Annotated in this window: 54 protein-coding genes and 1 riboswitch (2 of these 55 running past the window's edge); of the genes, 37 read left to right on the forward strand and 17 right to left on the reverse strand. The window is 74.4% G+C overall.

What is annotated here, in order from left to right:
• From BFV98_RS02750 to BFV98_RS02760, 3 genes are all read right to left on the reverse strand, one after another.
• Positions 1-178: the beginning of a helix-hairpin-helix domain-containing protein gene (locus BFV98_RS02750; protein ID WP_071094775.1), read on the reverse strand. Its footprint begins 884 nt before the window's first position; the window shows 178 of its 1,062 coding nt (coding positions 1-178); it begins with the start codon at positions 176-178; its stop codon lies off the left edge, out of view.
• A gap of 252 nt (positions 179-430) precedes the next feature.
• Positions 431-778, reverse strand: coding sequence for a TcmI family type II polyketide cyclase (locus tag BFV98_RS02755; RefSeq protein ID WP_013286655.1), 348 nt, complete (start codon positions 776-778; stop codon positions 431-433).
• A 62-nt stretch (positions 779-840) separates the two neighbouring features.
• Positions 841-1,686 (reverse strand): BTAD domain-containing putative transcriptional regulator, encoded by an 846-nt coding sequence (locus tag BFV98_RS02760; protein ID WP_052166117.1) that lies wholly within the window; start codon positions 1,684-1,686, stop codon positions 841-843.
• A gap of 410 nt (positions 1,687-2,096) precedes the next feature.
• On the opposite strand from BFV98_RS02760, the gene BFV98_RS02765 reads away from it, so the two are divergent.
• The 8 genes from BFV98_RS02765 to BFV98_RS02800 are packed head-to-tail and all read left to right on the forward strand — an operon-like array spanning position 2,097 to position 9,802.
• Positions 2,097-2,450: a TcmI family type II polyketide cyclase gene (locus BFV98_RS02765; RefSeq protein WP_013286653.1), complete on the forward strand. Its 354-nt coding sequence runs from the start codon at positions 2,097-2,099 to the stop codon at positions 2,448-2,450.
• Entirely contained in the window at positions 2,447-4,168 is a 1,722-nt protein-coding gene (locus BFV98_RS02770; RefSeq protein ID WP_013286652.1) for an acetyl-CoA carboxylase carboxyl transferase subunit, read from the forward strand. Before BFV98_RS02765 ends, BFV98_RS02770 begins: the two co-directional genes overlap by 4 nt.
• The gene (gene accB, locus BFV98_RS02775) at positions 4,168-4,653 is read left to right on the forward strand and encodes an acetyl-CoA carboxylase biotin carboxyl carrier protein (protein ID WP_013286651.1); all 486 of its coding nucleotides are present in this window, start codon (positions 4,168-4,170) and stop codon (positions 4,651-4,653) included. The genes BFV98_RS02770 and accB overlap by 1 nt, the downstream gene beginning before the upstream one ends.
• Positions 4,653-6,182, forward strand: a complete 1,530-nt coding sequence (locus BFV98_RS02780; RefSeq protein WP_071094777.1) for an acetyl/propionyl/methylcrotonyl-CoA carboxylase subunit alpha — start codon at positions 4,653-4,655, stop codon at positions 6,180-6,182. Before accB ends, BFV98_RS02780 begins: the two co-directional genes overlap by 1 nt.
• Positions 6,179-6,886: an SRPBCC family protein gene (locus tag BFV98_RS02785; protein WP_030268674.1), complete on the forward strand. Its 708-nt coding sequence runs from the start codon at positions 6,179-6,181 to the stop codon at positions 6,884-6,886. The genes BFV98_RS02780 and BFV98_RS02785 overlap by 4 nt, the downstream gene beginning before the upstream one ends.
• Positions 6,883-7,293 (forward strand): cupin domain-containing protein, encoded by a 411-nt coding sequence (locus BFV98_RS02790; RefSeq protein WP_013286648.1) that lies wholly within the window; start codon positions 6,883-6,885, stop codon positions 7,291-7,293. Before BFV98_RS02785 ends, BFV98_RS02790 begins: the two co-directional genes overlap by 4 nt.
• The gene (locus BFV98_RS02795) at positions 7,290-8,558 is read left to right on the forward strand and encodes a beta-ketoacyl synthase (protein ID WP_013286647.1); all 1,269 of its coding nucleotides are present in this window, start codon (positions 7,290-7,292) and stop codon (positions 8,556-8,558) included. Before BFV98_RS02790 ends, BFV98_RS02795 begins: the two co-directional genes overlap by 4 nt.
• On the forward strand, positions 8,555-9,802 hold the full coding sequence (locus BFV98_RS02800) for a beta-ketoacyl synthase N-terminal-like domain-containing protein (protein ID WP_013476564.1): 1,248 nt from the start codon (positions 8,555-8,557) through the stop codon (positions 9,800-9,802). The genes BFV98_RS02795 and BFV98_RS02800 overlap by 4 nt, the downstream gene beginning before the upstream one ends.
• A gap of 3 nt (positions 9,803-9,805) precedes the next feature.
• Here the strand turns inward: BFV98_RS02800 and BFV98_RS02805 are convergent, their stop codons facing one another.
• Complete coding sequence (locus BFV98_RS02805; RefSeq protein ID WP_071094779.1) at positions 9,806-10,243, reverse strand: GNAT family N-acetyltransferase; 438 nt, start codon at positions 10,241-10,243, stop codon at positions 9,806-9,808.
• Positions 10,244-10,500: 257 nt separating this feature from the next.
• Here BFV98_RS02805 and BFV98_RS02810 point away from each other — a divergent pair, with 257 nt between their 5' ends.
• The 13 genes from BFV98_RS02810 to BFV98_RS02870 all read left to right on the forward strand — a co-directional run bounded on the left by BFV98_RS02810 (position 10,501) and on the right by BFV98_RS02870 (position 23,366).
• Positions 10,501-11,898, forward strand: coding sequence for a class I adenylate-forming enzyme family protein (locus BFV98_RS02810; protein ID WP_049800155.1), 1,398 nt, complete (start codon positions 10,501-10,503; stop codon positions 11,896-11,898).
• Positions 11,899-12,078: 180 nt separating this feature from the next.
• The gene (locus BFV98_RS02815; RefSeq protein WP_013286639.1) at positions 12,079-12,342 is read left to right on the forward strand and encodes an acyl carrier protein; all 264 of its coding nucleotides are present in this window, start codon (positions 12,079-12,081) and stop codon (positions 12,340-12,342) included.
• Positions 12,342-12,587: a hypothetical protein gene (locus BFV98_RS02820; protein WP_013286638.1), complete on the forward strand. Its 246-nt coding sequence runs from the start codon at positions 12,342-12,344 to the stop codon at positions 12,585-12,587. The genes BFV98_RS02815 and BFV98_RS02820 overlap by 1 nt, the downstream gene beginning before the upstream one ends.
• The gene (locus BFV98_RS02825; protein ID WP_013476567.1) at positions 12,580-13,710 is read left to right on the forward strand and encodes a beta-ketoacyl synthase; all 1,131 of its coding nucleotides are present in this window, start codon (positions 12,580-12,582) and stop codon (positions 13,708-13,710) included. Before BFV98_RS02820 ends, BFV98_RS02825 begins: the two co-directional genes overlap by 8 nt.
• A 113-nt stretch (positions 13,711-13,823) precedes the next feature.
• Positions 13,824-14,324 carry a beta-ketoacyl synthase chain length factor gene (locus BFV98_RS02830; protein WP_071094781.1) on the forward strand — a complete coding sequence of 167 codons (501 nt, stop codon included), beginning with the start codon at positions 13,824-13,826 and terminating at the stop codon, positions 14,322-14,324.
• A complete protein-coding gene (locus BFV98_RS02835; RefSeq protein WP_013476569.1) occupies positions 14,321-15,940 on the forward strand; it encodes a class I adenylate-forming enzyme family protein in 1,620 nt (539 codons plus the stop codon). Before BFV98_RS02830 ends, BFV98_RS02835 begins: the two co-directional genes overlap by 4 nt.
• Positions 15,937-17,199: a beta-ketoacyl synthase gene (locus tag BFV98_RS02840; RefSeq protein WP_013476570.1), complete on the forward strand. Its 1,263-nt coding sequence runs from the start codon at positions 15,937-15,939 to the stop codon at positions 17,197-17,199. Before BFV98_RS02835 ends, BFV98_RS02840 begins: the two co-directional genes overlap by 4 nt.
• A gap of 60 nt (positions 17,200-17,259) precedes the next feature.
• On the forward strand, positions 17,260-18,360 hold the full coding sequence (gene hppD, locus BFV98_RS02845; protein WP_013476571.1) for a 4-hydroxyphenylpyruvate dioxygenase: 1,101 nt from the start codon (positions 17,260-17,262) through the stop codon (positions 18,358-18,360).
• Positions 18,357-19,280 (forward strand): phytanoyl-CoA dioxygenase family protein, encoded by a 924-nt coding sequence (locus BFV98_RS02850; protein ID WP_013286632.1) that lies wholly within the window; start codon positions 18,357-18,359, stop codon positions 19,278-19,280. Before hppD ends, BFV98_RS02850 begins: the two co-directional genes overlap by 4 nt.
• A gap of 2 nt (positions 19,281-19,282) precedes the next feature.
• Positions 19,283-20,080: a DUF3050 domain-containing protein gene (locus BFV98_RS02855; RefSeq protein WP_013286631.1), complete on the forward strand. Its 798-nt coding sequence runs from the start codon at positions 19,283-19,285 to the stop codon at positions 20,078-20,080.
• Positions 20,077-21,048 (forward strand): thiamine pyrophosphate-dependent dehydrogenase E1 component subunit alpha, encoded by a 972-nt coding sequence (locus BFV98_RS02860; RefSeq protein ID WP_071094783.1) that lies wholly within the window; start codon positions 20,077-20,079, stop codon positions 21,046-21,048. The genes BFV98_RS02855 and BFV98_RS02860 overlap by 4 nt, the downstream gene beginning before the upstream one ends.
• Positions 21,048-22,013 carry an alpha-ketoacid dehydrogenase subunit beta gene (locus BFV98_RS02865; protein WP_030268688.1) on the forward strand — a complete coding sequence of 322 codons (966 nt, stop codon included), beginning with the start codon at positions 21,048-21,050 and terminating at the stop codon, positions 22,011-22,013. Before BFV98_RS02860 ends, BFV98_RS02865 begins: the two co-directional genes overlap by 1 nt.
• 3 nt (positions 22,014-22,016) lie before the next feature.
• Positions 22,017-23,366, forward strand: a complete 1,350-nt coding sequence (locus BFV98_RS02870) for a hypothetical protein (RefSeq protein WP_071094785.1) — start codon at positions 22,017-22,019, stop codon at positions 23,364-23,366.
• Positions 23,367-23,652: 286 nt separating this feature from the next.
• Here BFV98_RS02870 and BFV98_RS02875 read toward each other — a convergent pair whose 3' ends face one another.
• The 5 genes from BFV98_RS02875 to BFV98_RS02895 form a co-directional block, all read right to left on the reverse strand.
• Positions 23,653-24,333, reverse strand: a complete 681-nt coding sequence (locus tag BFV98_RS02875; RefSeq protein ID WP_013286627.1) for an SGNH/GDSL hydrolase family protein — start codon at positions 24,331-24,333, stop codon at positions 23,653-23,655.
• 41 nt (positions 24,334-24,374) lie between these two features.
• Entirely contained in the window at positions 24,375-25,007 is a 633-nt protein-coding gene (locus BFV98_RS02880; protein WP_071094787.1) for an HAD family hydrolase, read from the reverse strand.
• Positions 25,004-25,396, reverse strand: a complete 393-nt coding sequence (locus BFV98_RS02885) for an MmcQ/YjbR family DNA-binding protein (RefSeq protein ID WP_013286625.1) — start codon at positions 25,394-25,396, stop codon at positions 25,004-25,006. The genes BFV98_RS02880 and BFV98_RS02885 overlap by 4 nt, the downstream gene beginning before the upstream one ends.
• Positions 25,397-25,460: 64 nt before the next feature.
• On the reverse strand, positions 25,461-26,681 hold the full coding sequence (locus BFV98_RS02890; RefSeq protein ID WP_047892395.1) for an MFS transporter: 1,221 nt from the start codon (positions 26,679-26,681) through the stop codon (positions 25,461-25,463).
• Positions 26,678-28,240: a class I adenylate-forming enzyme family protein gene (locus BFV98_RS02895; RefSeq protein WP_071094789.1), complete on the reverse strand. Its 1,563-nt coding sequence runs from the start codon at positions 28,238-28,240 to the stop codon at positions 26,678-26,680. The genes BFV98_RS02890 and BFV98_RS02895 overlap by 4 nt, the downstream gene beginning before the upstream one ends.
• Before the next feature lie 285 nt (positions 28,241-28,525).
• On the opposite strand from BFV98_RS02895, the gene BFV98_RS02900 reads away from it, so the two are divergent.
• From BFV98_RS02900 to BFV98_RS02925, 6 genes are all read left to right on the forward strand, one after another.
• Positions 28,526-29,836, forward strand: a complete 1,311-nt coding sequence (locus tag BFV98_RS02900) for an SGNH/GDSL hydrolase family protein (RefSeq protein WP_071094791.1) — start codon at positions 28,526-28,528, stop codon at positions 29,834-29,836.
• A 66-nt stretch (positions 29,837-29,902) separates the two neighbouring features.
• Positions 29,903-31,126, forward strand: a complete 1,224-nt coding sequence (locus tag BFV98_RS02905) for a cytochrome P450 (protein ID WP_047892396.1) — start codon at positions 29,903-29,905, stop codon at positions 31,124-31,126.
• Positions 31,123-32,097 (forward strand): alpha/beta hydrolase, encoded by a 975-nt coding sequence (locus BFV98_RS02910; protein ID WP_071094793.1) that lies wholly within the window; start codon positions 31,123-31,125, stop codon positions 32,095-32,097. The genes BFV98_RS02905 and BFV98_RS02910 overlap by 4 nt, the downstream gene beginning before the upstream one ends.
• On the forward strand, positions 32,090-33,193 hold the full coding sequence (locus BFV98_RS02915) for an alpha-hydroxy acid oxidase (protein WP_071098732.1): 1,104 nt from the start codon (positions 32,090-32,092) through the stop codon (positions 33,191-33,193). Before BFV98_RS02910 ends, BFV98_RS02915 begins: the two co-directional genes overlap by 8 nt.
• A gap of 1 nt (position 33,194) precedes the next feature.
• Positions 33,195-34,538, forward strand: coding sequence for a PLP-dependent aminotransferase family protein (locus BFV98_RS02920; RefSeq protein WP_071094795.1), 1,344 nt, complete (start codon positions 33,195-33,197; stop codon positions 34,536-34,538).
• A 27-nt stretch (positions 34,539-34,565) separates the two neighbouring features.
• The gene (locus tag BFV98_RS02925; protein ID WP_013286617.1) at positions 34,566-34,817 is read left to right on the forward strand and encodes a hypothetical protein; all 252 of its coding nucleotides are present in this window, start codon (positions 34,566-34,568) and stop codon (positions 34,815-34,817) included.
• 66 nt (positions 34,818-34,883) lie between these two features.
• On the opposite strand, the gene BFV98_RS02930 is transcribed toward BFV98_RS02925, so the two are convergent.
• The 5 genes from BFV98_RS02930 to BFV98_RS02950 form a co-directional block, all read right to left on the reverse strand.
• Complete coding sequence (locus tag BFV98_RS02930; RefSeq protein ID WP_013286616.1) at positions 34,884-36,320, reverse strand: glycine hydroxymethyltransferase; 1,437 nt, start codon at positions 36,318-36,320, stop codon at positions 34,884-34,886.
• An 18-nt stretch (positions 36,321-36,338) separates the two neighbouring features.
• Positions 36,339-36,428: riboswitch (ZMP/ZTP riboswitch) on the reverse strand.
• A 262-nt stretch (positions 36,429-36,690) separates the two neighbouring features.
• Positions 36,691-37,191, reverse strand: coding sequence for a hemerythrin domain-containing protein (locus BFV98_RS02935; RefSeq protein WP_047892399.1), 501 nt, complete (start codon positions 37,189-37,191; stop codon positions 36,691-36,693).
• 104 nt (positions 37,192-37,295) lie between these two features.
• Positions 37,296-38,780, reverse strand: a complete 1,485-nt coding sequence (locus tag BFV98_RS02940) for a S8 family serine peptidase (protein ID WP_013286614.1) — start codon at positions 38,778-38,780, stop codon at positions 37,296-37,298.
• Between the two features lie 148 nt (positions 38,781-38,928).
• Positions 38,929-39,792: an NAD(P)H-hydrate dehydratase gene (locus tag BFV98_RS02945; RefSeq protein WP_071094797.1), complete on the reverse strand. Its 864-nt coding sequence runs from the start codon at positions 39,790-39,792 to the stop codon at positions 38,929-38,931.
• Positions 39,776-40,507, reverse strand: a complete 732-nt coding sequence (locus BFV98_RS02950; RefSeq protein ID WP_071094799.1) for a histidine phosphatase family protein — start codon at positions 40,505-40,507, stop codon at positions 39,776-39,778. Before BFV98_RS02950 ends, BFV98_RS02945 begins: the two co-directional genes overlap by 17 nt.
• A gap of 135 nt (positions 40,508-40,642) precedes the next feature.
• Here BFV98_RS02950 and BFV98_RS02955 point away from each other — a divergent pair, with 135 nt between their 5' ends.
• The gene (locus tag BFV98_RS02955) at positions 40,643-40,972 is read left to right on the forward strand and encodes a hypothetical protein (protein ID WP_013286610.1); all 330 of its coding nucleotides are present in this window, start codon (positions 40,643-40,645) and stop codon (positions 40,970-40,972) included.
• Between the two features lie 26 nt (positions 40,973-40,998).
• Here the strand turns inward: BFV98_RS02955 and BFV98_RS02960 are convergent, their stop codons facing one another.
• The gene (locus BFV98_RS02960) at positions 40,999-41,667 is read right to left on the reverse strand and encodes a response regulator transcription factor (protein ID WP_013286609.1); all 669 of its coding nucleotides are present in this window, start codon (positions 41,665-41,667) and stop codon (positions 40,999-41,001) included.
• The gene (locus tag BFV98_RS02965) at positions 41,664-41,843 is read right to left on the reverse strand and encodes a hypothetical protein (protein WP_176921667.1); all 180 of its coding nucleotides are present in this window, start codon (positions 41,841-41,843) and stop codon (positions 41,664-41,666) included. Before BFV98_RS02965 ends, BFV98_RS02960 begins: the two co-directional genes overlap by 4 nt.
• 140 nt (positions 41,844-41,983) lie before the next feature.
• On the opposite strand from BFV98_RS02965, the gene BFV98_RS02970 reads away from it, so the two are divergent.
• Genes BFV98_RS02970 through BFV98_RS02995 form a run of 6 tightly spaced genes read left to right on the forward strand, consistent with a single transcriptional unit; the run spans position 41,984 to position 53,396 of the window.
• Positions 41,984-45,667, forward strand: coding sequence for a DUF4132 domain-containing protein (locus BFV98_RS02970; RefSeq protein ID WP_071094803.1), 3,684 nt, complete (start codon positions 41,984-41,986; stop codon positions 45,665-45,667).
• The gene (locus tag BFV98_RS02975) at positions 45,664-46,767 is read left to right on the forward strand and encodes an AAA family ATPase (RefSeq protein WP_071094805.1); all 1,104 of its coding nucleotides are present in this window, start codon (positions 45,664-45,666) and stop codon (positions 46,765-46,767) included. Before BFV98_RS02970 ends, BFV98_RS02975 begins: the two co-directional genes overlap by 4 nt.
• A complete protein-coding gene (locus tag BFV98_RS02980) occupies positions 46,764-49,133 on the forward strand; it encodes a DUF5682 family protein (RefSeq protein WP_071094807.1) in 2,370 nt (789 codons plus the stop codon). Before BFV98_RS02975 ends, BFV98_RS02980 begins: the two co-directional genes overlap by 4 nt.
• The gene (locus BFV98_RS02985) at positions 49,130-50,242 is read left to right on the forward strand and encodes a VWA domain-containing protein (protein ID WP_013286602.1); all 1,113 of its coding nucleotides are present in this window, start codon (positions 49,130-49,132) and stop codon (positions 50,240-50,242) included. Before BFV98_RS02980 ends, BFV98_RS02985 begins: the two co-directional genes overlap by 4 nt.
• A 9-nt stretch (positions 50,243-50,251) precedes the next feature.
• On the forward strand, positions 50,252-52,381 hold the full coding sequence (locus tag BFV98_RS02990; protein WP_071094809.1) for a hypothetical protein: 2,130 nt from the start codon (positions 50,252-50,254) through the stop codon (positions 52,379-52,381).
• A gap of 34 nt (positions 52,382-52,415) precedes the next feature.
• The gene (locus BFV98_RS02995) at positions 52,416-53,396 is read left to right on the forward strand and encodes a DNA polymerase domain-containing protein (RefSeq protein WP_013286600.1); all 981 of its coding nucleotides are present in this window, start codon (positions 52,416-52,418) and stop codon (positions 53,394-53,396) included.
• 5 nt (positions 53,397-53,401) lie between these two features.
• On the opposite strand, the gene BFV98_RS03000 is transcribed toward BFV98_RS02995, so the two are convergent.
• Positions 53,402-53,908: an Lrp/AsnC family transcriptional regulator gene (locus BFV98_RS03000; protein ID WP_013286599.1), complete on the reverse strand. Its 507-nt coding sequence runs from the start codon at positions 53,906-53,908 to the stop codon at positions 53,402-53,404.
• Positions 53,909-53,980: 72 nt separating this feature from the next.
• Here BFV98_RS03000 and pdhA point away from each other — a divergent pair, with 72 nt between their 5' ends.
• The 3 genes in view from pdhA to BFV98_RS03015 are tightly spaced (at most 53 nt apart) and all read left to right on the forward strand, a layout consistent with a single transcriptional unit that may run on beyond the window.
• Entirely contained in the window at positions 53,981-55,180 is a 1,200-nt protein-coding gene (gene pdhA / locus BFV98_RS03005) for a pyruvate dehydrogenase (acetyl-transferring) E1 component subunit alpha (protein ID WP_071098734.1), read from the forward strand.
• Complete coding sequence (locus tag BFV98_RS03010; RefSeq protein ID WP_013286597.1) at positions 55,180-56,184, forward strand: alpha-ketoacid dehydrogenase subunit beta; 1,005 nt, start codon at positions 55,180-55,182, stop codon at positions 56,182-56,184. Before pdhA ends, BFV98_RS03010 begins: the two co-directional genes overlap by 1 nt.
• 53 nt (positions 56,185-56,237) lie before the next feature.
• A protein-coding gene (locus BFV98_RS03015) for a dihydrolipoamide acetyltransferase family protein (RefSeq protein ID WP_041799260.1) crosses the window boundary here: on the forward strand, positions 56,238-56,722 show its 5' end (the start). Its footprint extends 1,045 nt past the window's final position; 485 of the gene's 1,530 nt are visible here — the first part of the coding sequence; its start codon is at positions 56,238-56,240; its stop codon lies beyond the right edge, outside the window.

Raw genomic sequence — 56,722 nt, forward strand, 5'->3', positions numbered from 1 at the left:
CGTCGACCACCGCGACCGGGCGCGGCTCGTCGACGGTGGCGGTCACCTCGGGTGCGGTCTCCACCGTGGGCGTCGCCGGGGCGCCGGACCGGCGACGGCCGACGACCACCCAGCCGACGCCGAATCCGATGAGCAGGGCCAGTATCACGAACAGCCACTGCCCGAAGCTCGACGGCATGGCCAACCTCCTTCTATGTACGTGCACGACGGTGGCGAAAGACTCGGGGCAGCTTCGCACACGCGCGCGGCGCACGACAGGCAGCCCGGGGCCGGGCCACGACGGTGGGACCGGCGGTGTCGGCCGGTGGCCGCAGCATGACCGAGCGTGTGCCGGAGGCCGGTATCGAGCGGCCTCGCGGAGCAGGGAGACGCCCCGGAACCTGGGTGCCGTGCGTGGTTCCGGGGCGCCCCGTCCGTCGCCCGTGGCCGGTCAGTGGATCCGGTCGGGCGCAGGCACGTCGGCGGCGTCCCAGCTGTAGAAGCAGCCGGCCACGGCGTCGCGGGGGGAGTGCCAGGTCGGCAGGTACGGGGAGGTGTGCGCGGAGAGCCGCTTGTTCACCTGCTCGTAGAGCGGGTTGTCGCGCAGTTCCGCGGTCAGCCCGGGGGCGACGTCGACGGTCTCCATCAGATGGACGCACAGGTCGTGCAGGTAGTACAGCGACCGGTGCCGAACGCCGGTGAGGTGGGGGAGTTCGGTGGCGTCGGCCTCGGCGAAGATCTGCGCCACCCGTCCCTGTGCGCCCGGCACGATCCGGCTGACCACCAACAGTCGACTCATCGTGACCCCTCTCGCCGCCGCGGTGCTGGGTTCACGGTGCCGGTCGCGCTGTCACCTCGCCGTCACCGCGTACCCCGGGGCTTTGATGGTGGTGGCGACGGCGAGGTGGGGGCGCGCGGCGCCGGTTTCGCGGTCCGGTCCGTGCGGCGCGGCGGCTGCGGGTCCGGGCGGGTGGCCCGGCGGATCGGCGCCAGGGTGTCGTCGAGCAGCGCGGTCATCGCCGGGGACGGTTCCAGGCGCAGTTCGCGCAGGAGCAGATCGCGGTAGACGTAGAAGGAGTGGACCGCCTCGAACGCGTTGCCCTCGGCCAGGTGGATGCGGACCACCAGGCGGTGCGGGGTCTCCCGCAGCGGTTCGGCGGCCATCGCCTCCAGCGCCGCCTCCAGCGCCTCGCCGTGCCGCCCGGCGGTGAGGTGGTTGCCGGCGAGTTCCTCCAGCATGTGCAGGCGCAGCTGGCGCAGCCGTTCGCGTTCCAGCAGCACCCAGTCGTCGTACCAGCCGGGGAGCAGGTCGTGGCGTCCGGCGCCGGCGGCGCCGCGCGGGACGGCGCCCTCGCGGACCAGCGCCGCGGTCTCCACCAGGTCGTCAACGTCGAGGCGGACGGTCGGTCCGAGCCGGACGGTGTCGCCGTCGGTGCGCAGCGGGCAGCACGGATCCTGCCGCAGCCGCCACAGCGCGGTCCGCAGCGACGACAGCGCCCGCTCCTCAGGCGTCTCGGGCCACAGCAGCCCGGCGAGGTGGCTGCGGGTCGCGGCCGGGCGCAGGCCGATCAGGGCGATGACGCGCTGCAACCCCCGGGGTACGACCACGGGGGTGTCGTCGTGCAGCAGCTGGAAGCCGCCCAGCAGGTGCAGTGACACCCGTGGGGCGGGTTCGCCCGCCGTCGGCATTCTCGATCCACCCGACACGGCGCACCCCCCAGCACCGGAACCCTCGTCCCGACCGTTTCGCGTTGCCCGGACCGCCGCCGCGACGCCGGTGTCGGAACGCCTCCGCCACGGCGGGAAGCTCCACCGTGGCCGGGCTGACCGAGACGCAGAATATCAACGCCTGTTACTCTCAGTCAACGGTCGGTCGGTCACCTGACTGTCCGTAGTGGGCTCGGTAATACGCCTGTGATCTGCGAAGAAGTGTCGTCACCCGGAAACCGGAAAGCGATCTTCCCATAGCTCACGCACAGCTTGCGTCAACGCAGCGTCACCATGTTTGTGGCGCGATGGGGCCCGGTTGACGCCCGGTAGACGCCGCCGGCGCGACCGTGTGGCAATCCGTGCGGCGCGACCGGTTCGCCGCGCACCGGGACGTGCAGGAGGCGCGAATGGACCGTTCGCTCATCGTCGCCAAGGTGGTGCCGACGGCCGAGGACCGGGTGGCCGAGATCTTCGCCGAGTCCGACGCGACCGAGCTGCCCGGCCTGGTCGGGGTCCGGCATCGTTCGCTGTACCGGCTGCACGACCTCTACGTCCATCTGCTGGAGACGGAGACGCCCGCGCAGGGCGCGGTCGAGGACAACCGTGGGCATCCGGAGTTCATCCGGATCAGCGAGCGGCTGCGGCCGTACATCTCCCCGTACCTGCCGACCTGGCGTTCGCCGCGCGACGCGATGGCGCACTGCTTCTACCGCTACGACGCGCCGGCCCACCGGTACGACACCGCCGGGCGGCCACAGTGACCACGACCGCCCCGCGCGACGAGCAGCTCTGGTCGAGGTGCGACGGATGCGCGTCGCTGCTCTACCGCAAGCGGCTGCGCCGCAACCTGGACGTCTGCCCGGAGTGCGGGTCACACGCCCGGCTGGACGCGCCGGACCGGGTGGCGCAGCTGGCCGACCCGGACTCGTTCGTCCCGCTGCCGGACCGGGCGGTACGCGTCGACCCGATCGAGTTCGTCGACGAGCTGCCGTACCCGCACCGGCTCGGCGCGGCCCGCGCGGCGACCGGCCTGGACGAGGCGGTGCTGTGCGGCACCGCCCGGCTCGGCGGGCACCCGGTCGCGCTGGCGGTGATGGACTTCCGCTTCCTCGGCGGCAGCCTCGGCTGCGCGGTCGGTGAGCTGATCACCCGGACCGCCGAGCGGGCGCTCGCCGACGGCATCCCGCTGGTGCTGGTGACCGCGTCCGGCGGCGCGCGGATGCAGGAGGGCGCGCTGTCGCTGATGCAGATGGCCACCGTCAGCCAGGCCCTCGCGGGGATGCGGGAGGCGGGCCTGCTCACTGTCAGCGTGGTCACCGACCCCACGTACGGCGGGGTGGCCGCCTCCTTCGCCACCAACACCGACCTGGTGCTGGCCGAGAGCGGCGCCCGGCTGGGCTTCGCCGGGCCCCGGGTGATCCGCCAGGTCACCGGCGCCACGCTGCCGGAGGGCTTCCAGACCGCCGAGTACCTCCTACGGCACGGTCAGGTGGACATGGTGGTGCCCCGGCACGCGTTGCGGGGCCGGCTCGCGGCGCTGCTCGCCGCCGCCGAGGCGGGCCGCCGGGCGCCGGAGAACCCGCCCGCGCCGCGCCCGCCGGTCACCGCGCCGACCGCGACCCCGCGGCCCGACCGCGACCCCTGGGAGACGGTACGCACGGCGCGGCACCCGGGTCGTCCGACCACACTGGACTACCTGGAAACGGCGTTCGACGGGTTCGTGGAGCTGCACGGCGACCGGCTCGGCGCCGACTGCCCGGCTGTCGTCGGCGGCATCGCCCGCCTGGACGGCCGCCCGGTGATGGTGATCGGTCACCAGAAGGGGCACACCACCGCCGAGCTGGTGACCCGCAACTTCGGCATGGCCAGCCCGGCCGGGCACCGCAAGGCGCTGCGGCTGATGCGCCTCGCGGCGCGGCTGCGGCTGCCGGTGGTGACGCTCGTGGACACGCCCGGCGCGGACCCGGGGGTGAGCGCCGAGCAGCAGGGTCAGGCGGCGGCGATCGCGGAGAACATCCTCGCGCTCACCGTGCTGCCCACGCCGGTGGTGGCGGTGGTCACCGGGGAGGGCGGCAGCGGCGGCGCGCTCGCGCTCGCGGTCGCCGACCGGGTGCTCATGCTGGAGCACGCCGTCTACTCGGTGATCAGCCCGGAGGGCTGCGCCGCGATCCTCTGGCCGGACAGCTCGGCCGCCCCGCAGGCGGCCCGCGCGCTGCGGCTCACCGGCGCCGACCTGTGCCGCCTCGGCGTGGTCGACGAGCTGGTGCCGGAGCCGCGCCCGGCCGCGCACGCCGACCCGGGCGGCGCGGCCGAGCTGCTGCGCCGGGCGGTCGCGGCGAACCTCGCGCCGCTGCTCACCGTCCCCCCGGCCACGCTGGTCCGCCGCCGCCGGCAACGGTTCCGCCGCTTCGGCGCGGCCCGATCGGCAGCCGGCCCGTTCCCGGCCTCGCCGTCGGGTGACCGGGCGGAGGTGGCGTGATGGCCGACGCCGAGTCCGAGCAGGTGCTCGACGGGCTGCGCCGGCAGGCCCGCAAGCTCGTCGCCGACCTGGCCGGGCCGGTGCGCCGGGTGCGGCTGCGCAGCGGCGAGTCGGTGCTGGAGGTCGAGTGGCACGACCCGGCACCCCCGGCGCCGCGCGCCGCCGAACCGGCCGGGGCGTTCCCCGCGCGGGCCGCCGAACCGGCCGCGCGAGCCGCGCCGGCGACCGACCGGCCGGCCGTGCGCTCGCCCGTGGTCGGCACGTTCTACCGCGCCCCCGAACCCGGGGCGATGCCGTTCGTCGCGGTCGGCGACATGGTCCGCCCGGGCCAGGTGGTCGGCATCGTCGAGGCCATGAAGCTGATGAACGAGGTGACCGCCGGCCAGGCCGGACGGGTGGTCGAGGTGCTGGTCGACGACGGCAAGCCCGTCGAGTACGACCAGCCGCTGATCGCCCTGGAACCGGTCACCGGACAGGACTCCTGATGTTCGACAAGGTGCTGATCGCCAACCGGGGCGAGATCGCGCTGCGGGTGCTGCGCGCCTGCCGGGAACTCGGCGTGCGCACGGTGGTGGTGCACTCCAGCGCCGACGCCGACTCGCTGCCGGTGCGGCTCGCCGACGAGGCGGTACGGATCGGCCCGGCGGCCAGCCGCCGCAGCTACCTCAACGCGGCCGCGATCGTGGAGGCCGCCCGGCAGACCGGCGCGCAGGCGGTCCACCCCGGCTACGGCTTCCTGTCCGAGGACGCCGACTTCGCCGAGATCTGCGCCGAGAACGGCCTGGTCTTCGTCGGCCCGCCGCCGCAGGTGATGGCCGCGCTCGCGGACAAGTCGACGGCCCGCGCGCTGATGAGCGCAGCCGGGCTGCCGCTGCCGCCGGGCAGCGTCCGGACGCTGCCCACCGTCGGCGAGGCGCAGGAGGTGGCCGCCGAGGTGGGCTACCCGGTGATCGTGAAGGCCGCCGCGGGCGGTGGCGGGCGCGGCATGACAGTGGTGCGCTCGGCCGCCGAGCTGCCCCGCGCGTACGCCCGGACCCGCGCCGCCGCCCAGGTCGCGTTCGGTGACGACCGGGTGTACGTCGAGCGGTACCTCGCCGACGCCCGCCACGTCGAGGTGCAGGTGCTCTGCGACGGCCACGGCAACGGCGTGCACCTGGGCACCCGGGACTGCTCGGTGCAGCGCCGGCACCAGAAGCTGATCGAGGAGGCGCCCGCGCCCGCGCTGCGGCAGGCCACCCTGGACACCGTCGCCGAGGTGGCGCTGCGCGGCGCGCTGTCGGTCGGCTTCACCGGCGCCGGCACAGTGGAGTTCCTGGTCGACGAGGCCGAACGCTGCCACTTCCTGGAGATCAACTGCCGGATCCAGGTGGAACACCCGGTCACCGAGATGATCACCGGCATCGACCTGGTGCAGGAACAGCTGCACGTGGCGTTCGGCACCCCGCTGCGGCTGCGCCAGTCCGACGTACGCCTGGACGGTGTGGCGATCGAGTGCCGGGTCAACGTGGAGGACCCGGACCGCGACTTCGCGCCCGCACCGGGCCGGCTGGAGCGGTTCCGGCCGCCGGGCGGCCCGTTCACCCGGGTCGACACCCACGGGCACGTCGGTTATCTGGTCAGCCCGCACTACGACTCGCTGCTGGCGAAGGTGGCGGTGTGGGCGCCGGACCGGGACGCCGCGCTGGACCGGCTCGACCGGGCGCTGGCCGAGTTCGACGTGGCCGGTCCCGGTGTGCGTACCACGATCCCGTTCGCCCGCCGGGTGCTGCGCGACCCCGCGTTCCGCGCCGCCCGGCACACCACCGCCCTGGTGGAACGCCTGCTCGCCCCGCCCGCCGACGACGCGCCGCCCACCGACGCGCCGCCGGCCGACGCCCCGCCCGCCGACGCCGCGGCCGAGGCGTCCCCGGCGCGGGCCGTCGTGCCCGACCCGCGCGGCGCGGCCGAGCCGGGCGGCCGTACCCCCGTCAGCGCCGTGCCCGCCGCCGGCCCGACCACCTGGAGGAACCGATGACCGTCGCCCCCGACCGCCCGCTCGCCCGCGAGATCACCGACATCCTGGTCACGCACTGCGGCCTGGACCCGGACGCCGCCGCCGGCGCGCCCGCCGCGAGCCTGGAGGAACTGGGCATGGACTCGCTGGCGCTGCTCGAACTGTCGGCGGTGGTGGCCGACAGGTGGCGGGTGAAGATCCCCGAACAGGCCGGGCAGCTCAGCATCGCCGGCGTCGCCGACCTGGTGGCCCGCAAGGCGGACCCGCCCGGGCACACCGAGAACGCCGTGGAGATCGCCGCGCCGCTGCCGCTGGTCTGGGAGATCACCAACGACGTGGCCGGGTGGCCGGACCTGTTCACCGAGTACGCGACCGCGGAGATCCTGCACCGCGACGGCGACACCGTGCGCTTCCGGCTCACCATGCACCCGGACGAGAACGGCGTGTCGTGGAGCTGGGTCAGCGAACGCACCGCCGACCCGGCCACCCGCGAGGTGCACGCCCGGCGCGTCGAGACCGGCCCGTTCGAGTACATGCGCATCCACTGGCGCTACGACGAGACGCCCGCCGGCACCCGGATGACCTGGACCCAGGACTTCGCGATGAAGCCGGACGCACCGGTCGACAACGCCGCCATGACCAACCGGATCAACACCAACAGCACGATCCAGCTCGCCGTGATCAAGGAGAAGATCGAGCGGGCACACGCGGGAGGCGCGCGATGACCGACACCACCACCGCCCGGGTCTCCGTCCACGACGTACCGGCCGACCGCCGCCGCGGCGGGGAACTGCGGGTGCTGCTCGGCCCGAAGACGGTCGGCAGCACCTCCGGATTCATGGGCGTCGCCACGCTCGCGCCGGGGGAGCGGATCGCCGAGCACTACCACCCGTACAGCGAGGAGTTCCTCTACGTCGCCCGCGGCGCGATCACCGTCGACCTGGACGACACGCCGGTGCCGGTGGCCGCCGGGGAGGCGCTCTACGTACCGAAGGACGTGCGGCACCGGCTGCGCAACACCGGCGACGAGCCCGCCGAGGTGGTGTTCCACCTCGGACCGCTCGCCCCGCGCCCGGAACTCGGCCACGTCGACACCGAGAGCGCGGCACCGCCGCCACGGGAGCCGTCGTGACCGGCCGGCGCACAGTGGTCACCGGCATCGGCGTCGTCGCACCCGGCGGCGCCACCCGGGACCGCTTCTGGAAGACGATCACCGAGGGGCGCACCGCGACGCGACGGATCAGCTTCTTCGACCCGTCGCCGTTCCGGTCGCAGATCGCCGCCGAGTGCGACTTCGACCCGGACGCCGCCGGGATCACGCTCGCCGAACGGCAGCGTGCCGACCGGTACGTGCAGTTCGCGCTCGCCTGCTCCGCCGAGGCGCTCGCGGACAGCGGCCTCACCCTCACCGACGCGCAGCGCGAACGCGCCGGGGTGGTGCTCGGCACCGCCGTCGGCGGGACCATGGCGCTGGAGCAGGAGTACGTGCGGGTCAGCGACTCCGGCCGGCACTGGCTGGTCGACCACGCGCTCGGCGGGCCGTACCTCTACCAGGCGCTGGTACCCAGCAGCCTGGCCGCCGACGTGGCCTGCCGGCACGGCCTGCACGGCCCGGCGCAGGTGATCTCCACCGGCTGCACCTCCGGCATCGACGCCATCGGGTACGCCCACCAGCTCGTCGCCGACGGCGAGGCCGACGTGGTGCTGGCCGGTGCTGCGGACTCGCCGATCTCCCCGGTCACCGTCGCCTCGTTCGACGCGATCGGCGCGACCAGTCCGGACAACGACGACCCGGAGCACGCCTCCCGGCCGTTCGACGCCGACCGGCACGGGTTCGTCCTCGCCGAGGGCGCGGCGGTGCTGGTGCTGGAGGAGGCCGAGCACGCCCGCCGCCGGGGCGCGCACGTCTACTGCGAGGTGGCCGGGTACGCCAGCCGCAGCAACGGCTTCCACATGACCGGGCTGCGCCCGGACGGCGCGGAGATGGCGGTGGCGATCAGCGACGCGCTGCGGCAGGCCCGGCTCGCCCCGACGGCCGTGTCGTACGTCAGCGCGCACGGCTCCGGCACCCGGCAGAACGACAGGCACGAGACTGCGGCGTTCAAACGGGCGCTGGGGGAGACGGCGTACCGGGTGCCGATCAGCTCGATCAAGTCGATGGTCGGCCACTCGCTCGGCGCCATCGGCTCGATCGAGATGGCCGCCTGCGCGCTCGCCATCGAGTACGGCGTGGTGCCGCCGACGGCGAACTGGACCACCCGCGACCCGGAGTGCGACCTGGACTACGTGCCGAACGAGGCCCGGGAGGTGCCGGTGGACGTGGCGTTGTCGGTGGGCAGCGGATTCGGCGGATTCCAGTCCGCGATGGTGTTCCGCCGGCTCGCGGTGGCACCGTGACCGCGCGGGCCGTGGTGACGGGCATCGGCGTGGTCGCGCCCAGCGGCGTCGGCGCCGAGGCGCACTGGAACACAGTGCTCGCGGGCACCCGGCGCACCGGGCCGATCACGCTGTTCGACCCGGAGCGGTACCCGACCCGGGTGGCCGGGGAGGTGGCCGGCTTCGACCCGGCCGGGTTCAGCGACACCCGGCAGCGGGTGCAGACCGACAGGTGGACCCACCTGGGCTTCGCCGCCACCGGGCTGGCGCTCGCTGACGCCGGGCTGCCCGAGGTGTCGCCCGACCCGTACCAGTGGGCGGTCACGCTCGCCAGCTCCTCCGGCGGCAACCTGTTCGGGCAGCGGGAGCTGCAACGGCTCTGGGGCGGGCCGAGCCGCACCGTCGGGGCGTACCAGTCGATCGCCTGGTTCTACGCCGCGAGCGTGGGACAGCTGTCGATCCGCCACCAGTTCAAGGGGCCGTCCGGGGTGACCGTGTCCGAGTCGGCCGGCGGGCTGGACAGCCTGGCGCACGCGGTGCGCACCATCCGCCGGGGCACCCCCGTGGTGATCGCCGGGGCGACCGAGTGCCCGCTGAGCCCGTACGCGCTGGCCTGCCAGCTCCGCTCCGGCCTGCTCAGCGACGTGTCCGACCCGGAGCGGGCGTACCGGCCGTTCGACGTCGCGGCGAGCGGGTACGTGCCGGCCGAGGGCGGCGCCGTCTTCGTGGTGGAGGAGCTGGGCCACGCGCTGGCCCGGGGCGCCCGCGTCTACGGGGAGATCACCGGCTGGGCCGCCACCCACGACGCCGCGCCCACCGACCCGGCCACCGGCCCCGACCCGGCCCACTACGCCCGCGCGATGCGGCTGGCGCTGGAACGCGCCGGGGTACGCCCGCACGACGTGGACGTGATCTGGCCGGACGCGCTCGGGGTGCCCGCGTACGACCGGGCCGAGGCGGCGGCGCTGCGTACCGTGTTCGGCGACCGGACCCCGCCGGTGACCACGCAGAAGCCGCTGACCGGCCGGGCGCACCAGGGCGGGTCCGCGCTGGACGCGGCCACCGCGCTGCTGGCGTTCCGGCGCGGGATGCTGCCCGCCTCGGCCGGCCCGGACGAGCCGGCGCCCGGCTGCGAGCTGACGTTCCTGCGGCAGCCCCGCCCGCCGCGCAGCCGGATCGCGCTGGTCGGCGCGCGCGGCTTCGACGGGTTCAACAGCGCGCTGGTGCTGCGCGGCGCCGCGCCCCCACCGGCGGGGGAGCACTGACCGTCACGACGGCCGGGCCAGGTACGCGGTCTTCGCGTCGCCGGAGAACCCGCAGGCCAGGTAGAAGGCGTGGGTCGCGGGTGAGCGCGACCCGGTCATGAGCATCGCCTTGTAGCAGCCCGCGTCCCAGGCGGCCCGGAGCGTGCCGGCCATGATCTGCCTGCCCAGGCCGGTGCCGCGCCGCGACTCGTCGACCACCACGTTCTCGATGACCGCGTACGGCGACGCCGACCGGCTCAGGTTGGGGATCACGTTGAGGTAGGTGGTGGCGACGACCGCGCCGTCCACGTCGAGCACGAACAGGTGCAGCCCTTCGGTGGCCAGGATCCGCGCGAAGACCCGTTCGTCGGAGCCGTCGCTCAGGTGCGGGTCGTCCGGGTTCAGCTGCCGGTAGAGGCGGATGAGCTGTGGGAAGTCGTCGGGCCGGGCGGCACGGAACATGCCGTGAGCGTAGCCGCCCCCGCCGTCCGCGCGGGGTGCCGCGCGCACAGCATCCGGCGGCCGGCGGACTACCTTGCCGGCGTGGCCCCGATCCTGCCTGTCCGATCGAGCCTGAGCAATCCACCCAGCCGCTGTTTTGGATCTAGCCATTTGCATCTGGCGATGCAGAAGAGGGGCGTCGTAGGGTTCCGCCATACCCCGAACGACGTACCCGCTGGGCGGATCCGCCCAGTTCCTCAGTGGAACGGTGGCTGGTCGTGACTGCACATCCCGTGGCGGAAGATCCTGCCTCGACGACGGTGGACTGGGTGGACGACATCCTGTTCACCGGCCGCGACACCGACGTCTGCCTGCGCCTGCCCGAACCGGTCGACAAGGGCACGCTGCGCCGGCTCGTCGGCGAGGCGCAGGACCGGCTCGCCGGGGCCGGGCTGCGCGCCGGAGGCGCCGCCGCGCTGCGCCTGCCGCCCTCGCTGGCGTACGTGGCGCACCTGCTCGCCACCTGGCGTACCGGCGCCCAGGCGGTGCTGCTCGACCACCGGCTCACCGACCACGAGGTCGACCAGGCGCTGCGCCGGCTCGGCCCGCAGGTGGTGGTCGCCCCGGTACGAACCGGCGGCGGCGCGCTGCGGATCTTCGTCGACGTCACCGCGGGGGTCAGCGCGTACTCCGACCGCCCGGCGGGCAGCCCGCACGCGGTGATCCAGCTCAGCTCCGGCTCCACCGGACCGTCCAAGGTGATCGGCCGCACCGCCGCCGACCTGGTCGCCGAGGTGCACCGCTACACCCGCATCGACGGCGTCGCGCTGCCCGGCGAGCGGATCATCCTGCTCCCCAGCATGGTGCACGTGCTCGGCCTGGTCGGCGGCCTGCTCTACGGGCTGCACGCCGGCGTCGAGCTGTGCCCGCCGGAACGGCTCAGCGGCGACGCGATCCTCGCCGCCGTCGCCGCCCAGGACACCCCGGCCACTGTGCTCGGCGTCCCGTTCCACATCGGGCTGCTCGCCTCCACCACACCCGCCGGGCCGCTGCCCCAGCTCAAGCGCATGACCACAGGCGGCGAGCTGGTGCCCGCGGCCGTGGCGAACGCGTTCACCGACCGCTACGGCGTCCCGCTGGGCAACATGTACGGGATGACCGAGGTCGGCGTCATCGGCACCGACCTGTACGGGCGGCACCGGCCCGCCATCGCGCCCGCCCCGGGCATCGAGGTACGCGAGCGCGACGGCGAGCTGTGGGTGAGCTGCCCGGCCAACCCGTACGTCGGCCTGGCCGACCCGACCCGGTGGGCCGACGGCTGGCTGCACACCCGCGACGCCGGCGTGGTCGACCCGGACACGGGTCTGGTCACCATCAAGGGCCGGCTGGACTCGCAGGTGTCGGTGGGCGGCTTGAAGGTCGACCTGACCGAGGTGGAGGCCACGGTCGCCGGGCTGCCCGGCGTCGTCGCCGCGGTCGTGGTCTGGGACGACGGCATCACCGCGTACGTCCAGACCGACGGCTCACTGACCGAGGACACGCTCGACAAGCTGATCGCCGAGCGGCTGGCCGGCTTCAAGCGTCCCCGCACGCTGCGTCTGCTCGACCAGATGCCCCGCACCACCACCGGAAAGCTGGTCCGGTCCGTCCCGGCGCTGCGGGGCGCGGCGTCGTGACCGGCCCGCTGTACGAGCCGCACACCCGCCGGACGCCCACCGGAAGTCCGGTCCACCCCGAATCCCGCCCCGGACCGGCCGGGCAACGCGCCACCCGCGCGCCCGACCCCGCCGGTTCACACGCACACGGTGTCCCGACCGGGCACCGTCAGCCGGTACACGGAGAAGAGGTCTGAACCCATGCGAGACGAGGTCCGCACCTTCGTCGTCGAACAGCTCGCCGACATGAACTACGACGTGGAGGAGCTCGACGACGACACCACGCTCGGCCCCTCCGGCGTCGACCTGGAGTCGCTGGCCCTGGCCGACCTGGCGGTCCGCGTCGAGGACCGCTACGCCGTGAAGTTCGCCGACGACGAGTCGGAGAAGCTGGCGCTGATGACGGTCGGCGAGTTCACCACGATGGTCGCCGACCGGGTGGCCGCGAACAGCGACAAGTCCTGATGTCCGGTCAGCCCGACCTGGGGCGAGCTGACCTGGTGAGCATGCTCGCCGAACTGACCGCGAAACCCGCCGACCAGGTGCCGGACCGGCTCGGCTCGATGGAGCTGGCCTGGCTGGTGCACATGGTCGAGCAGCGCTACGACCGCCGGCTGGACCTGAGCGACGACGAACTCGCCGGCATCCGCACCGTCGACGACGCGCTCGCGGTGTTCCGTGGCTCTCTCACCGCTCCCGCAGATGGCTGAGCGGGAGACCGTACGGATCACCGGCACCTACGCGCTCAGCGCCCTCGGCAGGGGCGCCGACGCGCTGCTGGCCGGGGTGCTCACCGGCACCCCGGCGTTCGCGCCGGTGCGCCGTTTCGACACCACCGGCCGCCGGGTGACGGTGGCGGCCACCCTGCCGGACGTCGGCACGCTCGCCGGTGAGCTGACCGACGCGATCGACACCGCCGCCCGGGCCGCCGGACTGGACCGGGCCGGGCGGGCGGAGTCGGCGCTGTTCCTGGCCACCCACGGCGGGCCGTACTCGCTGCCCGTACCGCAGGGGTGGGACGAGCCGACGGTGCCGGCGCTCGCCGGTCACCTGGCCGCACGGTGCGGCCTCGGCGGGCGTACCCGGATCTACACCACCGCGTGTGTGTCGGCGAGCAGCGCGGTCGCCGACGCGGCGGCGCTGATCCGCCGGGGCGACCTGGAGCGGGTCGTGGTCGCGGCCGGTTACCTGGTCGAACCGGACCAGTACGCGCTGTTCGACGCCGGCCGGGCGCTCGCCGCCGACGGCGCGGTACGCCCGTTCAGCGCCGGCCGCAAGGGCCTGCTGCTGGGCGACGGGGTGGCCGCCGTGGTGCTGGAGTCGGCGGGCGCCGCCGCCCGGCGGGGCGCCGAGACGCTGGCGAGCGTGGCCGGGTGGGGCCGGGCGGGGGACGCGTACCACGCGTGCCAGCCGCACCCGGACGGGCTCGGGCTGGCCCGGGCGGTCGAGGCGGCGCTGCGCCGGGGCGGGCTGCCCCCGGACGCGATCGGCTACGTCAACGCCAACGCCACCGGCACCCCGTTCAGCGACGCCTCCGAGGCGGCGGCGCTGACCCGGGTGTTCGGCGAGGACGCCGGGCGGCTGCCGGTCAGCTCCACCAAGTCGGTGCACGGGCACGCGCTGGAGGCGTCCGGGTTGCTGGAACTGCTGGTCACCGTGCTGGCCCTGCGGCACGGCAAGCTGCCGGTCACCGCCGGCTGGCTCGGCCCCGACCCGCAGTGCCCGCTGGACGTCATCCGCGACGCCCCGCGCCCCGCGCGTACCGAACACGCCCTGACCCTCAACGCCGCCTTCGGCGGCGCCGACACGGCCCTCCTGGTGAGCACCTCATGACCGCCCCCGCCCCCCACCCCGACCTCCCGCGATCTTGCACTCACGGCCCCGGCGAACCGGGCACAACGCCCGCGCCCGGGGCACCAACCGCAAGATCGCGCGACAGGGGAGTCGTGGTGCTCGCGGAGGCGCGGTGGCCCGAGGACGGGGACGGGGGCGCGGGGCCGGCCGGGGTGCCGGGGTTCGTGCACTCGCCGTTCGCGCCGCTGGTGGCCGCGGTGGCGCAGCGGTGCCTCGCGCGGCGGTACCCCGACGGGCCGCTGCCGCCGGGCAACCGGACGGCTGTGGTGCTGGTCAGCGCCGGTGGGGACACCGCCGGGGCGGCGCACGTACGCGCCACTGTGGCCGCGGGCGGGCGGATCGGGCCGCTGTTCTTCTTCCAGTCGGTGCCGAACAGCGTGGTCGGGCACGTCGCGGCGCGCTGGGGACTGGACGGGCCGGTGGTGTGCCTGAGCCCCACCGGCGACGCGCGGGCCGAGGGGGAGGCCGAGGCGGACCTGCTGCTGTACGACGGCGACGCCGCACAGGCGTTGCTGATCCTGATCGAACTGGCACCGGACGGTACGCCGGGCGAGGCGACCGCGGTGCTGCTGGGGGAGGGAACACGTCAATGAGGACGAAGGGACTACGCGGCGCGCTCGCGGCCGACGCCGAGCTGGGCGCGGGCAACGTGCTCGCCCGGGTGCTGGCCCACGGCGCCGACCCGGACGGGCCGGGGCTCACGTTCGACACCGAGATCGACGGCCACCCGGCCGAGACCCCGCTGACCCTGGGCCGGCTCGACCGGATGGTCGCCGCCCGGGCGGCGTGGCTGCACGAACGCGGGGTGAAACCCCGCGACCCGGTCGCGGTCTGGGCCGGCACCGCCGCCGACATGGTGTTGTCGTTCCTGGCGCTGACCCGCCTCGGCGCCATCCCGGCGCTGATGAACGGCAGGCTGCGTCCCGAGATCGCCGCCGAGTACATCCGCCGGCTGCGCGCCGCCGGGGTGCTCGCCGACGCCGCGCACGCCGAGGCGCTGGCCGGGCACGACCTGGGCGCGCCGATGCTCGGCGAGCCCGCGCAGGCCGGCACCGGCGACCCCGACACGGCACCCGCGCACTACCGGCACCACCCGGACGACCCGATCGTGATCACCCACACCTCCGGCACCACGGGTGTGCCGAAGGCGGTGCTGCACTCGCACGCCAGCCTGTTCGCCGCCACCCGCCACCTGCTGTCCATGCCGCAGGCGCAGGGCACCACACGCATCCTCAACGCGCTGCCGGCCCCGCACACCGCCACAGTGCTCATGGTCAACCAGGCGCTCGGCAACCGGGCGGAGATGTTCCTGCTCTCCGACCAGGGCGGTGAGCGGGTGCTGGACGCGATCCAGCGGTGGCGCCCGGACGGCGTGTTCGGCTTCTCGGTCACCTGGGCCGAGCTGGCCCGCTTTGACCTGTCCGGCTACGACCTGGACTCGGTGCGGCTGTGGTTCAACACCGGCGACTGCTCGCACGAGCCGCACGTACGGCGGCTGGTCGCTGTCGGCTCCCGCGACGTGGTGACGCGCGGCGGCGTGACCCGGGTACCCGGGTCGGTGTTCATCGACGGGCTCGGCTCCAGCGAGATGGGCCACTCGATGTTCCACATCACCCACACCACCGACACCGACCGGTACGGCCGCTGCGTGGGCCGCCCGTACCGGTTCGCCAAGGTCGCCGTGCTCGACGCCGACGGCAACGAGCTGCCGCCCGGGCAGGTCGGCTGGCTCGGCATCGACTCGCCGTCGCTGTTCCGCGGCTACTGGAACGACTCGGTCACCACGTACCGGTTCCGGCTGCGCGGCTGGTACCTCACCGGCGACCTGGTGTACGCCGACGAGGACGGCCGCTACTACCACCTGGACCGGGCGGTCGACTCGGTCGAGGCAGGCGACGGGAAGCGGTTCTTCACCGCGCTGTCCGAGGAACGCATCCTCGCCGCCTGCCCCGACGTCACCGACTGCACTGTGGTGATCGTCAAGGCGGACGACGGCACAGTCACCACCGACGTGCTGCTGGAGCTGGCCGCCGGCGCCGACCCGGAGGCGGACCGCACCGAACGCATCCGTACCGCGCTCGGCCCGGACGTGGCAGCCACGCTGCGCCGGATCGTCCCGGTACGCGCCGACGACATCCCGGTCACCGTGACCGGCAAGGTCCGCAAGGTGGCGCTGCGCGAGCGCTACCTGACCGAGGCGCCGTCGTGACCGCCGTCATCACCGGCATGGGCCTGTTCACCCCGGCCGGGCGCGGCGTGGCGGACACGTTCGACGCGCTGATCACCGGCCGGTCCGGGCTGCGCCGCCCGCCCGAGGGACACCCGGCGGCGGGCAGCCTGGAGGTGGCCGGGGTGCTGCCGGACATCGACCCGCGCAGCGTCGCCTCCGGACCGGAGACGAAGGTGCTCGACCGGGTGGTGCTGCTCGCCCTGATCACCGCCGCCGAGGCGCTCGCCGACGCCGGCATCGAGGTGGGCCGCGACGTCGACCCGGAGCGCATCGCGGTGATCGTCGGCGGCGTCGGCGGCATGTCCACGCTGGAGGGCCAGGTGCTGGCGCGGGCCGCCCGGGGCCGGGCGGCGGTCAGCCCGTACCTGCTCACCGGCATCCTGCCGAACATGCCATCGGCGCGGATCGCCATCGCGCACGGCATCCGCGGCTACAGCTCGTCGGTCGGCACGGCCTGTGCCTCCGGTGCCCAGGCCGTCGCCGACGGGGTACGCCTCATCCGCTCCGGCGAGGCCGACGTGGTGGTGTGCGGGGCGAGCGAGGCGCCGCTGTTCGGCACGTTCGCCGACACGTTCGGCAACGCCCGGGCGCTGGCCCGGGGCTGGGACGAACCGACCGAGGCGAGCCGCCCGTTCGACAAGCGGCGCAACGGTTTCGTGCTGGCCGAGGGCGCGGCGCTGCTGGTGCTGGAGCGCGCCGGGCACGCCGAGGGCCGGGGTGTGCGCGGCTACGCCGAGGTCGCCGGTTTCGGGGCGAACACCGACGCGTACCACCCGACCGCGCCGCGGCCGGACGGCGCCGGAGCGGCGGCGTGCATGCGCCGCGCGCTGGCGGCCGGCGGGGTCGGGCCCGCCGACGTCGGGTACGTCAACGCGCACGGCACCGGCACCAAGCTCGGTGACGTCGCCGAGACGATCGCGCTGGCCGAGGTGTTCGGCACCGGCGGTGTGCCGGTCAGCTCCACCAAGGCGCTCACCGGGCACCTGCTCGGCGCGTCAGGGGTGCTGGAGGCCGCGGCCACCGCGCTGGCGCTCGACAGTGGCCTGCTGCCACCCACCTACCACCTGGACGACCCGGACCCGGAGTGCGAGGCGGACCACGTCCGCGCCGTGCCCCGGCCCACCCGGGCCGGCCACGCGCTGACGAACTCGTTCGGGTTCGGCGGCCAGAACGTCAGTCTGCTCCTGCGCCGGCTCTCCGGGCCGGCCCGCCGGGCCGCCACCCCGGCCGCGGGCTGACCGGACTCCAGTCCCGGGCGTCCGTCCGGGTCGCGATCACGGGGGGAACAGGGGAAGCCCATGACCATCAACGGGATAGATCATCTCGAACTGTACGTGGGGGACGCCCGGCAGGCGGCCTTCTACTTCGACAACGCGGTCGGTTTCCGGCTGTGCGGGCAGGGCGGTCCGGAGACCGGGCTGGACGGGCAGCGCTCCCTGCTGCTGGCCCAGGCCGGCATCCGGCTGCTGCTGACCACCGGACTGTCCGCCGAGCACCCGGCTGCCACGTACGTGCACCGGCACGGCGACGGCATCGCCGTGGTGGCGCTCGCCGTGGACGACGCCGCCGGGGCGTACGCCGAGCTGGTGGACCGCGGTGCGACGGCGCTGAGCCCGCCGCGCACCTTCACCGGCGCGGACGCCGAGGTGGTGGTGGCCGAGGTCGGCGGCTTCGGCGACGTGGTGCACCGCCTCGTCGAGCGGCGCGGCGACCCGGGCGTGTTCCTGCCCGGCGCGATCGAGCCGGTGACCGCGCCCGACGGCACGGACACGCTGCTCGCCGAGGTGGACCACCTGGCGATCTGCGTGCCGCCGGGGCAGCTCGACGAGACCGTCGCGCACTACGAGAAGGTGTTCGGCTTCGCCGACATCTTCACCGAGCACATCGAGGTCGCCGGCCAGGCGATGAACTCCAAGGTGGTGCAGAGCCCGTCCGGGACTGTCACCTTCGTGCTGCTGGAGCCGGACACCGGCGCCCGGCCGGGGCAGATCGAGGACTTCCTGCGCTGGCATGCCGGGGCCGGGGTGCAGCACCTGGGCCTGCGCACCGACGACATCGTCACCGCCGTGGGCGCGCTCGCCGGGCGCGGGGTGCGGTTCGCCAGCACGCCCGGCGCCTACTACGACGGGCTGGAGCAGCGGGTCGGCCGGCTGGACGCGCCGGTGGACCGGCTGCGCGAGCTGAGCATCCTGGTCGACTCCGACCACGACGGGCAACTGCTGCAGATCTTCACCGAGTCGATGCACGTGCGCCGCACGCTCTTCCTCGAACTCATCGAGCGGCGCGGGGCGCGCACCTTCGGCAGCGGCAACATCAAGGCGCTCTACGAAGCGAAGGAACGCGAGCTGGCCGCGGCGGGGGCGACCCCCGGCGTCGCGGCCGGAGGGGCTGGGGCATGACCACCATCGATCCCGGGCTGACCGCCGAGGAGGAGGCGCTGCTTCCCTCCGACGAGGACGTCCGGCACTACGCCGAGCACGGCTGGTACCTGTCGAAGAAGCTGCTCACCGACGACGAGGTGGACGAGCTCGTCGCCGCCACCGACAGCTACTACGCCGGGGACCGTGACCGCCGCCTGCCGGTACGCCCGCCGAAGCTGGCCTACTGGGAGCCCTCGAAGGGTGACGTGCAGCGGCACAACGACTACGTCCACCACGAGCACGACGGCATCGCCCGCATCCTGCGCAAGCCGCTGATCGGTGCGGTCGCCGCCCGGCTGGCCCGCGCCGCCGAGATCCGGATCTTCCAGTCCACGCTGATCTGGAAGCCGCCGATCGCCGGCGAGCCGTCGAACATCGTGCCCTGGCACTTCGACAAGCACTACTGGGCGTCCTCGTCGTCGGAGAACATGCTCACCGCGTTCATCCCCTTCCACGACTGCGGTGAGGAGATGGGCACCATCACCATGGTCGACGGCTCCCACCGCTGGCGGGAGATCGGCGCCGACGACACGGTGGTGCGGCACTTCGCCGACCGGGACCGCGACCAGCTCGAGGTGATGCTCGCCGAGAACGCCGCGTACAACGGCGCCGAAATCCGCAAGATCCCCATGGTGATCCCCAAGGGACACATGAGTTTCCACCACTGCCGCACCTACCACGGCAGCGGTGCGAACGTCAGCGGCCGGCCCCGCCGGGCCGTCTCGCTGCACCTGCAGGACGGCGACAACGCCTGGCGGGAGTATCCGCTCTCCGACGGCACCCTCGCCGCGTACAACCACGACGTGCTGGTCCGCCGCACCCACGAGGGCCGGCCGGACTACGCGGACCCCGATTACTGCCCGGTCATCTGGCGCGACCGCGCCCAGCAGGGAGGCTGACAATGTCACGGTACGACTGGGGTAAGACGCACCCGGGCATCGAGCGGCTGGAGCGGGCGGTGACCGAGCGCCGCGACGTGGTGGTCAAGCACCCCCTCTACGCCAACCTCGACACCCACGACGCGCTCGTCACGTTCATGGAGCACCACGTCTTCGCCGTCTGGGACTTCATGTCCCTGCTGAAGTCGTTGCAGCGGCAGCTCACCTGCGTCACGGTGCCGTGGATCCCGACTGGCCCGACCGGCAGCCGCCGCCTCATCAACGACATCGTCATGGTCGAGGAGAGCGACGAACTCGGCGACGGCTACATCAGCCACTTCGAGCTGTACGTGCAGGGCATGACCGAGGCCGGCGCCGACACCACAGCCGTGAACAAGCTCGTCGACCTGCTGCGCGACGGCACCCCGGTCACCGAGGCACTCGGCGCCGCCGGCGTCCCCGCGGCGTCCGCCGCGTTCGCCGGCACCACCTGGCGCATCATCGAGACCACCCCTGTGCACTGCCAGGCCGCGGCGTTCGCGTTCGGCCGCGAGGACCTCATCCCCGAGATGTTCACCCAGGTCGTCGCCGTCAACGAGCGCAGCAACCGGCTCAACAAGTTCGTCGACTACCTGGAGCGGCACATCGAGGTCGACGGCGAGCAGCACACCCCGATGGCCATGCAGATGCTGGCCGACCTGTGCGGCGACGACGACACCAAGTGGCAGGAGTGCGCCGACACGGTGAACGCCGCGCTCGCCGCCCGCGCCCGCCTCTGGGACGACATCCTCGCCGCCGTCAAGGAGGGCCGTCCGGCGTGACCGGCTCCGACCCGCTCCGGCTCTACCGGACGGTCCGGCTGATCCGCCGCTTCGAGGAACGCGCGATCGAGCTGGTCCGCGCCGGGGAGATCGTCGGCGGTATCCACCCGTACCTCGGTCAGGAGGGGATCGCCGCCGGCGTCTGCGCGGCGCTGGACCGCGAGGACCTGGTCACCGGCACCCACCGCGGGCACGGGCACGTGCTCGCAAAGGGTGCCGACCCGGCCCGGATGCTGGCCGAACTGTGCGGTCGGGTCACCGGGCTCAACCGGGGCCGGGGCGGGTCGATGCACGCCGCCGACTTCGGCGTCGGCGTCCTCGGCGCCAACGCCATCGTCGGGGCCGCCGGGGCGATCCTCACCGGAGCGGTGTGGGAGCGCCGGCGGCGTGGCGCCGACATCGTCGGCGCCACCTTCTTCGGCGACGGCGCGGTCAACGAGGGCATGCTCCTGGAGGCGTTCAACCTGGCCGCGCTCTGGCGGATACCGGTGCTGTTCGTCTGCGAGAACAACGGCTACGCCACCACCATGCCGGTCGACGGCGCGGTCGCCGGCACCATCGCCGGGCGGGCCGCCGCCTTCGGCATGCCGGCGGCCGTCGTCGACGGGCAGGACCCCGAGGCGGTACGCGAGGTCACCGCCGCCGCCGTCGCGCGGATGCGCGCCGGCGGCGGACCCGAGCTGGTCGAGGCCCGCACCTACCGCTTCGACGCCCACCACACCTTCGAACATCAGGTACGCCTCGACTACCGGCCGCCGGAGGAGGTGGCCGAGGGCCGGTCCCGCGATCCGGTGGACATCGCCGGAGCACGGCTCGACCCGGCGGTACGGGCCGAGGTGGACGCCGCCGTCGAGGCGGAACTGGACGCCGCCGTCGACTACGCGCTCGCCGGGCCGCACCCCGACCCGGCGACCGCCCTGGACCACCTGTACGCCAGCGGGCTCACCGCCCGGACCGGAGGTGGCTGATGCCCCGGCTCTCCTACCGCAGGGCGCTCACCCGGGCGCTCGCCGACGAGATGACCCGCGACGATTCGGTCGTGGTGCTCGGCGAGGACATCCGGGTGGCCGCCGCGAACGTCACCACCGGCCTGCTGAAGAAGTTCGGCCCGGAACGGGTCCGCGACACCCCCCTGTCCGAGCAGGCGTTCACCAGCTTCGCCACCGGCGCGGCGCTGGCCGGAGCCCGCCCGGTGGTGGAGTTCCAGATCCCGTCGCTGTTGTTCCTGGTCTTCGAGCAGATCGTCAACCACGCGCACAAGTTCCCGCTCATGACAGGCGGCCAGTGCGCGGTGCCGGTCACCTACGTGGTGCCCGGCTCCGGCTCCCGCACCGGCTGGGCCGGGCAGCACTCCGACCACCCGTACGCGTTGTTCGCCCACGTCGGGGTGACCACAGTCGTACCGGCCACCCCGGCCGACGCGTACGGGCTGCTGGTCTCCGCGATCCGCTGCGACGACCCGGTGGTGGTCTTCGCCCCGGCGGGCGCCCTGGACCTGCGCGCCGACGTCACCGACCTGGTGCCCGTGCCGCTGGGCCGGGGGATCGTCCGCCGCGCCGGCACCGACGTGACAGTGGTGGCGGTCGGGCACCTGGTGCACGACGCGCTCGCCGTCGCCGAGGAACTCGCCGGCCAGGCGTCGGTGGAGGTCTTCGACCCCCGCACGCTCTACCCGTTCGACTGGGACGGGCTGGTCGAGTCGGTGAGCCGCACCGGGCGGCTGGTGGTCGTCGACGACGGCAACCGCTCCTGCGGCATCGCCGGGGAGATCATCGCCACGGTGGTCGAGCGGGTCCGGCTGGCCGCGCCACCCCGCCGGGTCACCCGCCCCGACGGCGCGGTGCTGCCCTTCGCGCCAGCCCTGGACCGGGCCGTGCAGCCCGGCCGCGACCAGCTCACCGCCGCCATCCAACTGACCCTCAAGGACGGATGAACGATGGACCCGAACTACACGTGGCCGCCGCTCGGCCAGGCGTGGACCGACCTGCCCGAGTCCACCCGTACCGCGATGGTGACCACCGGCGCCGTGGCCTGGGAGAAGATCTTCCACGGCCGGGCCACGTACAACAAGCAGTGGCGGCTGGCCCGCCCGCCCGTGTTCACCGCCGACGCGTTCCGCGAGCTGAACGAGGTCTGCGACCGCATCGCCCAGCTCATCCTGGAGGCCTGCCGGCGCCGCGCCCGCACCGCCGGTGAGCTGCGCCTGCTGCTCGACGTGCCGGACGGCGAGACCCGGCTGCTCGACCCGGACGAGGAACTGCACGAGGGGCTGCTCGCCGCGTACCGGCCGGACGTGCTGTTCTCCGGCGGCGTGCCGTGCATCGTCGAGTACAACATCGACAGCAGCCTCGGCGGCGGCTTCGACGCCGACACCGTGATCCAGCGGTACGCCGAGCTGTACCGTACCCATGACCTGCTCGACGGCGCGCGACCCGCGCCGTCCCTGCTGGACCAGCGGTTCGTGGCCATCCGGGACACACTCGGCCTGCCCGACGGCGCCCGGGTGGCGCTGCTGATGGACTTCGACGCCGACTACCCGGGGCTGGACGACCCGGAGACGTTCATCCGGATCCTGTCCCCGCTGATCGACCAGGCCCGCCCGTTCGGCATCGACCTGGTCATCGCCCCGGTCGCCACCGCCACCCTGGACGGGCAGAACCGGCTGGTCGTCGGCGGCGCCCCGGTGGACGCCCTGTTCCGGCTGTTCGTGCCCAACCGGGTCACCCCCAGCTCCGGGCTGGACGCGGTGGCCGGCGCGCTCGCCGCCGGCACGCTGCCGATGTTCGTCAGCAGCGCCGCCTGGCTGCTCAGCAACAAGCTGAACTACGCCTGGCTCTGGGACGACCTGGAGCTGCTGCCGGAGGACGACCGGACGCTGATCCGCCGGTACGTGCCGCACACCGTGGCGCTCACCGCCGACCAGCTCGACCGGGCGCTCGCCGAACAGGCCGACCTGGTCGCCAAGCCGGCCGGCGGATCAGCCGGGCACGGCGTGCTGATCGGCCGGGAGATGACACCTGTGGCGTGGGCGGACGGGGTACGCGCTGCGATCGCGGAGGGCGGCAACATCCTTCAGCGCTACCACGAGGCGGACCGGGTGGCGATGGACTTCGTGCAGATCGAGACCGGTGAGACGGTCACCGCCGACGTCCCGTACAGCCTCGCCCCGTACCTGTTCGACCGCACAGGTTCAGGCGCGCTGGCGCGGGTGGGCTACCCGGGGTGCGACGAGGTCCTCAACCTGGCGAGAGGCGTCCTCCTGACCGGCATCCTGCTCACGGACTGACCCGCTCCATCCCCGTCCACCCCCGTTCCCCCTCACTCCCAGCGTTGATCAAGGAGTTTGGGTCCTCACGGGGGCGTGTCAGCGACCCAAACTCCTTGGTCAACAAGGTGGATCCGGGGTCGGCGCTTGACCCTCGCCCCCTGACCCCGCTGATCATGAAGTTGACGGGAACAAATCGGACGCTCAGCGCCGCCAACCTCATGATCGTCGGGGCGGGGCGGGGCGGGGCGGGGCGGGGCGGGGCGGGGCGGGGCGCGGCGCTGCGCGGAGCCGGGGGGAGGGTGGGTCAGGGGTGGGGGAGGTGGGTGGAGAGGACCTTCAGGGTTTCGGCGGTGGCTACCGCGTCGCTGCGGGCGCTGCCGTGGCGGCCGTCGCTGCTGTACAGCGACGGGTCGGCCACCAGCGGGTGGTCGGTCAGGTGGACGTGCAGTGTGCCCAGGCACTCGGCCACGGCCCGGGTGTGCCGGGACAGCCGGCGCATCCGCTCGCCCAGGCCCGCGCGCAGCGCGTCCGGCACCGCCGGGCTGTGCGACACGTCGAACATGCCCACGGTGATGACGTCCGCGCCCGCCTCCCGTAGCGCGGTGATCATGGCGGTCAGCTCGGCGTCGACAGCGTCCGGGTCGTAGGCGGACCGGAACGCGTCGTTGCCGCCGCACACCACCAGGGCCAGGTCCGGCTCGAAGGCCAGCGCGCCGGCCAGTTGGGTGGCCCGGACCTCGTGCGCGCGCAGTCCGCGCCGGCCCAGGTTCAGGTAGGCCAGCTCCGGCCGGATCGCGCGCAGCTCGGCGGCGATCCGGTCGGCCCACTGGAGGTCGGGGTAGCCGTCGGCGGGTTCGCACAGTCCTTCCGCGACGCTGTCACCCAGCACCACGAACCGCCGCCACGGGTGCCCGCGCAGCAGGTCGGCGGCCTCTCCCGGGCGCAGGCACCACGGGTCGGTCGCCTCGGTCAACGTCGATGGCATGCCCGGCAGGCTAGCCGAGCGTCCCACGCCGGGAAAGAGGCTCAGCCCAGCAGGGCCAGCAGCTCCCCGGGCCGGCCCAGGCTGAGGTCGGCGGGCTCGTCGGGGTCGTACTGGTGACCCCACGCGGCGGCGACCGCGACCGCGCCGCTGCGCCGGGCGGCGCGTACGTCCAGTGGTGAGTCACCCACGTACGCGGCGCGGCCGGGTGGCACGCCGAGCCGACGGCAGGCCGCCTCCACGCCGTCGGGCGCCGGTTTGGGGCGGTCGACCTGGTCCCCGCCGAGGACGACCTCGAAGTGACCGAGCAGGCCCGCCCGGTCGAGCAGGATCTCGGCGGCCCGGTGGCTCGCGCCGGTGAACACGCCGACCGGCACCCGGGCGGCGATCTCGGCGAGCGCGTCGGCGACGCCGGGGTAGACGCGTACCCGGCCGGCGAGCGCATCCAGCTCGGTGTGGTAGCGGTCCAGGTCCTCGCCGGAGGCGGGCCGCCGCAGCAGGTGCGCCAGCAGGTCCGCCGGGGAGCCGATCGAGTAGCCGGCGATGACCTCGGCGTCGGTGTACGACGGACCGCCTCCGGCCCGCACCGCCGCCCGGTACGCCGCGGGCACCACCGCGTGCGACTCGACGAGCGTGCCGTCCATGTCGAAGACGATCGCGTCCACCGGGCCGGTCACGCGTTCTCCGCCCGGTGCGCCGTGGCGAGCCGCTTCGGGGCGCGCGCATACCACGCCTCGGTGACCAGCTCGGTCAGCTCGTCCACGCCGATCCGGTCGAGCCGGACCAGCACCGCCGGGTATCCGTCGAAGTGCGGCGTGGTGAAGTAGACAGCCGGGTCGTCGGCGATCAGCGCCTCCTTGGCGCCCAGGTCGGGCACCCGCGCGCCGAGAATCGGGCCGTCCGGCGCGGCGTCGCCGAGCGCATCGAGTTCGCCGCGCCGCAGCGGCCGCTCCCAGACGAACGACTTGTCGCGGACCCGCCAGGCGGGCGCCTCGTCGTACGTGGGTCGCTCGGTGGTCTCGGGCAGGCCCAGCGCGATGCGCCGCACGTCTTCCCAGGTCGCCATGGCCCCGACCCTACCGCCGACCCCCGACACCGCGGCCCGGACCGGCGGGCTCAGACCGGCGGGCTCAGACCGGCGTGGGCGCGGCAGGTTCCGTGGCCGGGCGCCGGGACGCGCGGCTCAGCAGCAGTGGCCCCACGGTCAGCACCAGGCAGACCACCGACATCACCAGCAGCGCCGGGGTCAGGTCGAGCAGCGCCACCGACCAGCCGCCGAGCAGCGCGCCGACGGGCAGGCCGAGGAACGCCACCGAGCCGGAGATGCCCAGCACCCGGGTCTGCAGCTCGCCCGGCACCCGCTGGTAGAGCGCGGCGCCGAGCAGCGGGTTCACCGCCGCGATGCCGATGCCGGACAGGAACGTCACCACGAGCACCACGACCAGGTCGTCGCTGAGCGCCAGCGCGAGCAGCCGGGGCGCGCCGCTGAGCGTCAGCCCGAGCGCGAACGTCGTCCCGGCCGGCAGCCGGGTGCCGAACATCGTGAACAGCAGGTTGCCCAGCAGCGCGCCGGCCGAGAAGACGCCCAGCAGCAGACCGAATCCGGCCGGGTCGCCGAGCACCTGGTTGACCCAGAGCGGGATCCAGACCGCGACGCTGGCGTTGGCGAACATGTTCGACACCGAGACCACGATCAGCATGGTCATCAGCGTCCGGTCGGTGCGCAGGTACGCGAAGCCGCCGCGCAGCGCCCGCAGGTACGGCTCCCGGGGCGCCGGTTGCGCCGGTGCGGGCGGCCGGACCAGCACGCCGATCAGCAGCGCGCAGACCGCGAACGTGGCCGCGTCGATCCAGATGGCCCGGGTCAGCCCGACCCAGTCGATGAGCAGTCCGCCCAGCACCGCGCCGAACAAGGTCATGCCCCGGGCCAGGCCGTCGTAGGCGCTGGTGAGCCGGATCAGGGGCACCCCGGCCCGCTCGGCCGCGGGTTTGAACAGCACGTGCTTGACCCGGTCGCCGATGCCGCGCAGCCCGCCGGCGATCGCCACCAGCACCAGCAGCGTGCCGAAGCCGAGCCAGGGCGCCAGCGCCACCACGGCCATCGCGACGGCGCTCGCCGCGTCCACGAACACCGAGGTACGGCGTACCCCGAACCGGTCCGCCCACGGGGTCGCGAGCGCGCTGGAGAGCATGTACGGAAGCGTCTCCGCCGCCGCGACGAGCCCCATCTTGGTGGGACTGCCGGTGGTCTCCAGCACGAGCCAGGGGATGGCGACCACCGAGATCCGGGTGCCGAGGTTGGACAGCAGGTCGGCGCCGACCAGGGTGTACAACTCCCGGCGCGGGTTCACGCCGGACTGCCGATCGGGTCGGCACCGGCCGGGTGGGCCGCCGCGTACCGGGCCCGCAAGGCGCGCTTGTCCACCTTCGCGGACCGGTTCAGCGGCAGCGCGTCGACGAACTCGACGGCGCCGGGCGCCCACGTCTCGCTCAGCTCCCGGACCACGAGCGCGATCAGCTCGTCGCCGGTCACCGACGCGCCCGGCGCGGGCACCACGTACGCGTGCGGCAGCTCCCCGGCCACCGGGTCCGGTACGCCGATCACGGCGGCGGCGCGTACCTCGGGGTGGCCGGCGAGCACGTCCTCGATCGGGCGGGAGTAGATCGGCCAGCTGCGCTGCCGGGTGAGGATCCGGTCCTGTAACCGGTCGACCAGGTAGAGGTAGCCGTCGGCGTCGAGGTGCCCGATGTCGCGGGTGCGGACCCAGCCGTCGACGAGCGTCTCGGCGGTCAGCTCCGGCTGACCGTGGTAGCCGGCGAAGCTCAGCTTGGTACGCACCCACACCTCGCCGTCCTCGCCGGCCGGCAGCACCCGCCCGCCCGCGTCGCGGATCTCCACCGACACGTCGCCGTACGGGCGGCCGCAGGAACGCAGCCGCTCCGGGTGCTCCGGGTCCTCGGTGAGCCCGGGCAGCGCGCAGATGACCACCGCCTCGCTGAGCCCGTACACGATGCGCAGGCACGGGCCGAAGCGGGCGATGGCCTGGCGCAGCCGGGCCGGCGCGGCGGGCCCGGCGCCCACGTTGAACATGAACATCGCGGAGAAGTCGGCGCCCGGCAGGTCGGGGTGGTCGAGCACCTCGTAGAGCATCGGCGGGGTGACGAACGTGGAGGTCAGCCGTTCGGCGTCCACCGTGGCGACGAACGCGGCCGGATCCCACTGTTCGCGCAGGAACAGCACCCCGCCGGTGAACAGGTTGATCAACGTGGTGATCTGGCCGCTGGCCAGCCACATCGGGGAGTGCGACAGGTGCCGCAGCAGCGGGAACCCGGCGCCCCGGAAGTCGGCGGCGAGCGCGAGCACCTGCCGGTAGAAGCTCTCCCGGTGGTGCACCAGCTTCGGCGTGCCGGTGGTGCCGCTGGTCTGCAGGATCGACTCCGGCGCCGGCACCTCGGCGGGCAGCTCCGCGGCCGGCCCGGCGGCCCCGGCGGTCAGGTCCGGTCCGGCGCCGCCGGGTCCGAGGCAGAGCACCGGTACGCCGGACAGGCCCGCCGCGACCTCCACCGCCTGCGCGTCACGCGGGTCGTGGACGAACGCCTCCGGCGCGGACAGCGCGACGAACTCGTCGACCTCCCGCCGCGAGGTCACCGGGGCCACCCACATGCTCCGGCAGCCCAGCAGGTGCAGGGCCAGTTGCAGCAGCGGACCCTCGACCGTGTTGCCGAGCATCACCAGCACCGCCGCGCCGGGGCGTACCCCGTGGTGACGCAACGCGGCGGCCAGGCCGCGCACCTGCGCGGCGACCTGGGGGTAGGTGAGGCGGCGTCCGCCGCCGACGAGCGCCTCCCGGTCGCCGAACCCGGCGAACAGCTCCAGCGCCTCGTGCACATAGTTCGGCCGGTCGGTCATCGGGCAGCCCCCATCATGGTCCGCGAGCGGCGTCCGGCCAGGTCAGGGCCGGGACATGACGGCAGGTGCCAGGGTCGGCGACCGCACCGCCGCCAGCCCCGAGCCTAGGCAGCCGCGGTCCACGCCGGACAGAGCCGATCGTCGCTGCGTCACGCCCCCCGGGCATTTGATCATGTCGATCAGGTTGATTGACGCTCGTCACGGCCGGAAGCTAGTTTCCGGTCCATCGCCCGGGCCGGTGCCGCCGACCGCGTCACGCCCGGGGCTGCCGACCATGGAGGATCGATGCCGACCCCGAAGAGATGGCACGTCATAGCTTCCGCCGTAACGCTGCTGATCGCCGCCACCCCGGCGGTCACCGCGAGCGCCGGCCCGACCGGGAACGACCGCGCCGGGCACGGGCGCGCCGAGTGGGCCGGAACCTGGGCCGCGGCGGTGACCCGCGGGAACACCGTGGGCCTGACCGAGACCGGCCTGAACAACCAGAGCATTCGGATGACAGTGCAGACCTCGGTGGGCGGGCCGCGCCTGCGGGTGCGGCTGACCAACCTCTACGGCCAGCAGGCCGTCCAGGTCGGCAGCGCCACCATCGCCCGGCCGAACACCGCCACCCCCGATGACCTGTCCGACATCGTCCCGGCCAGCATCCGGCAGCTGACGTTCTCCGGCGCCGGCACGGCGACCATCAACAAGGGCGCCGAACTGCTCAGCGACCCGGTCAACTTCCCGGTGACCGAGCAGGAGGACCTGGTGGTCACCCTGTACTTCCCGGTGCTCACCGGGCCGGTCACGTTCCACGGTCAGTCCAAGGTCACCAACTTCATCGGCGCCACCGACCTCACCTCGGCGGCCGACGGCACCGGCTTCACCATCCGGCCCAACTGCTGCTGGATGTTCCTGTCCGGCATCGACGTGGAGCGCAAGGCCACGCCCGGCTCCGTGGTGGTGCTGGGTGACTCCATCAGCGACGGCAACGGCAGCACCGTCAACGCCGACCGCCGCTGGCCGGACTTCCTGGCCAAGCGGCTGATCGACGCCCGCCCGGAGCCGCGTACCCCGGGTGTGCTCAACCTCAGCCTGGCCGGCAACCGGCTCAACCACGAGGGCACCGAGCCCGGCGCGGGCGGTTTCCCCGGCTACTACGAGCTGGGCCCGAACGCGCTGGCCCGGCTCAACGAGGACGTGTTCCCGCAGACCGGGGTACGGACCGTCATCACCCACCTGGGCATCAACGACATCTGGATGAACGGCGACAGCCCGGAGGCGATCATCGCCACGCTGCGCCAGCTCAACCAGCAGGTCCAGGCGCGCGGCCTGACCAGCATCGCCGGCACGCTCATGCCGTACGAGGGCAATGGCGGGCCGGGCGTGTGGACCCCGGAGAAGGACGCCACCCGGCAGGCCGTCAACACCTGGCTGCGCGGGCCCGGCCGCGCCGAGTTCGACGGCGTCGTCGACTTCGACGCGGTGATGCGGGATCCGGCCCAGCCGAGCCGGCTGCTGCCGGCGTACGACTCGGGTGACCACATCCACCCGAACGACACGGGCGCCGCGGTGATGGCGAACGCCGTACCACTGAAGCTGCTCGGACTGTGACACCGGGCGGGGGCGGCGGTCGACACGACGCCGCCCCCGCCGCCGTTTCCTGGGGAGGAAGAGACAGTGGACGTCAGTGAGATCCTGACCGGCCTCTACAGCGAGCAGGGCCGGCAGAACCCGTATCCCTTCTACGCGGCCCTGCACGAGCACGGGCCGATCAACGCCGTTCCGGCCCGGGCCGAGCACAGCACCGTGAGCGCGGTGGCCGGCGGGTACGACGTGGTGGACCAGATCCTGCGTGATCCCGGCTGGTACAAGGGCTTCCCGCCCGGCTGGGAGGAGCAGGAGATCCTGCGTACGTTCCTCACGTCGATGATGTTCGTCAACCCGCCGGACCACACCCGGATGCGCGCGGTGTTCGCCAGGACGTTCACCCCGCGCCGCCTCGGCGCGCTGGAGCCGGTGATCGAGCGGATCGTCGCCGAACGCCTGGATCACATGGCCGAGGTGGGCGCGGACGGCCACGAGGTGGACTTCGTGGCCGACTTCGCGTACCCGGTCCCGGCGCTGGTGATGGCCGAGTTCATCGGCCTGCCCGCGGCGGACCTGTCCTGGTACCGGCAGCGGGTCGACTGGATCGACGAGTACATGGACGTGTCCGGCAAGACGCCGGAGCGGCTGGCCCGGGCCAACCAGGCCGCCGAGGAGTTGCGCGTCTTCTACCGGGACCTGATCGCCCACCGGCGCCGTACGCCCGGCCACGACCTGATCAGCGGGCTGGCCGAGGTGCTCGACGCGGGCGGCGTCGACCTCACCGAGGATGAGTTGATCAGCAATCTGATCGTGCTGTTCAACGCCAGCTTCGTCACCACCGTCTACATGTTCAGCAACGGCCTTCCACTGCTGCTGGAGCACCCGGACGTCACCGCCGCGCTGCCCGGCGACGACGCGCTCGCCCGGGGCTGCGTGGAGGAGGTGCTGCGGATGGAGAGCCCGGTGCACTTCCTGGCCCGCTCCGCGCCCGCAGGCGTCGACCTCGGCGGGGTGCCGATCGACCGCGACGACAACGTGCTGCTGCTGATCGCCGCCGCCAACCGTGACCCGGCCCGGTTCCCCGACCCAGACCGCTTCGACCCGCGCCGCGACGGCCCGCCGTCGCTGGCCTTCGGCGTCGGGCTGCACTTCTGTCTCGGCTCGGCGGTGTCCCGGCTGGAGGGCCGGCTGGCGCTGCCGCGCCTGTTCGCGCGCTTCCCCCGGCTCGCCGTCACCCAGCCCTACACGTACAGCGGGAGCCTGTTCCTGCGCGGTATCGACAAACTCTTCGTCACCACCGGGGAGGCCGGATGACACTCGATCCGCAGGTGGTCGCGTGGCGGGCCGCGAGGGCCGCCGCCGGCACCGTGCCGCTCTACACCCAGACCCTCGCCGAGGCCCGCGCCGCCGACCTCGCCGCGATCCGCGCCGGCTCCGGCGCGGTCGAGCCGGTCGCGGAGGTACGCGACACGACGGTGCCCGGCCCGGCCGGGCCGCTGCCGGTGCGGATCCACCGGCCGGACGGCGACGGACCGCTGCCCACGCTCGTCTACTTCTTCGGCGGCGGCTGGACGCTCGGCAGCGTCGACACGGCCGACGGGATCTGCCGTCGGCTGGTCAACCTCACCGGCGCCCAGACCGTGACCGTCGGCTACCGGCTCGCCCCGGAGCACCCGTTCCCGGCGGCGGTGGAGGACTGCCATGCCGCGTTGCGGCACCTCGCCGCGCACGCCGCCGAGTTCCGCGTCGACGCCGACCGGCTGGCTGTCGGCGGGGACAGCGCGGGCGGGAACCTGGCCGCCGCGGTGACGCTGCTGGCCCGCGCCGACGGCGGTCCCCGGCTCGCCGCCCAGTTGCTCGTCTACCCGAACACCGACCAGCGGCCCGGGCACCGGCCGGCCGACGACGAGGACCCGATGCTGTTCAACAGGCACTCGGTCGGCTGGTACCGCGGCCACTACCTCGCCGACCCCGGCGACGCGGCCCACCCGCTCGCGTCGCCGCTGCTCGCCGAGGACCTGTCCGGCCTGCCCCCGGCGTTCGTGATCACCGCCGGGCACGATCCGCTGCGTGACGAGGGCCTGCGGTACGCGTCTCGGCTGCGCGAGTCCGGTGTGCCCACCGAGACGGACGACTACCCGGGCATGGTGCACGGGTTCTTCGCCATGCCCGGCGTGTTCGACGCCGGCCGGCTGGCCCAGGAACGCGCCGCCGCCTTCCTGCGCCGCGCGTTCGGGCTCGACCCGGCGCACGCCCGGGCGGCGACGGGTGCCGACCATGGCTGACCCGGCGGACGGGTTCGTGCCACCGGCCAGCCTGGCCGAGTTCGCCGCGCTCGCCCGGGCGGTCCTGCCGGCCGACGTGTGGGACTTCGTCGACGGCGGCAGCGGCACCGAGACCGCCCTTGCCGCGAACCGGGCCGCACTGGACCGGGTGGCGGTTCTGCCCCGGATGCTGGCCGGGGTGGACGACCCGTCCACCGAGGCGACGCTGCCCGGCGGCCGGGCCGCGTTGCCGGTGGCTGTCGCACCGATGGCGTACCAGCGGCTGCTGCACCCCGACGGCGAGCCGGCGCTCGCGGCGGCGGCCCGCGCGGCGGGCGTGCCGTACGTGGCGAGCACGCTGTCCAGCACCCCGATCGAAGAGATCGCGGCGACCGGTGCGACGGTGTGGTTCCAGCTCTACTGGCTGCGTGACCGGGCGCTGGTGGCCGACCTGCTCGACCGGGCGGAGGCGGCCGGCTGCGCGGCGGTGATGGTGACCGTGGACGTGCCGGTGCTGGGGCGGCGCCTGCGCGACGCGCGCAACGGCTTCGCGTTGCCGCCGCACGTCACCGCCGCGAACCTGCCCGGCGGCCGGGACGACCTGGCGCATCAGGGCACGCCCGGCGTCTCGGCGGTGGCCGTGCACACCGGCGCGGTCTTCGCCCCGGCGTTGAGCTGGGCGGACCTGGAGTGGCTGCGCGCGCGTACCCGGGCGCCGTTGCTCGTCAAGGGCATCCTGGACCCGCGCGACGCGGTCCGCGCGGCGGACGCCGGCGTCGACGCCGTGGTGGTCTCCAACCACGGCGGACGGCAGCTCGACGCCGCCCCGGCCAGTGCGGCCGTGCTGCCGGAGGTGGTCGCGGCGGTCGACCAGCGGTGCGCGGTGCTGCTGGACAGCGGCGTCCGCGGCGGCGTCGACGTGCTGCGCGCGCTGGCGCTCGGCGCGGACGGCGTGCTGCTCGGACGGCCGCTGCTCTGGGCGCTCGCGGCGGGCGGCCGGGCCGGCGCTGAGGCGGCGCTGGCGCTGCTCGCGGCGGAGTTGCGCGACGCGCTCATCCTCAGCGGCTGCCCCGACCCGGCCTCGGCCCGGCGGCTGCGTACCCGGATCGGAGGCTGACGTGGAACCGGTCGACCTGGCCGTCTCGGCGCTGCACGGCAGCGTCGGCGACCCGGCGCTGAACTCGATGAACTTCCTCAACGAGGTGGCGCAGCACTACCCGGACGCGGTGTCGCTGGCGGCCGGGCGGCCGTACGAGGAGTTCTTCGACTCCGCGCTGCTGCACACGCACCTGGACCGCTTCCGTCGCCACCTGGCCGAGGAGGTCGGGCTGGACCGGGCCGGCGTGGACCGGACGCTGCTGCAGTACGGGCGCACCAAGGGCATCGTGCACCACCTGATCGCCCGGCACCTCGCCGTGGACGAGGGGCTCACCGTCGACCCGGAGTCGATCGTGGTGACGGTCGGCTGCCAGGAGGCGATGTTCCTGGTGCTGCGCGCGCTGCGGACCGGCCCGGCCGACGTGCTGTTCGCGGTGGCGCCCACGTACGTCGGGCTCACCGGCGCGGCCCGCCTGGTCGACCTGCCGGTGCGCCCGGTGGCCGGCGGGCCGGACGGCGTCGACCTGGCCGACCTGCGCGCCGGGGTGCGCCGGGCCCGCGCGGAGGGGCTGCGGCCCCGCGGCTGCTACGTGATGCCCGACTTCGCCAACCCGTCCGGCGTCAGCATGGACACCGCGCAACGGCGGCGGCTGCTGGAGCTGGCCGCCGAGGAGGACCTGCTACTGATCGAGGACAACCCGTACGGTCTGTTCCCGGCCGACGGCACCGACCGGCGGCCCACGCTCAAGGCGCTGGACACCGCCCGGCGGGTGGTCTACCTCGGCTCGTTCGCCAAGACCGTGCTGCCCGGCGCCCGGGTCGGCTACGTGGTCGCCGACCAGCGAGTGGGGGAGGCCGACGGCGCTGTCGTCCCGTTCGCCGACCACCTCGCGAAGATCAAGAGCATGGTCACCGTGAACACGTCGCCGATCAGCCAGGCGGTGATCGGCGGCGCGCTGCTGGCGCACGACTGCTCGCTGGTGGCCGCGAACGTGCGGGAGCGGGCCGCGTACGCCCGCAACCTGCGCCACCTGGTCGACGGCCTGGCCCGGCGCTTCCCGGCCGGCGGCCCGGTCTCGTGGACCGTGCCTGCGGGCGGGTTCTTCGTGGTGGTGAGCGTGCCGTTCGCCGTCGACGACGCGCTGCTGCACCGCTCGGCGCGTGAGTACGGCGTGCTCTGGACCCCGATGGCGCACTTCTACGACGCAGGCACGCCGGTTGATGCGCTGCGGCTGTCGGTGAGCGCCGTCACACCGGAGTCGATCGATCTGGGTCTGGACCGGCTCGCCGCGCTGGTCACGGACACCATGGCCGCCGGAGTGACGCCGGAGTGTCAGGGTTCCGGCACAGTGCGTGTTTCCTGACGCCGTTCCTCTGTTGATAATGGACGAATGGTTGCCTGGGAGTACGCGTTGCTCGTTCGTCGGTATCAGGGTCAGGGTCGCAATTTCCACGTCTCGTTCGTGTGGTACGGCCCGGACGGGTCACGCACCGACGTGACGGCATACGGCGACACCGCGATCGCGCACCTCAACCGGGTCGGCCGGGAGGGCTGGGAACTGGTCTCCGCCGCCGAGGACGTGAACAACGTGCAGGGCAGCACCGAGGTCCACCGCTACCACCTGAAGCGCCCGCTGCGCTGACCCCTGAACCGCCGGCACCCCGGGAGACTCCTTCTCCCGGGGTGCCGCTTCGTGTCGGCCGGGCGCTCAGCCCAGGTCGACCGCCGGGTAGAGCGGGAACGGCGTGAGCAGGTCGGCGGCCTGCTTGCCGACGGACTCGGCGACGGCCGGGTCCAGCACGTACTTCGCCTTCGACGGTGCGCCGTCCGGGCCGGTGCCGGGCGTGGTCTGGCTGAGCACGGTGTGGATCAGCTCGGCGGTGGCGTCCATCTCGGCGGCGCCGAGGCCCCGGGTGGTCAGCGCCGGGGTGCCGATGCGGATGCCGGAGGTGTACCAGGCGCCGTTCGGGTCCTGCGGCACCGAGTTGCGGTTGGTGACGATGCCCGAGTCCAGCAGCGCCTGCTCGGCCTGCCGGCCGGTGAGGCCGTACCCGGACACGTCGATGAGCACCAGGTGGTTGTCGGTGCCGCCGGTGACCAGCGTCGCGCCCCGGCGCAGCAGACCGTCGGCCAGCGCCTGCGCGTTGTCCACGATCCGCTGGGCGTAGTCGGCGAAGTCGGGGCGGCGTGCCTCGGCCAGCGCGACCGCCTTGGCGGCCATCACGTGCGGCAGCGGCCCGCCGAGCACCATCGGGCAGCCCCGGTCGACCTGGTCGGCCAGCTCCGGCCCGCAGAGCACCATGCCGCCGCGCGGGCCGCGCAGCGACTTGTGCGTGGTGGTGGTGACGATGTGCGCGTGCGGCACCGGGTCGAAGTCGCCGGTGAACACCTTGCCGGCGACCAGCCCGGCGAAGTGGGCCATGTCGACCATGAACGTGGCGCCGACCGAGTCGGCGATCTCCCGCATGATCCGGAAGTTGACCTTCCGCGGGTACGCGGAGTAACCGGCGACCAGGATCAGCGGCTTGAACTCGCGGGCCGCCTCGGCCACCCGGTCGTAGTCGATCAGGCCGGTGGCCGGGTCGGTGCCGTAGCTGCGCTGGTCGAACATCTTGCCGGAGATGTTCGGCCGGAAGCCGTGGGTGAGGTGACCGCCGGCGTCCAGCGACATGCCCAGCATCCGCTGGTTGCCCAGCTCGCGGCGCAGCGCGAACCAGTCGGCCTCGGTGAGGTCGTTGACCTGCCGCGCCTGCGCCTTGCGCAGCGCGGGGGACTCGACCCGGTCGGCGAGGATCGCCCAGAACGCGACCAGGTTGGCGTCGATGCCCGAGTGCGGCTGCACGTACGCGTGGGACGCGCCGAACAGCTCCCGGGCGTGCTCGGCGGCGAGCGCCTCGACGGTGTCGACGTTCTGGCAGCCGGCGTAGAACCGGCGCCCGACCGTGCCCTCGGCGTACTTGTCGCTGAACCAGTTGCCCATCGCCAGCAGCGTCGCCGGGGAGGCGTAGTTCTCGCTGGCGATGAGCTTGAGCGACTCGCGCTGGTCGGCCAGTTCCGCGGCGATGGCGTCGGCCACGCGCGGCTCGACGCCGCGGACGACCTCCAGCGCGCTGCGGAAGGCGGTGGACTCGGCGTTGCGCGACATGCGACCTCCAGGTGACGTGCGGAAGGCCCAGGCGCTCGGCATGCGTCCTCATGACGAGGCCGCTCCCCGATGGTGCTCCATCTCCACGCGCCAGTCACGGCCTGTGCCGATCCTACCGGCCCGGCCGGGACCTGCGGGGTTGGGCCGCCCGTCCCGGGGAGGCCCGGCCGACACGGAGTTCTTCGACCGGGCCGGCATGACCGGCACCCGGGTCGGCCAGGGGCCCACGGACGACCCACCCACGGTGGCCGAGGACGCGTTCGAGGCGCTGACGAAGGGGGGGCACAAGGTCGCCGCCGGCTCGCTGGTCAACAAGATCCAGGTGGCCGCCGGCAAGATCATCCCGGACCGGCTGAAGGCGGTGCCGGTGTCAGGCGACCACGGCGTCGAGCGACTTCTTCAGCGCCTTCGGGGCGGTCGGCGTCTTGGGCGCCTTCGGCCGCAGGTCGAGCATCCGCTGGCCGATCTCCTGGAGCGGGCTACGGCCGAGCGCCTCGCGGACCTTCGGGAACCACTCCTGCTCCTCCTCCTCGATGTGGTGCAGCACGTTCTCGATCAGCACCGTCGTCTTGGCGTTGAAGCGCTCGTCGCCGGCGTCCATCGTGAACAGCTCGAAGCAGAGCACGTCCGCGACGTGGTGCTCCTCGTACGACTCCAGCACGTCGTCCTCGACGTCGGGCACCAGCTTGCGGACCTCCGGGTACATCACCTCGTTCTCCAGGTAGGTGTGCACCGTGAGGGCTTCTAGGATCTGCCCGACGATCTTCCCGCGCTTGCTCGCCGGTCCCTCCTCGGCCTCCTGGAAGGCCTTGAACAGGCGGCGGATCTCCTTGTGGTCCTCCTTGAGCAGGACGATCGCATCGGTGGACACCGGTTACCTCCTAAGTCGGCTGACGGTGCCCCCCTACCCGGTGCCCCACCAGGACAAACAGACCGGGCCCGGCGTGATCGCCGGGCCCGGTCAGCGGGTACCTGTTACTTCACCGCGTTGTACGCGTCCACGACGCCGGCGCCGTAGAACCCGTTGCGGTTCCCGCCGGAGCAGGTCGCGTCGTACGCGTTCGGGCCCGCCGGGATCAGCGGCACCGGGTTGTAGACGCCCGACGGGCAGGACTTCGCCACCGCCGTGCGCTCCAGGAACGAGGCCAGCTGGCCCGGGCTCATGCCCGGGTGCGCGGACAGCGCCAGCGCCGCGACGCCGGTGGCGTGCGGGCCGGACATCGAGGTGCCCTGCTTGTAGCCCCACCCGTTGGTGCGGGTGGCGGTGTTGAAGGTGGTGGACAGGATGCCGTCGGCGGACGTCGAGCGGGCGCCCTGCGTCCGGAACCGGGTGTCGCCACCCGGCGCGGTCACGTCGATCACGCCCTGGCCGTACGAGGAGTAGTAGCTCTTCTCCCCGGTCGGGCCGACGGCGGCGACGGTCACCACGCCCGGCGCCTCGGCCGGCAGGTCGAGGCAGGCGTTGGTGAGGTTCTCGCGCTCCTCCGGCGTGCCGTTGTTCGGGCTGCCGGTGTCGGTGATCTTGTGGGCCAGGTCGTAGTTCGAGTTACCTGCGGACGCGACGTGCAGCACACCCTGGGACTGCGAGTAGCGCAGGGCCCGCTGCACGGCCTTCCACACCGGGCGCTGACGCGCGTCGTTGCGGCAGTTCAGCTCCCACGGGTCGATGTAGTAGCTGTTGTTGGTGAGCTGGAAGCCGTGCTCGGCGGCCCACATGAACCCGCAGACCGCGGCCTCCGGGAAGATGTAGCCGTCGTCGTTGACCACCTTGACGGCGGCGACCTTCACGCCCGGGGCGACACCGGTGACACCGACGCCGTTGACCGCGGCGGCGATGGTGCCCGCCACGTGGGTGCCGTGGTCGCTCGTGGTGGGGTTCCACGCGGCCTCGGCGGTGTTCGGGACGCCGCCCACACAGGAGGCGCTCTTGTCCTTGGCGATCTGGGTCGCCAGGTCCGGGTGGCTGCTGGAGATGCCGCTGTCCAGCACACCCACCACGACCGACGGGCTGCCGCCGGTCACGGCGTGCGCCTGCGGGACGCGGATCTGGGGCATGTCCCACTGCAGGTTGTAGAGCGGCTCGGCGGTCGGGTCGCCGGTGGCCGCGGCGACGGCGGCGGCCGGCACCTCGACCGTCTCGCCCTCGTCCAGGGCGGTGCCCAGGCCGGCGGTGGAGGCGACCGACTCGACGCCGGCGCCCGCCACCCGGGTGGCGAAGTCCGGGGCGGACGAGCGCACGACCAGCACACCGATCTTGTCGTACGCGGCCACCACGGTGCCGTCGGCGGCCGCCACGCGGGCGGCGGCCTTGGCGGTGCTGTTGCCCTGCGGGGCGAGCACGATGTACGAGGTTTCCGGTCCGACGGCCGCGGCCGGTGCCGTGCCGCCGACGAGGGCGAGCCCGGCGCCGAGCGTCACTGCCGACGCCGCGGCGAGTGTCTTGCGACGGAGGTTGTTCACACAGACTCCCAGGGGTTCGTGCGGGTGGACCGCACCCCTGAGCGGGCTGCGGTCCGGGCGGAGGCACGGCGAAGTACCGGCCTCGCCCGGACCAGCGCCACCGCCTCCCGGGGTGTTACACGTGGTGGGATCCCGGTGACGTGGATCGTCAGACGGTGGCGATCGTGTAGGGGATCTCGTCCAGCAGTTCCCGGGCGAGGAAGCCGATCCGCCCGTACCGGGGGACCAGCCGCTGCCCGCTCACCGCGTGCGCGAACGCCGCCCAGCAGGCCGCCTGCGCCGGGTCGGCGCCCCGGGAGAGCAGGCCCGCGAGCAGCCCGGCCCGCACGTCGCCGCTGCCCGAGGTGCCCAGTCCGGCGTCCCCGCTCTCCTCCCGCCAGGCCCGGCCGTCCGGCGTCGCGATGTGCCCGTACAGCGAGACGACCGCGTCGTACCGGCCGGCCAGTTCCACCGCCTCGGCGTCCAGGTCGTCGCCCGGATCGCGTCCCAGCAGGTGCCGTGCCTCGGTCAGGTTGGGAGTGAGCACCGCCTTGCGGCTGGCCCCGGCCAGCAGCTCCGGCGCGTGGCTGAGCGCGCCGAGCGCGTACGCGTCGAGCACCAGCGCGGTCTCCCGGCCGGCCGCGTCCAGGACCAGGCGCAGCAGTTCCCCGGTGGCCTCGATGTCCTTCAGGCCGGGGCCGACGGCCACCACGTCCGCCTCGGCGACCAGCCCGCCGAGCAGGTCGCCCGGGTCGCCGCGTACCGCGCCGTCGTCGGTCTCCGGCAGGCCGATCACGAGCGCCTCGGGCACCTGGATGCTCAGCGACGGGGCCGTCGACTCGGCCGCGGCGAGCTGGAGCACGCCGGCCCCGGCACGCAGCGCGGCCACCCCGGCCAGCAGCACCGCGCCGGGGGTGAACCGGGAGCCGCCGACCACCAGCACGGTGCCGCGCGCCTCCTTGCCGCCGGTGGGCACCGGCAGCGCCCAGTCCCGCAGCAGCGCGGGGGTGATCACGTCAGACCGGCTCGGCATTGACCTCGTCCTCCCTGGTGGCCTTCGCCCCCTGCCGGTGCAGGTGGGCGACGTCGTTGAACACCTCCGGCACGAGCCGGCCGGCGTCGTCGGCGTGCCAGGCGGTGACCGAGCAGTTGGCGATCACGTGCTCGCGGGTCAGCGCCATCAGCTCCGCCTCGGTGAGCCCTTCCACCAGGTAGCGCAGCAGGAAGACCAGCGCGTCGTGGCCGAACAGCAGCACCCGGCCCCCCTCGTGGTCGCGGCGCAGGTCGCCGAGCAGCGCCCGCAGCCGCAGCGCCACGTCGGTCCAGGACTCGCCGCCGGGCGGGCGGTAGTAGAACTTGCCGAGCCGGGTACGCCGCTGCGCCTCCTCCGGGTAGCGCCGGGTCACGCCGTGGCCGGTGAGCCCGTCGAGGATGCCCAGCTCCCGGTCGCGCAGCCGCTCGTCGACGCTCGCCGGGATCCCGGTGCCGTCGAGCGCCAGCTCGGACGTGCGCACCGCACGCAGGTACGGCGACACCACAGCCACGTCCGGCCGCCTCGACTCCGGCAGCCCGGCCAGCCAGCGGGCGGTCGCCCGTGCCTGCTCCTCGCCGGTCTGTGACAGCGGCACGTCCGCGTCCCGGTGGCTGAGGTCGATCAGCTCGGCGCCGGACGTCTCGGCCGCCGTGGCCGCCACGTTCGCCGTGCTCTCGCCGTGCCGGACGATCCAGAGCGATCCCAACTCCGCCATGCGGCTCCCGGTACCCGGGCTCGACCGGGGATAACCGTGCCGGACCGGCCCGGCGCGGGACTGCGCCGCAGTGCATCGACCCGGCACAATGTCCCACGACGCGGGACGGACGGTCCGGGTCCGAGGGAGGCGCACATGGCGACTGTGGTGCGGGGTCTGCGGGAGGCGCTGGTGCTCTTCCTGATCGCCACGGTGGTGATCGCGGCGGCGGTCGGCATCTGGGTGGCGGTCGGCGGCGGGGACTTCACGCACCGGCTGGGGGTGGCGTTCATGATCGTCGGCGCCGTGATCGGGATGACCGGCGATCTCACGCTGAGCCGCATCGGCATGCTGCCGGCCCGCTCCACGTTCGGCCTGGCGCCGGAGCGGGAGGACGGCGGCGGCGGGCGGGTGCTCACCGGCGTCGGCATCTTCCTGTTCGTCTCGGTGCCGCTGATTGTCGTCGGCGCGCTGCTGATCACCTGAGCACGTGACGACCGTCGCCGGATCGGTCAGTCCTCCGGCGAACCGGGACTCACGAGGCCCGTCTCGTAGGCGACCACCACCGCCTGGACCCGGTCGCGCAGACGGAGTTTGGCGAGGATCCGGGCGACGTGGGTCTTCACAGTCGCCTCGGACAGGTGCAGCGCCTCCGCGAGTTCGGCGTTGCTCAGGCCGCCGGCCAGCAGGCGCAGGACCTCCGTCTCGCGCCGGGTCAGCGTGGCCAGGTCGCGGTGCACAGTCGCCGTCTGCGGGTCGCGGCGGGCGAAGCGCCGCACCAGCCGGCGGGTGATGGCGGGTGCGAGCAGCGCGTCACCGTCCTGGACCATGCGTACGGCCGCCACCAGATGTTCCGGCGTCACGTCCTTGAGCAGGAAGCCGCTCGCCCCGGCGGCGAGCGCGGCGTAGACGTACTGGTCCAGGTCGAAGGTGGTGAGGATGATGATCCGGGGCGCCGCGACGGCCCCGGTGAGGATGCGGCGGGTGGCCTCGAGGCCGTCGAGCTCGGGCATGCGCACGTCCATGAGCACCACGTCGGGCCTGGTGCGGCGGACCGCGTCCACCGCCTCCGCGCCCGTCGCCGCCTCGGCCACCACGTCCACCCCACCGGCCGTGAGGATCATGCGGAACCCGGTACGGACCAGTGCCTGGTCGTCGGCGACCACCACTCGTACCGTCATGTCGCCTCCCACGGGATCACGGCCTCGACGTGGTAACCGGCGCCCGGCCGGGCGCCGGCGCGCAACGTCCCACCGTAGACGGCGAGGCGCTCCCGCAGCCCGATCAGGCCGCGCCCGCCCGACACCCCGGTGGCAGCCGGTACGCCGGGCTCGGTGTTGCCGACCTCGATCCGCAAGGAGCGCTGCTGCCGGCGGGTGGGCGGCCCGGACCCGGACCGCGACGGCACTGCGGAGCGAGTAGCGCGCCCGGCGGCGTCGCGGGTGTCGGTGGGGCCGGTTATGGTCCCCGCACACTGCGGGCGATCAAGGAGACGGTGTGCGCAGATTCGAGTTCGTGGGCGGCGGTTCGGCCAAGTTCTGGGAGGTCGGGCAGAGCGACGCGACGGTGACGGTCCGCTATGGATCGATCGGCGCGCAGGGCCGCACCCAGGTCAAGGAACTGGGTTCGCCGGCCAAGGCCGCCGCGCACGCCGACCGGCTGATCGCGGAGAAACTGCGCAAGGGGTACGCCGAGACGACCGCCGCGCCCTCCGCCGGGCACACCGGAACGCCCGCCGTCGAGCCGGCTGCGCCGAGCCGCGACCCGGAAGCGGCCGGTGCCGATCCGGCCGCCGCCGGTTCGGCCGGTAGCGTCCCGGCCGGGGCGCCGTCGGCCACATCGCAAGCCGGCGAGCTGCCGGACGAGGACGCGTTCGAGGTTCCGGCCGCCTGGCGGCGGATGCTGGTCCCGCGCTGGGGCGGCACACCCGGCCCGGGCCTGCCGAGCGCCGCGAAGGGCCGCGCCGCCGGCCGCAAGGTGCTGGACTCGGTGGCCGCACCGGTCGCCGCCACCGCACGGGCCACCGACGATCCGGAGCTGGGTCCGGCGCTGCGCGGCTACCTCGACGGCCGGCCCGGTCCGCTGGGCGGGGCCGCGCTGGTGGCGGCAGTGGCCGTGGCGCTCGGCTATCACGCACGCGACCAGCAGGGGGTGGCCCTCGCCGACCTGCTGGCCGCCGATCTCGGCCCGGCCGGGGCGGCGGTCGCCGCGACCGAGCAGATCACCGTGGCGGCCACCGGGTCGGCGTCTCCGCTTTCGCTGGGCCGCGCCGAGGTGAACAAGGCGCACAACTACGGCCACTGGCGCCTGCGTCAGGGGGTGCTACGCCGGGTCCGCGCGCATCTCGCGGCGGCCCGCGAGGCCGACTACGCAGCGGCCCGCGCCGCGCTGGTCCCGTACCGGTCCGGGCCGCTGGCGGCGCGGGCGGTCACCTCGTTCCTGCTGCCGACCGAGCGGGAGTGGGTGGCCCAGGACGTCGCCGACGTGGCGCGCGAGGGGGGTCCGCTGCTCGCGGAACTGCTGCTCGGCGCAGTCGACGACGTGGACGCGATCCACACCCTCGCCGGGCACCTGCAGGTCTACCGGCTGATGTACGACCAGGCGCCGATCGTCACCGCCACCGCGGCGGTCGGGCCGCCGATCGCGCCGGTGCTGGCCGGGTGGTTCGACGACGAACACGTCGGCGCGGACGCGCGGCAGCGGCTGGTGTCACTGCTGGCCGCCCTGCCCGGTGACGAGCCGATGGCGGCGCTGCTCGACCGGCTGGACCGTAAGTACGTCCCGCCCGCCATGACGGAGATGCTGCGCCGCTTCCCGGTGCGCGGCGTGCGCCTGGTGTCCGCGGCCGCCGAGGGGCGCAGCCCGGCCGCGCGGGAGGCCGCCACCCTGTTGCGCGCGCACGTGCTGGCCAACCCGGCCGCCGTCGAGGCGGCGCTGCCGATGCTTGATCCGGCGCGGCGGGAACGGGTCGAGCGGATCCGCGACGACGCGTCCGCGTTGCCGGTCGCCGCGCCGGACCGGCTGCCGCCGGTGCTGGTGACGCCGCCCTGGACGGTCCGGCGCCCACGAGCCGACCCGCCTGTGGTGGGCGGGTTGAACCGGCCCACCGGGTCCGCGACGGCCTGGCTGCCGGGGGAGCGGGAGCGGTGGGCCGCGATCGTGCCCGGCTGGTCCGGCTGGTGGCGGGGCGACGACCTGAGCGTGTTGGCCGCCGAGGTCGCCGCCGGGCGGGCCGGATCGTACGAGGCGATCCACTTCTTCGTCCGGGCCACCGAGGAGCTGGCCCGGCCGCTGCTGCCGTCCTGGCGGCCCGACGAGTCCTGGGGAGCCGACGAGTGGATGTCCCGCCTCGCCGGCCGGTACGAGCTGGACGCGCTGCCCGCTGCCCTGCACCTGGCCCGCACCGCGCCGAAGAGCGTCGGCGAGGTGCTGCTGCCGTACACCGACGGTGAGGTCGCCGACCTGATGGCCGACTGGCTCGACCGGCTCAAGACGGGCCGCCCGGTCGCCCGCGCCTGGCTGCGGCGGCACCCGGAGTACGCCGTGCGGGCGCTGCTGCCGGCGGCCCTGGGCGAGCCCGGCCCGCGTCGCCGGGCCGCCGAGCGGGCGCTGCGGCTGGTCGCCGCGGAGCACCGTGGTGTGCTCCTCGGTGTGGCCCGGGAGCACGGCGAGGAGGCGCTCGCCGCCGCGACGGCGATGCTCGACGCGGACCCGCTGGCCCAGCTCCCGGCCCGGATGCCGAGCCTGCCGGCGTGGCTGGACCCGGCGGTGCTGCCGCAGGTGCTGCTGCGGGACCGCTCCGCCGCGCTGCCCGCCGACGCGGTCCGTCACCTCTGCACCATGCTCGCCATCTCCCCGCCCGGCGAGCCGTACCCGGGGGTGGAGGTCGTCCGCGCGGCGTGCGACACCGACTCCCTGGCGGAGTTCGCCTGGGCGCTGTTCGAGAGCTGGCAGAGCGCCGGTGCGCCCTCGAAGGACGGCTGGGCGTTCACCGCGCTGGGGCTGCTCGGCGACGACTCGACCGCGCGGCGGCTCGCGCCGCTGGTGCGGGCCTGGCCGGGCGAGAGCCAGCACACCCGGGCGGTGACCGGCCTGGAGGTGCTGGCGCAGATCGGCACCGACGTGGCGCTGATGCACCTCTACGGCATTTCGCAGAAGGTGAAGTTCCGGGGCCTGCGGGAGCAGGCGGCGCGCAAGGTCACCGAGGTCGCCGACGGGCTGGGGCTAACGCCCGAGCAGCTCGGCGACCGCCTGGTGCCCGACCTCGGGCTGGACGCCGACGGCAGCCTCGTCCTCGACTACGGGCCGCGCCGGTTCACAGTCGGCTTCGACGAGCAGCTCAAGCCGTACGTGGTGGACGGCTCCGGCGCCCGCCGCAAGGACCTGCCCAAGCCCGGCGCCCGGGACGACGCCACGGCGGCGCCCGCCGCGCACAAGCGCTTCGCCGGCCTGAAGAAGGACGTGCGCACGCTCGCCGCCGACCAGATCCGCCGCTTCGAGGCGGCCATGGTGACCGGGCGGCGCTGGCCGGCCGCCGACTTCCGCCGCTACTTCCTGTCCCACCCGCTGCTCTGGCACGTCGTCCGCCGGCTGGTCTGGGCCACTGTGGATGACGCCGGTCAGGTGGTCACCGCGTTCCGGGTCGCCGAGGACCGCACGCTCGCCGACGTCGACGACGAGACGTACACGCTGCCGGACGACGCCACTGTCACCATCGCGCACCCGCTGAGCCTCGGCGCGGCGGTGCCGGCCTGGGCGGAGGTGTTCGCCGACTACGAGATCCTCCAGCCGTTCCCGCAGCTCGGCCGCGAGGTGTACCGGCTGGACGCGGCCGAGCGCGCGGAGACGCTGCTGCGGCGGCACGCGGGTGTCACGGTCCCGGCCGGGCGGCTGCTCAGCCTGGAACGGCGGGGCTGGCGGCGCGGCATGCCGCAGGACGCCGGCATCCAGAGCTGGCTGGAGCGCGAGGCCCCCGGCGGCCGGGCCGTGGTGATCGACCTCGACCCCGGCATCGCGGTCGGGGTGGTGGACATGTTCCCGGACCAGAAGATCGAGGCGATCTGGGTGAACGACGTGCCGCGCGGCGACTGGTTCCAGCGCGGCGGCAAGGTCCGCCTCGGCGACCTCGACGACGTCACCCTCTCCGAGGTGCTGCGCGACCTGGCGGAGGTGACCCGGTGACCGCGCTCGATCCGGCCGCCGAGCGGGCCCAGCGTCCCCCGGCCGAGGTGCGGTACGCCGACGAGCTGGCCGCGCTGGCCGCCGACGACGGCGACCCGCGCCCGCCGGGCTGGCGGCTGAGCCTGCGCGCCGCCCGCCGGTTCATCCTCGGCGACCCGGCCGCCGGGGTCCGGCGCAAGTTCGTCGGCGACCCGTCGCTCATCGACCGGGCGCTTGTGGCGCTGGCGACCAGCCGCGGCCTGATGCTCGTCGGCGAACCGGGCACCGCCAAGTCGCTGCTGTCGGAGCTGCTCGCCGCCGCGGTCAGCGGCGACTCCACGCTGACCATCCAGGGCGGCGCGGCCACCACCGAGGACCAGATCCGCTACTCGTGGAACTACGCGCTGCTGGTCGCCGACGGCCCGTCGCCGCGCGCGCTGGTGCCGGCGCCGCTGCTGCGCGGCATGGCCGAGGGGCGGGTGGTCCGCTTCGAGGAGATCACCCGCTGCCCGCTGGAGGTGCAGGACTGTCTGCTCTCCCCGCTGTCGGACCGCGTGCTCGCCGTTCCGGAGCTGCCGGGCGCCGACGCCATGGTGTTCGCCCGCGAGGGCTTCAACGTGATCGCCACCGCGAACACCCGGGACCGGGGCGTCAACGAGATGAGCGCCGCCCTGAAGCGGCGGTTCAACTTCGAGACCGTCTTCCCGATCCCCGACCTCGGCACCGAGCTGGAACTGGTCGAGGCCGAGGCGGGCGAGTTGCTGCGCCGCTCCGGCGTGACCGCGCCGCCCCGGCGGGACCTGCTGGAGGTGCTGGTCACCACGTTCCGGGAGCTGCGGACCGGCATCACCGAACGCGGCGACGCGATGGAGCGGCTGTCGGCGGTGATGAGCACCGCGGAGGCGGTGTCGGTGGCGCACGCGGTCGGGCTGCGCGGCTGGTTCCTGCGCGGCGAGTCCGGCGACGCCGCCGACCTGGTCGCCTGCCTGGCCGGCACCGCCGCGAAGGACGACGCGGAGGACCTGGCCCGGCTGCGGCGCTACCTGGAGCAGCAGGTGTCCCGCCGCTCCGGCGCGCAGTGGCGGGCGGTGCACGACGCCCGGCACCTGCTGCCCGGGTGAGCGCCACCGAGGCGCCCGGCGGCGTCACGTTCCTCGGCGTCCGGCACCACAGTCCGGCCTGCGCCCGGCTGGTCGCGGCCACGGTGGCGCGGCTGCGCCCGGCGTACGTGCTGGTGGAGGGGCCGGCTGACCTGAACGGGCGGATGGACGAGCTGCTGCTCGACCACGAGCTGCCGATCGCCGTGTTCACCGCGCACCGCGACGGCACCCGGCGGCACGCCTCCTGGAGCCCGTTCTGCGCGTACTCGCCGGAGTGGGTGGCGCTGACCGCCGGGCGGGAGGTGGGCGCGCAGCTGCGGTTCATCGACCTGCCCGCGTGGCATCCCGCGCTGTCCGACCGCGCCAACCGGTACGCCGACGCCGACCAGCGGTACGCCGAGGCGGTGCGCCGGCTGTGCGCCACGCTCGCCGTGGACAACGTGGACGCGCTCTGGGACCACCTGTTCGAGATCGGCCCGGACGACGGGCTGGCCGAGCGGCTGGACATGTACTTCGACGTGCTGCGGGGCGAGTCGGCGGCCGGGGCTGACGACACCGCCCGGGAGGCGTACATGGCCCGCTGGGTACGCGCCGCCCGCCGCCGGGCCGCCGGCCGCCCGGTGCTGGTGGTGACCGGCGGCTTCCACCGTCCCGCCCTGGTCCGGCTGACCGTCGGCCCGGACGGCGCCGATCGGCACGGCACCGGCCCTTACGGCACCGGCCCTTACGGCACGGGCCCGGACGGCACCGGACCGGAGGAGGACGACTGGCCGGAGGTGCCCGCCCCGGCTCCGGACGCGGTGGCGGGCAGCTACCTCGTGCCGTACTCGTTCCGGCGCCTGGACGCGTTCGTCGGCTACCAGTCCGGGATGCCGTCACCGGCGTACTACCAGCGGGTCTGGGAGGACGGCCCGCGCCGGGCCGCGGAGGCGCTCACCGAGGCGGTGGCGGCCCGGCTGCGTGCCCGGCGGCAGCCCGTCTCCACCGCCGACCTGATCGCCGCCCGGAGCATGGCCGGCGGCCTGGCCCGGCTGCGCGGCCACGCCCACCCGGGCCGGGTCGACGTGCTCGACGGGCTGGTGTCCGCACTGGTCACCGACGCGCTCGACCAGCCGCTGCCGTGGGCGACCCGGGGCATGCTGGCACCAGGTGCCCACCCGGTGGTGGTGGAGATGGTGGCCGCGCTCAGCGGCGACCGGGTGGGCCGCCTGCACCCGGACACGCCGCTGCCGCCGCTCGTGCACGACGTCGACGCCGAGCTGGAACGCCACCGGATCGATCCGCACGAGGCGGCCGAGCTGGACCTGACAGTCGCCGGCGACCTGGCCCGCAGCCGCCTGCTGCACCGGCTGCGGCTGCTCGACGTACCCGGTCACGTCCGGGAACGCGGCCCCCGGGTGGGCGCGGACGCGCTGCTCACCGAACGCTGGTCGCCCGCGCCGTCGGCGGACCGGCTCGCCCGGGTGATCGAGGCGGGCGGGTACGGGCCGACCGTGCTGGACGCCGTCACCGCCCGGATCGAGGAGCGGGTGACGCTGCTCGGCGCGGACGTCGACGCGCTCGCCACGACGCTGTTCGACACTGCGCTGGCCGGGCTGCCCGAGCACTCCACCCGGACGCTCACCGCGATCGCCCGTGCCACCGGCGCGGTCACCGACCTGCGGGCGCTGGGCCGGGCGCTCGCAGTGGCGCTGGCGCTGTGGCGGCACGACGGGCTGCTCGGCAGCGCCGGGACCGCCCCGCTGGGCGCGTTGATCACCGCCGCCGTACGCCGGGCGCTCTGGCTCGTCGAGGGCGTGCGCGCCACGGCCGCGGCGGCCGACCCGGGCCGGCTCACCGCGCTCGTCGCGGTCCGGGACGCGGTTCGCCACGCCGGCCCGGCGCTGGGGCTCGACCGGGACGGCGCGCTGGCAGTGGCCGGGCGGGTGGCGGCCGACCCGGCGGCCCCGCCGGACCTGCGCGGCGCGGCGCTGGGTCTGGCCTGGTCGCTGGGGGACGTGCCGGACGCGGCCCGCGCGGTCCGGGCCGTGGCCGCGCCGGACACGCTCGGCGACTGGCTGTCCGGGCTGTTCGCGCTGGCCCGGGAGGAGGTGGTCAGCGGCGACGCGGCGCTGCTCACAGTGGTGGACGAACTGCTCGCCGCGATGGGCGCGCACGACTTCCTGGTGGCGCTGCCCGCGCTGCGGCAGGCGTTCGGCTGGTTCCCGCCCCGCGAGCGGGCGGAGGTGGCCCGGCACGTGCAGGCGCTGCACGGCGGCGACGCGCCGCCCGGTGACCTGCTGCGGCTGGACGCCGACCCGCTGCTGGTGGCCGCCGCCCGCGCGGTGGAGGAGCGGGTCGACGCGGTGCTGACCCGGGAAGGGCTGTGGGAGGGGGACCGGACGTGACCGACCCGATGCGGGAACGCTGGCGGCTGGTACTCGGCGACGCCGCGCAGGACAGCCTGGGCGGCCTGTCTGCCGAGGCGGCCGGCCGGGACGCCGCGCTGGACTGGCTCTACGGCAGGGACGCGGAACTCGGCCGCCGCGACGTGCGGCGCGGCGGATCCGGTCCCTCCGCGCTGACCACAGTGGACTGGCTGGACGGGATCACCCGGCTGTTCCCGAAGGAGACGGTGCAGCGGCTGGAACGCGACGCGGTCGAGCGGTACGGCATCCACGAGGTCGTCACCGACCCGGCGGTGCTGGCCCGGGTCGAGCCGAACCCGGCGCTGCTGCGCGCGGTGCTACGCACCAAGCACCTGATGGACCCGCAGGTGCTGCGGCTGGCCCGCAAGCTGGTCGAGGCGGTGGTGCGGCAACTGGTCGAGCGGCTGGCAGGGGAGGTGCGGCAGTCGTTCTCCGGGCCCCGGGCGCGTCGCCCCAGCCGGTTCCGGCAGGCCCGCAACTTCGACGTACGCCGCACCATCCGGGCGAACCTGGCGCACTGGCGGCCGGACGAGCGCCGGCTGCACGTCCGGCAGCCGCACTTCTTCTCCCGTACCCGCCGCCACCTGGACCGCTGGCAGGTGATCCTGCTGGTGGACCAGTCCGGCTCGATGCTCGGCTCGGTGATCCATGCCGCGGTTACCGCCGCCTGCCTGTGGGGGCTGCCCGGCGTGCGGACCCACCTGGTCGCGTTCGACACCGACGTGGTCGACCTGACCTCCGACGTGGACGACCCGGTGGAGCTGCTGATGAAGGTGCAGCTCGGCGGCGGTACCGACATCGCCCGCGCGGTCGCGTACGGCGCGCAGCTCGTGGAGAACCCGCGCCGGTCGATCGTCGCGCTGGTGTCCGACTTCTACGAGGGCGGCGACGCCGGACGTCTGGTCCGGTCGGTGAAGCAACTCGTGGAGCAGGGCACGCACGTGCTCGCGCTCGCCGCGCTGGACGAGGAGGCCGACCCGGCGTACGACCGGGCCACCGCCCAGCGGCTGGCCGACGTGGGCGCGGCGGTCGGCGCGATGACGCCGGGCGAGCTGGCCGCGTTCGTGGCCGAGCACGTGGGCCGGTAGGGGGACCGGATGATCCGTGACGACCTGATCGCGCTCACCCCGGACGTGCTGGCCGCGCTGAGCAACAGGGGCCTGGTGAAGCGCGCCACGAAGGAGGTCGACGCCGGTGAGCGGCCCGCGCTCACCGAGGACGCCGACGGCGCGGTGCGTGCCGCGTACCCGGACGGGGTGGCTGTGACGCTGCCCGTGGGCGGCGGTCTCGCGGCCGGGATCTGCTCCTGCCCGGCGCCCGGCGTGTGCCGGCACCTGCTCGCCGTCGTGCTGACCTACCAGCGCACGCACGCCGACGCCCCGGACCGCGAGGCCACGCCGGACGGGGAGGCCGCCCCGGACACGGATGCCGCGCCGGGCCTGCACGCCGATCCAGGCGGGCAGGCTCCGGGCCCCGGCGCGTCGCGGGACCAGGAGGCTGCGCCGGGCAATGCGGCCGGGCCGGGCCGGGTCGCGGCGCCGGGCCGGGAGGGCGCCGCAGCCGGGAGTGAGCCGTGGCGGTGGTCGCCGGGCGACGTCACCGACGAGGAACTGGCCGCCGCGATCGGCGCGCCGGCGCTCACCGCCGCGCGACGACGGTTGCGGCGCGGCTACGCCGCTGTGGTCCACCGGCCGGACACCGCCGACCCGGTCCCGCGCGTGGAGCTGCCCACCGGCACGGCCCGCTTCCTGGTGCCCCGCCAGATCGGGTACGCGCGCGGCGACGCGGCCGACGACGGCGGTGAGGCGATCGCGCTCGCCGTGTGGGCGTGCCGGGCGGCCGACCGGGAACACCCGGACCGTCAGGAGGCGCAGGTACGCGTCGGCGGAACCGCCACCGTCACGGAGCGTCCGGCCCTGGACGCGGCGGTCGCGCTGGCCGCCGACGTGCTGCTGACCGGGGCCGCGCACCTGGGCTCCGGCGTGGACGCCCGGCTGGCGGCGACCCGGCGTGACCTCGACGCGGCCGGTCTGCGCTGGCCGCTGCTCGCCGTCGAGGACCTGGCCGGGCAACTGGAGGCGTACGCGGCGCGCGGCGCCCGGTACCGGCCGGAGACGTTCGCCGACCTGCTCGCCGAGTTGCCCGCGCGGCGACGCGCGGTGGTGAACGCCGGCGCCACCCCGGTGGAGCGTGTCCTCGGCACCCACGAGCCGGCGGAGACGCCGCTGCGGCGGGTACGGCTGACCGGCCTCGGTGCCCGGGTCCGGTGCAGTGGAGGCGAAGTGGGCGTGGACGTGGTGCTCGCCCACCCGGCGGCCGTCTCGGTGCTGGTGCTGCGCCGCGCCTACCCGGTCACCGACGACGGCCCGCCCACCGGGCACGAGCTGGCCGGGCGGCGCGTCACCGGCACCACGCTCGGCGCGCTCGCCACCGGCAACGTGGTCTCCGAGTCGGCGGTGCGCAGCGCCGCGCACCGGCTCCGGATCGCCGCCGGCCGGCTGGCCCGCACCACGGTCACGCCCGGCGCGGGGGAGTGGTCCGGCCTGCCGCCCGGCCTGCTCGCCCGCGACCCGGACGCGCTCGCCGCCGAGCTGGCCGGGCGGCCACCCCGGCTGCTGCGCCCCCGCACCGCCGCCGAGTCGGTGCGGGTGCTCGCGCTCGGCGAGGTGCGCGCCATCGGGTACGCGGCCGGCGAGCAGCGCCTGCACGCCACGGTGACCGGGGCCGACGGCGGCACGGCGACCGTCACCGCCACCCACCACGCCGCCGCCCCTGGTGCACTCGACGCGCTCGCGGCGGCGCTGGACGGCACACAAGGGCCGCCGCGTTACGTCAGCGGAACGGTCCGCCGCGGCGCCGACGGGCTCGTCGTCGAGCCGCTGGCGGTGGTCGCCGACGCGGTGGTCGTACCCGATCTGGCACCTGGGGTGGGCGACGGCCGGCTGACCGGCGCGGTCGACGCCCGGCCCGACCCGGTCGCCGTGGCGCTCGGTACGGCGTCGGCGCTGCTCGCCCAGGCCGCGCACACCGGCCTGCGGCACCTGCCGGTGGGCTTCCCCGACCGGCTGCGCGCGACGGCCGCCGCGCTCGGCGGAGTCGGCCTGGACCGCTGCGGCGCGGCCCTGTCCGGCCTGGCCGGGACGCTCGGCGCCGACCCCGGCGAACCGGCGGTACGGGCCTGGGTGGACGCCTGGATCCGGCTGTCGGTGACGGCGGAGTCCCGGTGAGCCGGTCCCCACGGCCGGGCCGGATCGCTACGGTGTGACGGTGGCGACCACGGCGGCGCAGGAGATCCAGGTGGGGGAGCGGCTGGTCCGCGTCTCCAGCCCCGACAAGCCCTACTTCCCGGAGCGCGGGCTGACCAAGCTGGACGTGATCAGCTACTTCCTGTCCGTCGGCGACGGCATCCTGCGCGCGCTGCGGGACCGGCCGACCATGCTGGAACGCTGGCCGCGCGGCGTGTTCGAGGGCGCGAAGGTCGCCACCCGGCAGACCAACAAGGGCGACGCGTTCTACCAGAAGCGGCTCCCGGCCGGTGCGCCCGACTGGGTCCGCACCGCGCACATCACGTTCCCCAGTGGGCGTACCGCCGACGAGGTCGCCCCGAGCGAGCTGGCGGTGGTGATCTGGGCGGCCAACCTGGGCACGCTGCGGTTCCACCCGTGGCCGGTGTCGAAGGACGACGTGGAACACCCCGACCAGCTGCGCATCGACCTCGACCCGATGCCGGGCGTGGACTTCGCGCAGGTGGTGCCGGTGGCGCACGAGGTGCGCGCGTACCTCACCGAGCTGGGCCTGGAGGGCTTCCCGAAGACCACCGGCGGGCGCGGCATCCACGTCTACGTCTCGATCGAGCCGCGCTGGAGCTTCGGCGAGTGCCGGCGAGCGGTCCTGGCGCTGGGCCGGGAGATGCAGCGCCGCCTGCCCGACCTGGTCACCACCACCTGGTGGCGCGACCAGCGGGACCGGCCGGTCTTCGTCGACTACAACCAGATGGCCCGTGACCACACCATGACGTCGGCGTACTCGATCCGGCCGACGCCCGCGGCGCTGGTCTCGGCACCGCTGGAGTGGTCCGAGCTGGACGACGCCCGCCCGGAGGACTTCGACGTGCTCAGCATGCCCGAGCGGTTCGCCGAGCTTGGCGACCCGCACGCCGGGCTGGACGGGCGGCGGTACTCGCTGGAACCGCTGCTGGAGCGGGCCGACGCGGAAGGGCTGGAGTCGCCGCCGGAACGCTGAGGCGGTCAGTCCCAGGGGCTCTGCGTGCCGTCGAACTCCTCGAACACCAGCCAGGTACGCGTGGACAGCACCCCGGCGATGCTCTGCACCCGGTCCAGCACCACGTCCCGCAACGTCGCGTTGTCCGGCGCCCGGACCAGCGCGAGGACGTCGTGCTCGCCGCTGAGCAGCGCCGCGTGCTCGATGTAGCGCACCCGGGCCAGCTCGGCGGAGACCTCCCGCCAGGTGTTCTGCTCGATGGTGAGCGCGATGTACGCCGACGTGCCCAGCCCGGCCGGCTCCGGCGCGACCCGCGCCGTGAACCCGGTCAGCACCCCGTCGCGCAGCAGCCGCTCCACCCGGGCGTACGCGTTGGTGCGGGAGACGTGCACCCGTTCGGCGAGCGTACGGATGGACGTCCGGGCGTCGCGGACCAGCTCGCGCAGGATCCGCCGATCCACCTCGTCGAGCGGCCCGGCCGAACGTCCCGTTCCGCCCGCCGCGCCCGGTGTGGCGCCGGTCTCCTGGCTCACCTCAGCCGCCCTCCTGTGCCATTCGTCCCGCGTTCATCCCGGATGTTGAGTCAATCATCCACGACCGGGAGCATAGGGCCACCACACGTCCAGGAGGTCCCCGCCGTGACGACCACACCCCAGGCGGTCCGCAGGGCATCCCCGCGCACCCGCCGGAAGTCCACCCCGGCCGCACCCGACCCGTCGGCCGACTTCATGCCGCAGCGGGAACCGGTCCGGCTGCTCGAACCCGACGGGACTCCGCTGCCGGCCCGCGACGACTACCCGGAGCCGCCGGTCGAGACGCTGCGCGAGATGTACCGGCGGATGGTCGTCGGCCGCCGCTTCGACGTGCAGGCCACCGCGCTCACCAAGCAGGGCCGCCTCGCCGTCTACCCGTCCGCCCGCGGCCAGGAGGCGTGCCAGATCGGCGGCGTCCTCGCGCTGCGCGACACCGACTGGGTGTTCCCCACCTACCGCGAGTCGATGGCACTGACCGCGCGCGGCCTCGACCCGGTCGAGGTGCTCACGCTGCTGCGCGGCGACTGGCACTGCGGGTACGACCCCGCCGCCACCCACACCGCGCCGCAGTGCACCCCGCTCGCCACCCAGTGCGTACACGCCGCCGGGCTGGCCTACGGCGAGTCGTACCAGGGGCGTGACACAGTGGCGCTGGCATTCATCGGCGACGGCGCCACCAGCGAGGGCGACTTCCACGAGGGCATCAACTTCGCCGCCGTGTTCAAGGCGCCCGTCGTCTACCTGGTGCAGAACAACAAGTACGCGATCAGCGTGCCGCTGTCCCGGCAGACCGCCGCGCCGAGCCTCGCCTACAAGGGCGTCGGCTACGGCGTACCCAGCGAGCAGGTCGACGGCAACGACCCGGTGGCCGTCCTGGCGGTGCTGGAGCGCGCGGTGGCGCACGCCCGCGCCGGCAAGGGCCCCTACCTGGTCGAGGCCCACACGTACCGGATGGAACCGCACACCAACGCCGACGACCAGACCCGCTACCGCGACGCCGACGAGGTCGAGGCGTGGCGCGACCGCGACCCGATCGCCCGGCTCGAGGCGTACCTGCGGGCCAGGGGCGCCCTCGACGACGCCGCCGTCGCGGCCATCGCGGCGGAGGCCGAGGAGTACGCCGCCGCGCTGCGCCGCCGGATGGACTCCCAGCCGACAGTGGACCCGCTGAGCCTGTTCGACCACGTGTACGCCGAGCCGACGCCGCAACTCGCCGAGCAGCGCGAGATGGTCCGGGCCGAGCTGGCCGCCGACGCGGAGGGGGACGCCTGATGGCCACCATGACCATGGCGAAGGCGCTCAACGCCGCGCTCGCCGACGCGATGCTCGACGACGACCGCGTGCTCGTCTTCGGTGAGGACGTCGGCCAGCTCGGCGGCGTCTTCCGGATCACCGACGGGTTGCAGGCCCGCTTCGGCGACAAGCGCTGCTTCGACACCCCGCTCGCCGAGGCCGGCATCGTCGGGTTCGCCGTCGGCCTCGCCATGTCCGGGCTGCGGCCGGTCGTCGAGATGCAGTTCGACGCGTTCGCGTACCCGGCGTTCGAGCAGATCGCCTCGCACGTGGCGAAGCTGCGCAACCGCACCCGCGGCGCGCTGAGCGTGCCGATCGTCATCCGGGTGCCGTACGCCGGCGGCATCGGCGGCGTGGAGCACCACTGCGACTCGTCCGAGGCGTACTACGCGCACACCCCCGGCCTGAAGGTGGTCACCCCCGCCACAGTGGACGACGCGTACTCACTGCTGCGCGCCGCCATCGACGACCCCGACCCGGTGGTGTTCCTGGAGCCCAAGAAGCTCTACTTCACCAGCGCCGAGGCGGAGCTTCCGGCCCGTACCGCGCCGATCGGCAGCGCCGTGGTGCGCCGCCCCGGCACCGACGCGACGCTGATCGCGTACGGCCCGGCCGTGCCTGTCGCGCTCGCCGCCGCCGAGGCCGCCCGAGAGGAGGGCTGGGACCTGGAGGTCGTCGACGTCCGCAGCATCGTGCCGTTCGACGACGCCACCGTCACCGCCTCGGTCCGCCGTACCGGCCGGTGCGTGGTGATCCAGGAGGCGCAGGGCTTCGCCGGTGTCGGCGCGGAGATCGCCGCGCGGGTGCAGGAGCGTTGCTTCCACGCCCTGCACGCCCCGGTGCTGCGTGTGTCCGGCCTGGACATCCCGTACCCGGCGCCGATGCTGGAGCACACCCACCTGCCCTCGGTCGACCGGGTGCTGGACACCGTGGCCCGGCTCCAGTGGGACGACCAGCCCGACACAAGGTGGGTGGCGGCATGACCGAACGCACCGAGCGGAGCGAGGGCCGTGAGGGCATGCCCGGCCGGCACACCATGACCACGGCTGTGGGGAACCGGGACTTCCTTCTGCCGGACCTCGGGGAAGGACTGAGCGAGGCGGAGATCGTCGAGTGGCGGGTCGCAGTCGGCGACGTGGTCACAGTGGACCAGACGGTGGTCGAGGTGGAGACCGCCAAGGCCGTGGTCGACGTGCCGTGCCCGTACGCCGGACGGGTCGTGGCCCTGCACGGCGCGGCCGGTGAGGTACGCCCGGTGGGCCAGCCGCTGATCACCATCGCCCCGCTCGACGACGCCCCCGATCCGCACGCCACCTACCGCGAGGAGGAGCGGGCCGGCTCCGGCAACGTCCTGATCGGCTACGGCACCGGCCACGGCGGCACGGGTCGGCGGCGGCGCCGTCCGCGGCTGGCGCTGGCCCCCGAGCCCGGCACGCCGGTCACGGCGGACCTGGCGTCCGGTCCGGCGGCCGGCTCTCCGGCTCCGGCGGGCTCACAGGCTCCGGCGGGCTCACAGGCTCC

The organism is Micromonospora sp. WMMB235 (assembly GCF_001855515.1).
Lineage (GTDB): Bacteria > Actinomycetota > Actinomycetes > Mycobacteriales > Micromonosporaceae > Micromonospora > Micromonospora aurantiaca.

What these genes read in the sequence shown, in the direction of transcription:
- BFV98_RS02755 (WP_013286655.1), bottom strand. Translation starts at nt 778, where the DNA reads ATGAGTCGACTGTTGGTGGTCAGCCGGATCGTGCCGGGCGCACAGGGA.
- BFV98_RS02805 (WP_071094779.1), bottom strand. Translation starts at nt 10,243, where the DNA reads ATGTTCCGTGCCGCCCGGCCCGACGACTTCCCACAGCTCATCCGCCTC.
- BFV98_RS02785 (WP_030268674.1), top strand. Translation starts at nt 6,179, where the DNA reads ATGACCGTCGCCCCCGACCGCCCGCTCGCCCGCGAGATCACCGACATC.
- accB (WP_013286651.1), top strand. Translation starts at nt 4,168, where the DNA reads ATGGCCGACGCCGAGTCCGAGCAGGTGCTCGACGGGCTGCGCCGGCAG.
- BFV98_RS02855 (WP_013286631.1), top strand. Translation starts at nt 19,283, where the DNA reads ATGTCACGGTACGACTGGGGTAAGACGCACCCGGGCATCGAGCGGCTG.
- BFV98_RS02815 (WP_013286639.1), top strand. Translation starts at nt 12,079, where the DNA reads ATGCGAGACGAGGTCCGCACCTTCGTCGTCGAACAGCTCGCCGACATG.
- BFV98_RS02990 (WP_071094809.1), top strand. Translation starts at nt 50,252, where the DNA reads ATGATCCGTGACGACCTGATCGCGCTCACCCCGGACGTGCTGGCCGCG.
- BFV98_RS02790 (WP_013286648.1), top strand. Translation starts at nt 6,883, where the DNA reads ATGACCGACACCACCACCGCCCGGGTCTCCGTCCACGACGTACCGGCC.
- BFV98_RS02780 (WP_071094777.1), top strand. Translation starts at nt 4,653, where the DNA reads ATGTTCGACAAGGTGCTGATCGCCAACCGGGGCGAGATCGCGCTGCGG.
- BFV98_RS02900 (WP_071094791.1), top strand. Translation starts at nt 28,526, where the DNA reads ATGCCGACCCCGAAGAGATGGCACGTCATAGCTTCCGCCGTAACGCTG.
- BFV98_RS02895 (WP_071094789.1), bottom strand. Translation starts at nt 28,240, where the DNA reads ATGACCGACCGGCCGAACTATGTGCACGAGGCGCTGGAGCTGTTCGCC.
- BFV98_RS02825 (WP_013476567.1), top strand. Translation starts at nt 12,580, where the DNA reads ATGGCTGAGCGGGAGACCGTACGGATCACCGGCACCTACGCGCTCAGC.
- BFV98_RS02865 (WP_030268688.1), top strand. Translation starts at nt 21,048, where the DNA reads ATGCCCCGGCTCTCCTACCGCAGGGCGCTCACCCGGGCGCTCGCCGAC.
- BFV98_RS02955 (WP_013286610.1), top strand. Translation starts at nt 40,643, where the DNA reads ATGGCGACTGTGGTGCGGGGTCTGCGGGAGGCGCTGGTGCTCTTCCTG.
- BFV98_RS02885 (WP_013286625.1), bottom strand. Translation starts at nt 25,396, where the DNA reads ATGGCGACCTGGGAAGACGTGCGGCGCATCGCGCTGGGCCTGCCCGAG.
- BFV98_RS02945 (WP_071094797.1), bottom strand. Translation starts at nt 39,792, where the DNA reads ATGCCGAGCCGGTCTGACGTGATCACCCCCGCGCTGCTGCGGGACTGG.
- BFV98_RS02950 (WP_071094799.1), bottom strand. Translation starts at nt 40,507, where the DNA reads ATGGCGGAGTTGGGATCGCTCTGGATCGTCCGGCACGGCGAGAGCACG.
- BFV98_RS02875 (WP_013286627.1), bottom strand. Translation starts at nt 24,333, where the DNA reads ATGCCATCGACGTTGACCGAGGCGACCGACCCGTGGTGCCTGCGCCCG.
- BFV98_RS02910 (WP_071094793.1), top strand. Translation starts at nt 31,123, where the DNA reads ATGACACTCGATCCGCAGGTGGTCGCGTGGCGGGCCGCGAGGGCCGCC.
- BFV98_RS03010 (WP_013286597.1), top strand. Translation starts at nt 55,180, where the DNA reads ATGGCCACCATGACCATGGCGAAGGCGCTCAACGCCGCGCTCGCCGAC.
- BFV98_RS02820 (WP_013286638.1), top strand. Translation starts at nt 12,342, where the DNA reads ATGTCCGGTCAGCCCGACCTGGGGCGAGCTGACCTGGTGAGCATGCTC.
- hppD (WP_013476571.1), top strand. Translation starts at nt 17,260, where the DNA reads ATGACCATCAACGGGATAGATCATCTCGAACTGTACGTGGGGGACGCC.
- BFV98_RS02835 (WP_013476569.1), top strand. Translation starts at nt 14,321, where the DNA reads ATGAGGACGAAGGGACTACGCGGCGCGCTCGCGGCCGACGCCGAGCTG.
- BFV98_RS02925 (WP_013286617.1), top strand. Translation starts at nt 34,566, where the DNA reads ATGGTTGCCTGGGAGTACGCGTTGCTCGTTCGTCGGTATCAGGGTCAG.
- BFV98_RS02850 (WP_013286632.1), top strand. Translation starts at nt 18,357, where the DNA reads ATGACCACCATCGATCCCGGGCTGACCGCCGAGGAGGAGGCGCTGCTT.
- BFV98_RS02765 (WP_013286653.1), top strand. Translation starts at nt 2,097, where the DNA reads ATGGACCGTTCGCTCATCGTCGCCAAGGTGGTGCCGACGGCCGAGGAC.
- BFV98_RS02915 (WP_071098732.1), top strand. Translation starts at nt 32,090, where the DNA reads ATGGCTGACCCGGCGGACGGGTTCGTGCCACCGGCCAGCCTGGCCGAG.
- BFV98_RS02930 (WP_013286616.1), bottom strand. Translation starts at nt 36,320, where the DNA reads ATGTCGCGCAACGCCGAGTCCACCGCCTTCCGCAGCGCGCTGGAGGTC.
- BFV98_RS02870 (WP_071094785.1), top strand. Translation starts at nt 22,017, where the DNA reads ATGGACCCGAACTACACGTGGCCGCCGCTCGGCCAGGCGTGGACCGAC.
- BFV98_RS02960 (WP_013286609.1), bottom strand. Translation starts at nt 41,667, where the DNA reads ATGACGGTACGAGTGGTGGTCGCCGACGACCAGGCACTGGTCCGTACC.